Raw genomic sequence first — 55,598 nt, 5'->3', positions numbered from 1 at the left:
TCCCGTCGGCACCGGCCGAAGCAGCCGCCCGACCTTGGTGGAAAGCACGTAGGCACCGTCCGCCTGGTCACGCAGGAAATCGCCGACGCGCCGTTCTGCAAGGCCGAGGCCATACCAGGGGGCGACGTCGAAATAGCGGATGCCGCTGTCCCAGGCCGCTTGTAGCGTTTCCATCGCCTGCTCACGCGGGCAGGCGCGGTAGAGACCGCCGAGGGGCGCTGCGCCGTAGCTGATCTCGGTCACCTCAAGGCCGGTCTTGCCGATCCGTCTCGTCTTCATCATGCCCCCTCGGGAATTGCATAAAAACAAAAGCTTAGCATCGCATCTAGAGCGTTGCGCCGAGATGCCAAGGCACGAATTCGTTATCGCCGTAACCGAAGATCTCGCTCTTGGTCTTCTTGCCGGAGGCCGTATCGACGATCAGGTCGAAGATCTCGCGGCCCTTGCCGCTGATCGTCGCGTCACCGGTTGCGATGGTGCCGCAATCGATGTCCATGTCCTCTTCCATCGAAGCATAGAGGGCCGAATTGCTCGACAGCTTCAAGGACGGCGCCGGCCGACAGCCGAAGCAGCTGCCGCGGCCTGTGGTGAACGCGATCATGTTCGCCCCGCCGGCCACCTGGCCGGTTGCCGAAACCGGGTCGTAGCCGGGCGTGTCCATGAAGACGAGGCCGGGGGCTGTCACCCGCTCGGCATAACCATAGACCGCCGTCAGCGGCGAGCGGCCACCCTTGGCTACCGCACCGAGCGACTTTTCCAGGATGGTTGTGAGACCGCCGCGCTTGTTGCCGGGCGACGGGTTGTTGTCGAGCGAGGCGCCATGCAGGGCGACATAGTCTTCCCACCAGGCGATTTTCTCGTCGAGCTTTCTCGCCACCTCGTCGCTGACGGCGCGGCTGCGCAGCAGATGTTCGGCGCCGTAAATCTCCGAGGTCTCCGACAGGATCGCCGTGCCGCCGGCCGCCGCCAGCAGATCGGCGGCGACGCCGAGCGCCGGATTGGCGGTGATGCCGGAAAAGCCGTCCGAGCCGCCGCATTGCAGGCCAATGATGATCTCGCCGATCGAGATCGGAACCCGCTTCTCCTTGCCGACATCGGCGGCGATCTCGCGCAGCACGCCCATGGCGCGTTCGACCGCACGGCGAGAACCGCCGGCATCCTGAATGTTGAAATGGCGCTTGGAGGCGCCAGCGCCGCTCTGGCCGTAAAGCGTCAGCTGGTTGACCTCGCAGCCGAGGCCGATCATCAGCACGCCGCCGAAATTGACATGCCTGGTATAGCCGGCAAGCGTCCGGTGCAGCACGTTCATGCCGTCGCCGGTCGAGCTCATGCCGCAGCCCTGGTCATGCACGATCGGCACGAAACCGTCGATGCCGTCATAATGCGGCAGGATCGTCCGGTTCGCCTCGTCTGCGATCGCCCGGCAGACGGTGGTGGAACAGTTCACGCTGGCGATGATGCCGATATAATTGCGCGTCGCCGCCCGTCCATCGGCGCGGCGGTAGCCCATGAAGGTGCGCGCCTTGTCCTCGGCGGTTGCTTCTTCCGGTGCCGAATTGGCGGTGACGGCGAGCCGGTCGTTTTCGAAATGCAGATTATGGCTGTGCACATGGTCGCCGGCCTTGACCTCGGCGGTGGTGCGGCCGATCGCCTGTCCGTATTTCACCACGGCCGAACCGAGCGGAATATCGGCAATCGCCACCTTGTGGCCCGGCTCGATCTTCTGGCGGGCCTCGACGCCGGCAACCGTCGAGCCCTCAGCGATGGCGGACGTTGCGACCGCGACATTGTCGCCGGCCGACAGGATGATCCAAGGCTGTTTGTCCAATCTCTTCTCCCTGAAGGAAACGCTCGCTGCATCGGCGAATGCGATTGATTTTGTTTTTTATCTACAATAAACATTTTCAAGTCAACGGGAATATTGATCCTGTGGACGAGGGAGGCAATGCGCCGCAGACGATCGGAAATACGCTAATGGATTTTGAACAAGCTCCGGTCGGTCGCCTTTTCGCTTTTTGAAGCGGGAAGGAAATCCCGGCACGCGGGCGGAAAGCGGGGGATCTGATGGCAAGGCAGAACACGGTCTTCAAGGAAGCATACAACAGGTATGCCGCGGCCCTGCGCACGGATACGGCGCTGCCGTCGGAGCCGGAGATCGCCGCCCAGCTCGGCGTCAGCCGTTCCACCGCGCGCGCCATCCTCACCCGCCTCAGTGACGAAGGCATCATCCGCTGGAACAAGCGTCAGAAGATCGTGCTGCGCGAGCCCACCGACCGCGACCTTTTTCCCTCCGAAGAGACGGATTCGCTGCATGACATCATCGAGCGTAGTTTCATGCGGCGCATCCTTGCCGACGATGCCGCGCCCGGAATGCAGATCAACGAACTGGAGCTTGCCCGCGAGATCGGCACCGGCACGACGAGCGTGCGCGAATTCCTGATCCGCTTCTCCCGCTTCGGCCTGATCGAAAAGCGGCCGAACAGTCATTGGACACTGAAGGGCTTCACCCGCGAATTCGCGCTCGAACTTGCCGATGTCCGCGAAATGTTCGAGCTGCATTCGGCTGCCGAGTTCGGCCGGCTTCCCAAAGACAATCAAGCGTGGATCGATCTTGCCGCCATGCGCGAGGAGCATCTCGCCATGCTTGCCGACATCAACCAGCGTTTCAAGGATTTCTCCGTCCTCGACGAGCGCTTCCACTTGTTGATCCACCGCGCCTCGAAGAACCGCTTCATCGCCGATTTCTACGATGCGATTGCCATCATCTTCCACTATCACTACCAGTGGAACAAGACCGCCGCCCGCGAGCGCAACGAGCGCGCCATCCACGAACATCTGGACTATATCGCCGCATTGGAATCCGGCGACCAGGCAGCGATCGGAAAAGCCTGCCGCGTCCACCTGCGCTCCGCCCGTCAGACCCTGCTGCAATCTCTGCCGCAGACCATGAGCGACAACGCCTGAGGGGCCTCTCTCGGCAGACGTCAGCTTGATGCGAGCGCCACGTTGGCGCGGCGCCATGAAACCTTCTGATTTGTAAGCCGTTATCGTGCTTATGACCGACGTTACACTCAACCCGAAATCGGTCGACGGCACCGAGCAGGACGGTGCCGAGAAGTCGCGCCAGCAGAAGGCATCGACTGTCGAGATCGCGCCGCCGGATGTCATCGAACCTAGTCCGCAGCTCACGCCCGAGGAGGCAGAGCAGGCGCGTAAGCGATATTTGCTCAGGCGTTTCTGGATCAGCGCCCGCCGTTACTGGGGCCGCGGTGGCGACAGGCTCGCTTGGCCATGCTCGATCGGTCTGTTGACGATGATCTGCATGAATGTCGGCTTCCAATATGGGATCAACCGCTGGAACCGCGGGATCTTCGACGCGATAGAGCGGCACGACGCCGGCACCGTCTATTATCTCAGCGCCGTCTTCGTGCCGCTCGTGCTCGGAAGCGTCGCTCTCGTGACCGCACAAGTCTATGTTCGCATGATGATCCAGCGCCGCTGGCGCTCCTGGCTGACGAAGACGGTGATCACGCGCTGGCTGGCCAACGGTCGTTATTATCAGCTGAACCTCATCGGCGGCGACCACAAGAATCCTGAGGCGCGCATCTCGGAGGATTTGCGGATTGCCACCGAAGCGCCGGTCGATTTCATCGCCGGCGTCATATCAGCCTTTCTATCGGCCTCGACCTTCATCGTCGTGCTGTGGACGATCGGTGGAGCGCTCACGCTGCCGCTCGCCGGGTCGACCATCACCATCCCCGGTTTTCTCGTCGTCACTGCGGTTCTCTACGCCGTGATCACCTCAACCGTGATTGCGGTCATCGGCCGCCATTTCGTCCAGGTCTCGGAGGTCAAGAACCAGGTGGAGGCCGAGCTTCGATACACCTTGACCCGTGTGCGCGAAAACGGTGAGAGCATCGCCTTGCTCGGTGGCGAGGAAGAGGAGCGTAGCGACCTAGACAAGACATTTTCCAATGTGCTCAGGCAATGGGCGCTGCTTGCGCGCCAGCACATGCGCACGACCTTCGTCTCGCACGGGTCGATGCTGATTGCCCCGGTCGTGCCGCTCCTGCTCTGCGCGCCGAAATTTCTCGCAGGCGGCATGACGCTTGGCGAGGTCATGCAGGCTGCCTCCGCCTTCGCCATCGTTCAGACGGCCTTCGGTTGGCTGGTCGACAACTACCCGCGTCTCGCCGACTGGAACGCCTGTGCGCGACGCGTCGCCTCGCTGATGATGTCGCTCGACGGCCTTGAGCGGGCCGAACAAAGCGATGCCTTGGGACGCATCAAGCACGGCGAAACAGAGGGCAATGCAATCCTGAATTTGAACGATCTCTCGGTGACTCTCGACGACGGTACCGCGGTGGTCAAGGAAACCCAGGTGGAGATCGCACCAGGCGAGCGGGTGCTCGTAGCAGGCGAATCGGGCTCCGGCAAAAGCACGCTGGTGCGCGCCATCTCCGGTCTTTGGCCCTGGGGTCACGGCAGCGTCGATTTCCACGGCGACCGACGCTTGTTCATGTTGCCGCAGCGGCCCTATATCCCGTCCGGAACGCTTCGCCGCGCGGTGGCCTATCCCCGCGCCGCCGACAGCTGGACGCCGGAGGAAATCAAGACCGCCCTTGCCAAAGTGGGTCTGGATTATCTGAGCGAAAAGCTCGAGGAAGACGCACCATGGGATCAGACCCTGTCGGGCGGCGAAAAGCAACGGCTCGCCTTCGCGCGGCTGCTGCTGCATGCCCCCGATATCATCGTTCTCGACGAAGCGACCTCGGCACTCGACGAGAAGAGCCAGGACAGGATGATGGAGACGATAATCGACGAATTGCCGACGGCGACCATCATCAGCGTGGCGCATCGCGCCGAATTGGAAGCCTTCCATAGCCGCAAGATCACCTTGGAGCGGCGCGAGGGCGGCGCCAAGCTCGTCAGCGATATCGATCTCGCCCAGCGCAAGGGAAGACGAAACCTGATCCTGCGCGTTTTGGAGAACCGCCGATAAGGTAATTCCAGGAAAACTGCGAAGCGGTTTTCCGCACTTGCGGGGATACCCGCGACGTCATCCTCGGCCGTGTGCTGCAGAAGGCCGGGCATGACGGAGGAAACGTTGTCAGCAAATTGCCAGGCGCTCCCCGTCAGGAGCAACCGTGTCAATGCGAGGCTGCCTCACTTGCCACCGCCGGCTCTTCGCGCGTATGGCGGTGGCCGACGGGGATCCGCCAGGTGGTGAAGAAGGTCAGCACCGCGACGACGACGACGCCCCAGAAGCTCCAGTGCAGGGCTGCGTCGAAAATGCTGCGGATCGCCGGATCGGCAGCGAGCGCCGAAAGTCCGGTCGGCTGGTTCAGCGCCTTATGAAGGGCGGCCGCCGTTTCGCCGCTCGCATAATGGCTGATGCCGGCATTGAGAATGGCGCCGAGTACCGTGGCTCCGAGCGTATTACCGAGGCTGCGGGCGAAGATGATCGAAGCCGTGGCGCTGCCGCGCATCGACCATTCGACGCTGTCCTGCACCAGCACGATGCTCGTCAGGCTGATCAGGCCCATGCCGAAGCCCATGAAGAAGGAGCCGGCGCCGGCAAGAACCGGCGAGCTTTCGGGCGTCAGGAACAACAGGAAGCAGGCGCCGAACGGAAACAGCAGGCTGCCGACGCGCAGCGTGCGGCGAATGCCGAAGGCCCTGTAGAAGCGGCTGGAGAGCATTACCGCCAAGGGCCAGCCGACGATGAGCATGGTGAGCGTGAAGCCGGCGACAATGGGGGTGCGGCCGAGCACGCCCTGCACATAGATCGGCAGGATGGTGGAAAGGCCGATCAGCGCCATGCCGGCAAGCAGCGTGGCAGCATTGCTGGTCGCGATCAGCCGGCGGCTCCAGAGGGCGATCGAAATGATCGGCTCCGGCGCCCGCCTCTCCTGGGCGAGGAAGATGAGCCCCGCGACGACGAAGACGGCGAAGAGCGACAGCAGGATCCAGGCGCTCGCTTCGGTTTCCGTCAGCATGACGAGGAGGGCGACGATCGAAATCGAAAACAGCACCGATCCGAGATAATCGATCCTCGCCTGCTTGTGCGCGACGTCCTCCTTCAGGAAGATCATGAAGGCGGTGATCGAGACGATGCCGATCGGCAGGTTGATCCAGAAGATCCAGGCCCAGGAGAAGGTATCGACGATGATGCCGCCGGCAAGCGGTCCGACGACGGCCGATGTCGCCCAGACGGTCGCCATCGCGCCCTGCACGCGGCCGCGCTCCTCAAGCTTGAAGAGATCGCCGATGATGGTCATCGTCACCGGCTGGATTGCGCCGGCACCGAGCCCCTGCAGCAGCCGGAAGAGCACCAGCGACATCATCGACCAGGCAAAGCCGCAGAGCAGAGAGCCGGCGAGGAAGATCAGGATGCCGCCGATCAGCACCGGCTTGCGTCCGAAAATATCGGAAAGCTTGCCGTAGATGACCGTCGTCGTCGACTGCGCCAGCAGGAAGGCCGAAAAAACCCAGCTGTAATAGGAAAAGCCGCCGAGCTGCCCGACTATGCGCGGCATCGCCGTCGCCACGATCGTCGCCTCGATGGCAACCATGAATGTCGCCACCATGATGGTCGCGACGACAAGCACGCGGTTCGAGCGATGCGCTGCATTCGACATGACGATCCTCTTCGGGTGCTCCGCAGGGCCGGAAAAATCGGCAGGCTGGCTGGATGTGGGACGACGCGCCGTTTGCGGAGGGATGCTGTTCTTTTACGACCTCACGCGGGGCCGGTAAAGCAGTTCTCGCCGCAGCCATCGTTTTTGCGTGCCATCAGGGCGGCAGCCGAAGGCCCGGCGCCGTTCCGCACCGGGCCTTCACTCCGTCGGGAGGCGAGCGGTCGCCCGTCCTCACTGCTGGCAGGCTTCGCTGAGCGAACCGGTCCCTGCAGTGCAGCCCGGCACCTGCTGCAGATCCGGATTGACGCCGCCCGGATTGATCGTGCTGCGGCCGCTGTTGAGATCGAGGCCGCCATTGCCGGTGGTGCTGCCGGTCGTGCCGGGATCGGTGCCGACGGACCCCGTGCCCGCCGACCCGGTGCCGACGGAGCCGGTGCCGGCAGATCCCGTGCCCGAACTGCCCGATCCGCCGATGACAGGCGCCACCGAGAGCCGGCCGCTGGAATTCGCCCCACCCGCCGTCTGGGCCAGAGCCGAGCCGGCAAGACCGATCGAAAGGAGGGATATCGCAATGAGTTTGCAGGACATGGTCTTCTCCATCCTTGTTGTCTCAAGGGAGAAACCTGCTCGGGAGCGGCATGTTCCACCCGGATATTCCGCAGTCGAAGGCTGACGCCAACGGTTCTTCATCGGTGGTCAACCCGCACAAGTTGTGCCACAGCTCACAAAAATCCGTTTAACACTATCCGGTTGCCGTCGAAGATGCTAACCCTGCCCGCGGATACGAATGAACAGGAGTATCTCATGGACGCGATGAAAGGCAGACGCATTGAATGTCTGGATGGTTTGCGTGGTTTGGCGGCGCTATGGGTGCTGATCGGCCATGCGCACATCCTGACGGGCTTCAAGGTGCCGATTATCGGAGATCCCGAGCTGGGGGTCGACCTGTTCATCATGCTCTCGGGCTTCCTGATGGTGTTCCACTATCAGCGACGCAAGGCCAGAGAGCCATGGGAGAGCCCGCAAACATGGGCGGTCTTCTGGGCTCGTCGCTTCTTCCGCATCGCACCGCTCTATTACGTCATGCTGGTAATTGCTCTCATCGCCGGGTCTGAGATCTATCAGGCGAGGATGGTCATCGATGCGTTCAACGGTAATCCGCCGCAAGCCGCATCGCGCTATCTGGACGACAGCCTGACCAACTACCTGATGCATCTTTCCTTCCTGTTCGGCTTGTCGCCGGCCCATGCCTTCCGCACCGCGCTTCCCGATTGGAGCATCGGCCTGGAAATGCAGTTTTATGCGGCCTTGCCCTTCATCATGATCGTTCTCGGGCGGTTGGGCTGGCTGAAGGGCATGCTCGTCACCGTCGGCTTGGCCGTCATCGCCGCCTGGGTGGTCCATCACCTGGGCTTTCGCTTCCCAATGCCGTCATTCCTGCCGATGAAAATGCACATCTTCGCCGCCGGCATGCTGCTGGCGGGTGCACTATGGATGCCGCAGGGCAGAGCTTACCTGGCTTTCGCGATTTCGGCTTTGCTGGTCCTTATCCCTCTGGGCGGCGACGTGACCGTGCTGCACGAAACTGTGCGCGTGGGGATCGTGGTGCTGTTCTTTGTCCTGGTGCACGCCGATCGGGTTCCGGGTTCCGGCGGCAGCTATTCCCGCTCGGTCAATTCGGTTCTCGGCAACACGTTCTTTCGAAATTTCGGCGAACTTTCGTTCGGAGCCTATCTGATTCACCTGCTTGTCATGCAGCCGGTGATCGCCTGGCTGATCGGCAATACCGATCTCAGCAACCCCGCACGCTGGCTGGTGACGCTGATCGTGACCATTCCGATCGTCTATGTCTTGTCCTTTGTAGGCTACAAGTTCATCGAGTTGCCCGGTCAGACGGTCGGGAGACGCCTGACACAGCAGAGGCAGGTGGCGATCTAGAGGCGCCCGCAATCTTCGATGGATGGTGTTGCGCCTCCGGCGGAAGGGCGCGAATAGGATGGCTCGATCCGACGGGACCTCGGGACATTGTTTAGGACAGCATCGACCGTCGATTTTATCAAGCGTCGGACCGCGCGCAGAGAACTGGAAACTGCCTCCGCACGGCCCAATTGTGGGGTGGAGGGGCACTTCACGATAACCATCCCGCGATCCAATGAGCTGACCTGTTTTTAGAGCACGAAGGAAATGTTTGGTCCTGTTTGAATAGGCTGCTCGGCGATTTGCCAAACCCCCGGCAATGCGTCTCCTGTGCGCTGAGCGGCCAGCTTAATTCCACATGAATTTCCGTCCGGCCATAGTCACGGCGCAAGCATCGGTCCGGCCAGACGTTACATGATCGCGAGGCGCGGAAGCAAAAGCCGAATGGATAGTCCCCCTGGCGTCCATGATCGCTGGATATCAATTTTAAGGCTCCGTGCTATTCTTTGCTCCAGGATTCTTCCAAAGCCAGAAGGAGCTTGATTTGGCTCCGTAGTCGGCGGTCCGTTCGCTTCAACCCAAACCAATTCGATTGTGTCCGGCGAGATTGCAGTTGCGATCTCGAGGGTACCTTCGTTGACAGAGAGCGCGCCGTACTTAGCCGCATTCGTGGCGAGCTCGTGAAACAACAGCGCCAAGGTGCTGATCTTCTCTAGACCTACCTCGACGTCCTCGCCATGGAGCGCCCATTGTCGGTTGTCGTAAGGTGCAAGGATATTCGACATAAGCTGAGACAGCGTGGCTGGCCGAACCTCGACGGGCTGTTCTGTTAAACTTGGCAGCGTTATCTCGTGCGCTCGGGCCAAAGCCATTACCCTCTCGTTGGTCCTGGCGGCGAGATCGCCGGGCGTTGCTGCGGTCCGGGCACCCAGCGTGATAATGCTGCTGATGATCGCGAACAGGTTTTTTACGCGGTGATGCATTTCCCTGAGGAGCAGTTCTCGGTGCTCGGCTGCCCGTTTCCGCTCCGAGATGTCGCGGGCAATCTTCGATGCTCCGATGATTTCGCCACTGCCGTCTCTGATCGGGGAGATCGTCAAAGAAATGTCGATGAGTTTGCCGTCTTTGCGGCGTCTTACCGTTTCAAAGTGATCGACACGTTCACCGGCTTGGATTCTGCTAAGTATGGCGGGCTCTTCATCGAGGCGATTCTCCGGTATAACAAGGGTGATGGGCTTTCCTATTGCCTCGTCTGCGGCATATCCGAAAATTCTCTCGGCACCTTTGTTCCATGTCATGACAATGCCGGACAAGCTCTTGCTGACAATGGCATCGTCTGACGATTCAATAATGGCCGCGAGAAAGGCTGCGGCATCATAAGCGGGCGGTACCAGCTGGGCAGTAGCGCGTTTTTCTCGATCACCCAAACTCGTCTACGCCCCAGTCTGATGTTCAAGAGAGCCACTGACGAGAGCAGTAACGTCTCCTCCGTTCTGGCGGGAGACAGCAGCCTCTCAGGTGCCTGAGCCTAGCATTCGCGGCGTCATAACGAATATGTAGCGCGGAAGCGTACACAGGCAATGTGCGGAACCGAAGAAGCGATCGAAGCCGGAGAAGAAGCTGACAATCCTATCTCTGCCAATTTGTTTGCAAGTCGATCGTTGCGAATTCCGGGTCACACCAAACCGCTTTGCCTACCCGTCAGCATAGGTCTGGGCGTATCGCTCACCGCCGCTTGGAACTCCGCTCTCCATCCCGCGTCAAATATAACCTTCTGTCTATAAGATCAGCTAAAACACTAATAATAAGTTGTTATTGTTGGCGTGTGAATAAATTGTATAATTGTATGAATATAATATTCCGCTGGCTTAGTATGATGCGTCTACTGATACTTGGAATTCTTAGCATTTACTCGACTAGTTACACGTTTGGCTGCACGCTTGACGAATTAACCAGCTGTCAAAACCTGAACCAATCTTGCGTCAACCAATGCGTTACCCTTCAAGACGCCAAACTGCGAGACAACTGCCTCTATGGCGGCGACGGGTGCAAAGTACGGTCCGACGCCTGCTACGCTCAATGCGCCGGGTTTAGACCTCCGATCAAATCGAAATCGAAAACACGTCGGATCACTTTGACACAGACGGCCTCCCAGTAACCCTCGGAGAGACAGCGTCGTTTGGCTGCTTCGAGGAGCGGCTCATGCAAAAGTTCTACTCCATTTAAGGCGAGGGGAGGAGCTGGATCTGGATACAGAAGGCCTGGAGTTCGCCAGTGCTGCGGAAACCTACGACCAGGCAGTCGAGGCGGCTAGAGAGATGCTTGCCGAAGGCATCTTGGCAAAGCGACCAATTGACGCCGACTGCTTCGAAATTGCATTGGAAGACGGCGCGACCGTCGCGTTGGTTCCCTTCGCGTCTTTTATCCCGGACGGATGATCTTACCACGGGCTAATCGCACCAATCGTTCGATCGCTTTGGCGGCCATGTCTCGGCAAACCCTCGCGGAGCAGTTTCTTGCCGCGGCACCCTCATATAAGGGGCTGAGGGATGTTGCTGATGAGGTGGCGGTTTATGCCTTGGAATGATGCAGAACTGGAGGTTGAGTAATCGTCGATGAAGGGGGGCGTTTCCAGACCTAAGTCCGATTGTCGCCGGTAACCAGATGGCTACATGATTAACGATGACAAAAACTGAAATCCTCATTGTCGTTGCTTTGTTGCTTACCGTCTTTGCTTTATTCACCTTTGGCGAAATCTCAGAAATACTCCTGTCCCCAAAGGCGCTTGGCGCAACCCCTTTTCTCATTTTGAGTTCCCCGCCTTGGCGGCAAGATGCACCACCGTCGGTCTCACCCGTCGTCATCTTCCATGTCGGCGATGTTTTCGGCCATCGCAATGGCGTGCTCGGATAGAACGGCGGCCACATTGTCGAGAAGCAGGTTTGAACGGGCCCATCGATGGTCGACAGGTGGATTTAGTACATTAGGAATGGGAAATGAATTTCCACAATCAACATCTTAGTACAGATAAATGGTGCCGCTTACGAGCACCAGACTAGAACAGCAAGTCGCATCAGCACATATCACCGCTTCTCAAAGGCCTTTTAATTCAAGTGTTTACTTGCCTCACGGCGACTCGCACGATATCACTAGGAAACAATGAATCTCGTCGCCTAGGGTGGATTGAAGGGTGGATAGATGGGGCGTGAATTGCACAAGCTGACAGCGATGGCGGTCAAGAATCTTGGTCCTGGTAAACATGCCGATGGCGGAGGCCTTTGGTTTCATAAGCGCGAAGACGGCGGTGGCCAATGGGTACTTCGCGTGACTATCCACGGCCGGCGCCGAGAGATGGGACTCGGCTCGGCGGTAGAGGTGTCCCTCAAGGAGGCTCGTAGCGAGGCCAGCAAATGGCGAGCCATCGCTCGGAAAAATATTGATCCTATAAAGGAGCGAGAAAGGTTGAAGCGGGAGGCAGCTAGGCACCTCCATCTGCTTAAGGAGGTTGCAGAAGATGCCTTTGAAAGCCGAAAGGCTGAGCTGAAGGGAGACGGACTTGCCGGGCGCTGGTTCACCCCGTTGAAGCTTCACGTTATTCCAAAGCTGGGCACGATGCCGATCGCGGAGATTGATCAGATCGATATTCGAGACGCGTTAGCGCCTATCTGGCACGACAAGGCAGAGACAGCGAAGAAGGCTTTGAACCGACTAAACATCTGCTTTAGGCATGCCGCGGCTCTCGGCCTGGACGTTGATATTCAGGCGCCTGAGAAGGCGCGCGCCCTCTTGGGTCAACAGCGCCATAGGGCGAAGAATATCCCGGCTATGTCTTGGCGTGACGTTCCGTCCTTCTACGAAACGCTGGATGGTGGAACGGTGACGCATCTTGCCCTGCGTTTGCTGATTCTTACGGGAGTGCGATCGAGCCCGCTTCGCTTCCTTCGGCCTGCTGAGCAAATTCATGATGATGTCTGGATTATCCCCGGTGAAAAGCAAAAGGGGCGCAAGGACAAGACGCCGGATTTCCGCGTGCCGCTTGTGCCGGAAGCTCTTGAGATAATCGAGCAGGCAAAAGCATTCGCGCGGGATGGATACCTTTTCCCGAGCGTAAAGAAGGGCGTCATTAGTGATATGACTATGGGCAGATTGATGGAGCGTGCGCAGCTCGAGTCGCGTCCCCATGGCTTTCGATCCAGTCTGCGCGACTGGATCGCTGAGACTACCAATACACCGCATGACGTGGCCGAAACCGTGCTGGGTCACACGGTTGGCGGTGCCGTGGAGCGAGCCTATAGGCGCACCGATTTCCTAGAGCAGCGTCGACTGCTTTTGGCACGTTGGGCAAAACACGTCACCGGGCAAACTGGTCAGATAATGCAGCTCGTGAAGGAGCAATAGAATGTTCGCCGTTGAAGGCTACCAGTCGCTGAAGGTTTTTGCGAAAGCGGCGTATGACGCAATATATTCGCCAGTCAAGAAAGAGGATATCCGCCGTTGGTTGGAGGCAAACAAAAACGGCCAACCAAGACCGCAGCACCCATTCCAAACATACAACGCGAGTCTTGCATCTCAAGATCTGGTGTATGATCTTTTTGTGAAATCGGAATATGGTACTAAGCGCGTACAAGTGCTTCGAGCAGACGGCGTCAAACTCACGTTCCCTCTACATCTTTTGAGGCCCTACAACTCCGTCGTGAAAGACTCAGCATATTTCTCAGCCCTGAAGGCGGAGTACGAGCGTCAAGGCAAAGAACGTGTGGAATCTTGGAACACTTTCAAGCTTGAAGCTTTAAAACTTGACTACTGGGTGGTCCCCTTCCTCGAAGGACAGGCTTTTAGTGAACCTGATTTAATCAATCTGTCGCGATTGCGGCGGATTGACCGATTCTTTCCGGTAGTCAACTGGAACACCGGATGCATCGATCTCGGTCCGCATAAGGTGTATTTGGAAGCCGTAAAAGCGTTCCGAAGTGGCATCACTGCGCTGCAGCGTTTAAGGATTGACCATCCGCCTATAAAGCAACTGACATACTTTGCCTTCGAGGGAGCTGTAGAAAATGAGGACGTGCTTCGTTCGCTGCTACCATTCGATGGATGTTCGATCATAGCGCCAGAAGAATGGCTCGAAAAAATTAAAATGCCTTGCATTTCGGACGCGCCGGACAAGCAAGTGCTATTCCCTTTAAACGGGGGGCCACGAGACATGATCATCACGATCCTAGATGAGGAACCCGGATCCAACAAGGCGGACGTCAAAGCTCAGGTGATGGCGGCTTTCCCAAAGACATCTCATCGCAAATTTGATCAAGTTTGGGCATCGGTTGCTGAGGAGAAGCCGCATATTCAAATGCCTGGTCGCAAATCAAGACACCGTTTCGAAACGGTTTCTTAATCGTGTAGGCTATTTAGCGACCCTGGATTCCATCAGATTTCAGCCTGTCTCAAACGACCGAAGGCTGAGTCAAATGCAAATCACAGACCCGCTTCTGACCAAGAAAGAAGCTGCTGCCATTTTAAATATCAGCGTGCCTACGCTTTACCGCAGGGTTGCTGACGGGACCATCCCAAGGCCACTTAAGATAGGCGCGCTTTCGAAATGGGCTTTATCTGACATTCTTGGCACGATCGAAGACGCCAAAGCAGCACGGAATCTAGGCGCATGATGGCCGAGACCGAAAAACAAATTGCTGCCTGGAATAACTTCGTACAGGCAAAGACCAAAGCCGAGAGCTCCCTCGACTTCGCAGACGGAAAAGCTGCGGCATTGGCGTGGCGCGAATTTTGCCGGTTGTTTGTCGATTTACCACTTCCGGTCGTCGATCCGAAGGGGGCGGCACCTGCCAGTGATTGACGAGCTTGACGTGCAATGCCTCCCCTACATGCCGCTTCAGATCGAGCGACTGCGGAGGTCGAAGGCTTGGCTTCGTTGTAAGCGGAATCCGGAGATCGCGTTTTATCTGATGAACCTCTGGATGCGTGCCTGGCACGAGATCCCGGCCGGCAGCATCGAGGACGACGACGATGTTTTGGCCGATGCCGCCATGTGCTCGCCGGCGAAATGGGAAGAGTTGAAGGACGACATCCTCAAGGGTTGGGATCGACGCGACGGACGAGTGTGGCACAGCACTGTCATAGAGCTTGCCACGGAGGCTGTCGGCAAGCTTCGCACTAACAAGACGCGCACTGCAGCAGCCAGGGAGGCGCGAGAACGTCAACGTCAGGCTTCTTTAACAGACACTGTGACAGAGAATGTCACTGACTCTGTAACAGAGCACGAAGGGAAGGGAAGGGAAGAGAAGGGAATAGATGATAATACAACATCTGACGATGTTGTTGCCGCCGCCCCTTCGAAATCTCAGATTTTTGCCTTCGAGGCTCAGGCAATCCGCCTGACGGAGGCGAACCTGGAGCAGTGGCGGAAAGCTTTCCCGCATGTCTCGCTCGAGGCGGAGCTATGGGCCTTGGACGAGTGGGCCGGGACGAAGGGCAAGCGCTGGTTCACCGCAGTCAGCGGCGCGTTGGCGAAAAAGGAACGAGAAGCTTCCGAGCGCGTCGCCGCGGCTGCGGCAATCCGCGACCGAGGGGGAGGCCGACCACGATCGGATCCCCGAATATGAAATCCTCTACCGACATCCTCGACAAGCACGGCATTCGCCTTCGGCGGATCGTAGCCGGAAATCAAAAAACGACATGCCCGAAGTGCTCAGCGTCGAGGCGGAACAAGCGAGAGCCCTGTCTCTCGGTTCGCATCGACAGCCAAGGCGTCCAGTTCAACTGCCATCACTGCGGCTTCCAAGGAGGCGATTATTTTGACCAACAAACTAGGCCCGGTGGGCATCCAGGCTTTTCAAAACCGGCAGATCGACCCGGCGGTCGCCGAACTTTCCGGAGCATATACGGGTAGGGTGGTCACCATGGCTGACGGCAGCAATACGGTTGAGCCAGACACCGCCGGCAACATCGTCGTCTTTCCGTTCATCGACGGCGGCAGCGCGGTCGGCGAGAAGTACCGGGCACCCGGCAAAAAGTTCTGGCAGCGCAAGGGCGGCCGGAAAACGTTCTGGAATGCCGACTGCATGGACGATCCAGCGCTTGAGGAAGGCCACAAGGCTCTGATTATCACCGAAGGCGAGATCGACGGGCTGACGGCTATCGATTGCGGTTTTCACACGACGGTCAGCGTGCCTGACGGCGCTCCACCCGTGCCGCAAGGTGAAGATCCCGACCAACTCGACGACGTCGTTCCTGACGACGACAGTCACGGCAAGTTCGAGTTCGTCTTCAACAACCGTCACCGCATCAAGCGGATCAAGCGGTTCATCCTCGCCGTCGATAACGATCCGCCCGGCCGGAGGCTGGCGGCGGAACTGGTTCGCCGTCTTGGTGCCGCCCGCTGCGCGTTCGTGACCTATCCGGAAGGCTGTAAGGATCTCAACGACGTCAAAATGCGCTATGGCGCCGATGCGGTCGTCAGGGTCCTCACCGAAGCCAAGCCCTACCCCGTGAAGGGTATCTATCTGCTCTCGGACTATCCGGAGCTCGACGAGCCGAGAACCTATTCGACCGGCTGGCCGGACCTCGATCCCTACCTTCAACTCTGGCTCGGCGAGCTGCTGGTAGTCACCGGCATTCCGGGTCACGGCAAGTCGACCTGGACGATGAACCTTTGCGTCAACCTCGCCCGCTCCCACGGTTGGCGCGTAGGCGTGGCCTCTTTCGAAATCCCGACTGTGCCGGCGCTTCGCTTCAAGCTCCGCCTGGCGACCACCGGAACGGAAACGAAGCAATGGACGCGCGACCTTGTCGCTGAAGCCGACGTGTTTATCCAGAAGCATTTCGTCTTCATCGATGCCGATCCAACCGGCGAGACTGACGATGACATGACGCTGGAATGGCTGCTCGAGCGCGCCGCGGATGCGGTCACGCGGTATTCGATCAAGGTCCTGGTCATCGATCCGTGGAATGAAGTCGAGCACTACCGGCCGCGAAACGAGAGCGAGACGCAATACATCAACCGGGCGCTCCGGCAGATCAGGAAGTTCGCACTTCGCTACAGCGTGCTGGCGATCGTCGTCGCGCATCCCACCAAGGATCTCGGCAAAGGCGGCGAAGCCCGGACCCCGACCATGTACGATATCGAGGGATCGGCAGCCTGGTACAACAAGCCCGACCATGGCGTCGTGATCGACGTTCCTGATCCGGCGCTGAACGAAACCGTCGTCTGGATCAAGAAGGCCCGCTTCTCGTGGTCGGGCCGCAAAGGCGATGTGACGCTGCAGTATCTTCCCGAGATCGAAGGATATCGGTCGCTGAACGGGTTCGCTCCTCTCTGGAAGTCAGCTCGTGGCGAGGCTGACTATCAGCCACCGAAACCTAAATCCAACGCCTATCAAGGAAAGGATCGGCACTAAAAAATGACCATCAAGGAACGACAGGAGCGCGAAGCGCACGACCGGGAAAACCCCTGGCGTCCGATGCAAACGGCGCCTCGCGGAACCGGTCTGATCTGCCGACCTACTCTTTGACGAAATGGCCGGTCACTTCGCTGCAGAGGGATTGCAGTTCTTCCTCGACGCCGATGGCGACTGGTATCAGATCGACCCGCCCAGGCGCGTCTACCTCCCAAACCCGATCAACTGGCGTCCGTCTTATGTGCGGATGACGCCCGAGCGTCGTAACCTGATCAAGAAGAGGCTGGCATGAACGTGAGAGTTTCAGGACGCCCGAACGCTGAAGCGCTTTCGGAAACTGAGTTCCTTGAGGCAAGGAAAGGGGAGGCCAGGCGATTCGCGCCGGTTGAGACATGGTTTGCAGTGAAGGCCGCACCTGGCGCGCAACGTTGCCCGTCAATGCGGGAAGGGCGCGACCGAAAGGGCGAAAGCATTATCGAGCGGAACCTTCGCAACGAGGGATTCGAGGCATTCATGCCAAGCTACCGGATCGAGGTCCGCCATCATCGACAAGGCCATTGGATCGAGCGCCGCTTCCCGACCTTCGTGGGCTACGTGTTCGTCAACATCGGGCCTGATGATTTCCGGCGGGTCGAAGAGGTCAACGGCGTCAGCAAGATCCTGCGCTTCACCAAATCGTTCGAACAGCGCCCCATGCCATTCGCTTTTCCTCAGGAGACGATCGACCGACTCCGCTATATCGAGTGGGAGCAGGAGCAGAATTTCCTATTATCCCGCGCTCGCCGGCAGAGAGAAGAAGAGCTCGATCGGGAGCAGCCAGGGCGCCGCGGGAAGTCCTCCACCCGGAGAATACGAAGGGCCCAATTCACGGAACTAGGCGGAGGTCTGTCTTCCGGCCTGACCACGCCTTCCTCGCGCGCATTCATAACAGAAACGATGAAAACGCTGGGAAACCTCGGCGCTGGGCTTGATTAATCATAACCCTGAGGTTATCTTCTGCGCACTGATTTGTGGATGTTCAGTGCGCAGAGCGCCGGTCCACGCGGATAAGCAGCAATCCGCTCGATGGAAGAAATGCGCCGTAATTACAAATCTGGTCAAACCGCCCGACGAATCGGGCGGTCCTTTGCGGGCGACATCGATTAGGCCAAGATGTTGATAGAGATGCTCACCTTATCCAATGGCAACCGATACATGGCCGCCGTTTTAGCGTGGAGTGCCTTGGTGAGTTCCGCTACCTCAAATTCCATGAGTGGATCGACGTCCTGAGGCTCGAGTTGGATTGTCTCAAGGCCAAGTATCTCGGCTAAGCGCTGAGCCACCGCTGTCTGGGGAATGCTTCCCTTCTCCCAATTGCGCACTGAAGCCACATGGACTCCGACTTTCTCTGCAAGTTGCTCTTGCGTGAGCTTGTTTGCCATGCGAGCTTTCTTGATTATTGCTGCGCTACTCATTTTGCCTCCATTAATAGCGTTGACACTAGTGATATAGAGTGACAAAGCTATTACTGCAAGAGGTAAGCGAAAAGAATCGTGCTAGATATGGCAACTGGCCAACGCTCATGAGTCAGGGAAAGCCCGCTTCGTTACGACCAACATCTCAGTACCAGCCGATCAGAAGGCAGGACCATGACAGGCAGACCCACCAAGTTCACGCAGTCCCTGGCGGACATCATCTGCGAACGCATCGCTGACGGGGAAAGCCTTCGATCGATCTGCCGCGACGAGACAATGCCGGGGAAGTCTACCGTCTTCACTTGGCTCGCTGACGACGACAAAGCCGATTTCAGGACCAAGTATGCGCAGGCGCGCGAGATCCAGGCCGACGGCTTCGTCGACGAGATGGTCGAGATTGCCGACGACGGCAGCAATGACTGGATGGAAAAGCAGTTCGGCGAAGAAAAGCGCTGGGTCGAGAATGGCGAGGCACTTCGACGCTCACAGCTCCGGATCTCCACCCGTCAGTGGATCGCCGAGAAGCTGAAGCCGAAGAAGTACGGCGCGAAGGTCGAGCTCGAGCACGGCGTGACGAGTGGCGTGGCTGAGTTGCTGGAAGCGATCAATGGCAAGACCCGCGGACTTCCAAACGGCAGTTGACCAGTTCTCAGACTGGCGCTGGCGGCTGAACAACCTCTACTGGATCACGGATAAGAGCGGCAAGCGCGTCAGGTTCGAAATGAACTGGGCGCAGATGACGTTCTTCGAGCAGATGCATTACCTGAATGTGCTGCTCAAGGCGCGCCAGCTCGGTCTGACGACGTTCATCCAGATATTCATGCTGGACGCGTGCGTGTTCAACAAGGATATCAGGGCCGGTACTATCGCTCACACGCTCGGCGACGCGCAGACCATCTTTCGGGACAAGGTGAAATATCCTTACGACAACCTGCCCGAGGGCATTCGCGCCGCGGTGCCGATCATAAGGGACAACACGAGCGAACTGCTGCTGGCGAACAACTCCAGCATCCGCGTCGGCACGTCGCTTCGATCGGGAACGCTCCAGTACCTGCATATCTCCGAATACGGCAAGCTCTGCGCGAAATATCCTGAGAAGGCGAGGGAAGTCCGTACCGGTGCGCTCAACACTGTGCAGGCCGGTCAGCTGGTATTCATCGAAAGCACTGCCGAGGGGCAGGAGGGGCACTTCTTCAATCTCTGCGAAGATGCCCAGGTGAAGCATCGGCAAGCCGCGGCTTTGACTCCGCTGGATTTCAAGTTCCATTTCTTCCCCTGGTGGAAGGAGCCACAATACTCGATCGATCCGCAAGGCGTGATCATCACCGATGCTTTCGCCAAGTATTTCCGCGGACTGGCGGAGCAGGGCATCGAACTGACGGACGGACAAAAGGCCTGGTACGTCAAGAAAGCTGAAACTCAGCTGGGCGACATGAAACGGGAATACCCGTCGACACCGGCCGAAGCGTTCGAGGCCAGCGTCGAGGGCGCATACTACGCCGACCAGATGGCGATAGTGGATGCGGAGGAGCGTCTAGGCGTCTTCCCTCATGTGCCTGGCTATCCGGTGCACACCATCTCCGACATCGGAATGGACGATACAAATAGCGTATGGCTGTTTCAGGTGTTGCCGAGCCGGGTTCGAATGATCGGCTATTTCGAGCACACCGGTACCGGCATGGATGGGATGCTCGACGAGCTGGAGCGCCGCGCCGAAGAGCACGGTTACGTCTACGGCGTCCATAACATGCCGCACGATATTCGCGTGAGGGAATGGACCCGGGGCGGAATGACGCGCATCGAGATCATGCTGCAGGAGGTCAAGGCTCGGAACCTCGGCACTGTCCGGAAGGTGGAGCGCGCCTATGTGCATGACCGCATCAACGGCACCCGGCGCATTCTGGCGAAGGTCGAGTTCGACCAGGCCGGTTGCGCTCAAGGCGTGAAGTGCCTGCGGAACTACCGAAAAGAGTGGGATGAGGATCTTGGCGTCTTCCGGGATGAGCCGCTGCACAACTGGGCATCGCACGGCGCTGACGCTTTCGGCGGATTGGCTATCATCTTTACTGGTCTCGCTGCCGAACCGCTCAAACCTGAACCGAAGCCGCTGCCGACGTTCCAGACCATGACGTTCAACGACTACGTCAACTCCACACCGACTTATAGCGAGCGCGTTTGATGGATGTAGAAGCCACGACATTGCCGGACGGTGACCAGTATGACCTGGTGAAGGTCGGGGCGCATTGGCAGCAGGAGATTGAGCGGGCGCAGCGCTATTTCAAATCCTGGGCGGATCGCTGTGACAAGATTGAGAAGATCTACCTGCAGCAGGCGGACCAGCAGAGCGCAAAGCGCCGGTTCCCGATGCTTTGGGCCAATGTCTCGGTACTGCAGCCAGCCGTCTACGCCAGAGTTCCGCAGCCTGTCGTCGAGCGTCGCTTCAAGGACTCGCAGCCTGTGGCCCGTATGGGCTCGGAGTTGGTGGAGCGTAACCTTGCCTTCACCGCAGACGACGCCGATCTGGATTCGGTTATGCGGTCGGTGCGCGATGACTTCCTGCTGTGCGCCCGCGGCACGGTCTGGCTGCGCTATGAGGCGGACTTCGAACCGCTGGATATGGGCGTAGAGCCGTCCGATGCGCCTGGGATGCCGGAAGACGTCTCTCCCATGGAGCAGATCACCGATGAGCGAGTGTGCATCGACTACGTGCACTGGTCGGACTTCCTGCATTCGCCAGCTCGGCGCTGGAAGGATGTGACATGGGTGGCTCGTCGTGTCTCGATGACCGATGAGGAGTTCGACAAGCGCTTTCCCGATGGGCGGGGTTCGCTTGCGAAGGACGGTGCCGGCTCCAACCACGGCGCCAATCAGACGGAGCGGGCGCAGAACGAGGGGAAGATCTACGTTTGGGAAATCTGGTGCAAGAGCGAGAACTACACGGTATGGATTGCCGATGGTTGCCCCGCGGCGCTCGAGGTCTCTGAACCACCTCTTAATCTGAAAGGCTTCTGGCCTTGCCCCCGGCCGGCGTTCGGCACGCTCTCGACCGGATCGCTCATCCCGGTCCCGGATTACGTTTACTACCAGGGCCAGTGCGACGAAATCGACATCCTCACCAAGCGCATCAACAAGCTGACGGATCAGCTGCGCCTGAAGATTTTCTATCCCTCAGGGGATGGCTCAGTATCGCCGGCAATCGAAAAGGCGATGCGGCCGGAGAACGACACGGTCATGGTTCCGATCCCGGAATGGGCAGCATTCACGGACAAGGGCGGCTCAAATGCCATCGTGACTTTACCGATCGATGATGTACAGAAGGTCATCGTTGCCTGCATCGAGGCGCGGAAGCAGCTCATTGAGGATGTCTACCAGATCACCGGCATATCGGACATCGTGCGCGGCGATACCCAGGCATCGGAAACAGCGACGGCGCAGCGCATCAAAAGCCAATGGGGATCGATCCGCATTCGTGACCGTCAGGCAGAGCTTGCCCGCTTCGCCCGCGACATTGTGGCAATTGCCGGTGAGATCATCTGCGATCAGTTCCAACCGGAAACTCTGATGCTCGTCTCGGGTATCCAGTTGCTGACGACGGCGCAGAAGCAGCAGATCCAGATGCAGATGCAGCAGGCCCAGATGGTCGCCCAGCAGGCGGCGATGCGCGCGCAGCAGATGGGCCAGCCAGCTCCTCCGCCGCAGCAGCCGCCTATCCCGCCTGAGGTGGCGCAGATGATGCAGCAGCCGTCGATTGATGAGGTTGTTCAGCTTCTGCGCAATGACAGCGTGCGCGGCTTTCGGATCGATATCGAGACGGACTCGACAATTGAGCCCGATGAGGACGCCGAGAAGCAGCGCCGCATGGAGTTCGTGCAGATGGTGGGCGGCTTTATCCAGCAGGCTGGCGCCATCGCGCAGCAGCAGCCCATGCTTGTTCCTGTGATGGTCGAAACGCTGTTGTTCGCAGCGCGGGGCTTCCGTGCCGGCCGCCAGTTGGAAAACACGCTGGAGCAGGTGGGCGCGCAACTCTCGCAGGCAGCGACAGCACCAAAGCAGCCGCCGGAACCAACTCCGGAGCAGATGATCGATCTGAAGACGGCACAGGTGAAGGCCGGCGCCGAGGAGCGGAAGGCCCAGCTCGGGGTAGCCCAGGCCGAGATCGAACACCGCACGACCGTTGAACAGGCACGGGGCGATATGGCTATGCAGGCCATGCAGCAGTTGCAAGCGGCGCAACAGCCGCCGGTCCAGCAGCAACAGCGCCCCTATTAGTGAGCGAGGTCATCATGAGCAACGAAGCCACCACCGACCAGCTTGTCGAGAGGGCTTATGCGAAAGCCATCGGGCATCTCGGCGAAGTCGTCAACCTGGCGCGAAGCCTGACCGATGATCAATTCAGCCGGTTGGTTCAGCATGCGAAAGCGCACTTGGAAGCGTCCGAGACGATAGAGCAGTTGATGCTTCTGAGCTGGCTTCGTTGCGAATTGTCTCGCTCATCGAGGAAGGCGGCATGAGAGAACGATATTGCCGGGTCTGCGGCGGCTGGCACCAGCTCGACCAATGGCCGCACAACTGCATGCCGGTGAAGAACCTCGCACAATCGGATCTGCCGGCGCCGCATTTCGTCTCAGACAGCATCGAGATCCGCTCAATGCATGACGGTCAGCACTATACCTCGAAAGCAAAACTGCGCCGCGCCTACAGATCGGCCGGCGTCGAGGAGATCGGCAACGAAAAGCCGCGCCCGATCGAAAAGCCCAAGGCAGACAAGCAGGGAATACGAAAGGCCCTGAAGGAAGCCTACCAGCAGCATCGCGCCTGACGCGGGCATCAATCCCCGAAAAAGGAAATACACATGTCAGACCTGAATAACGAAGCCATTGATGGCCTCGAAAGCACTGTCGTGCCTGTCGAGCAGGAAATCGAACAGCCAGCCAGTATCCGCGACAGCCTGCGCGCTGCCATGAAGCCGGAAGAGCCCAAGGCAGACCGAAATCGCGATGAGGTTGGGCGCTTTGCCAAGGAGCCCGAGAAGCCGACAGCTGCGGCAAAGCCGGAAACGCCGGCAGCACCGGTCGCCGCGCCGCAAGAGGCAAAGCCGGTTGAACCTGCACCGGCACAGGCCACGACAACGCGCGTTCCCCCTGGTTGGTCGGCAGAGGCCAAGGCGAAATTCGGCGAGCTGCCGCCAGAGGTGCAGGCCGCCGTTACCAAGCGCGAAGAGGAAATCGACAACGGTTTCAGGGTTCTCCAGGACTACAAGGGCCTTGAGGAATTCACGCCGCTGGTAAGACAGGCAGGCACGACGCATGCGGATGTCATGCGCAAGGCAATTGGATGGGAGCAGGCGCTTCAGCGCGATCCCGTCAACACTGTTCTCAATGTAGCCAAGATGGCGGGCGTGAATTTGCACGCGCTTGTGAACGGCCAGCCAGATCAAATCATGGAGCGCCGCCCACAGCCGCAGCAGCAACAGCAACCCGTCGATATCGAAGCGACCATTGAGCATGCTCTTCGGAAGAGGGACACTGAAACTCAAGTTCAGGCATTCCTCGCCGATCCAGCAAATACGCATGCCGAAGCCGTCATGGATGACATGATCGCCCTCATCAGCGCGGGCCGAGCCAAAAGTCTGAAAGACGCCTACGACGCTGCGTGCTGGATGAGACCAGACATTCGCCAGCAGATGATCAGCCAGTCTGCCCCGGCGCCCCAAGACAATCCGATCGCACAGAGAGCAGCAGCGGCAGATCAGGCCCGCAAAGCTTCGCGATCCATCACAGGCTCGTCGTCTCCCGGCCCCAGCAAGGACGCCGCACCGCCGCAGCCAACTTCCATCCGTGACTCGCTCAAAAGCGCACTAGCCGCATCAGCCGGGCGCGTCTGACAAAAGGTGACACCCCATGGCAATTTCGCCAAACCTTTCTGAAATCGTGACGACCACGCTGCGCAACCGCAGCGGCGTCATCGCCGACGACGTGACGAAGAACAACGGCCTTCTGTCGCGTCTAAATTCCCGCGGTCGCAAGAAACCCGTTTCCGGCGGTCGCACCATCGTTCAGGAACTCCAGTATCAGGAAAACAGCACGTTCAAGCGCTATTCCGGCTACGACCTCCTGAATGTGCAGCCCTCCGACGTTATCACGGCGGCAGAATACGACTACAAGCAGGCAGCAGTAGCCGTCTCCATCTCCGGCCTGGAGCAGCTCCAGAACTCGGGCGAGGATGCGGTGCTCGATCTGCTCGAAGGCCGTATCGAAAACGCCGAAATTACGCTGAAGAACAACATCGCGTTGGATTGCTATTCCGACGGTACCGCTGACGGCGGCCGGCAGATCGGTGGCCTTCAGCTGCTGATCTCCACGTCTCCGACCTCCGGCACGATCGGCGGCATCAACCGTGCGACGTGGGCTTTCTGGCGCAACCAGAAATTCTCCGCCAGCTCGGACGGCGGCGCGGCGGCATCGACCACCAACATTCAGTCGTACATGAACCGGCTCTATCTGGCCTGCTCGCGCGGTCCCGACCAGCCGGATCTGATCGTGGCGGACAATAACTTTTTCCGTCTCTACTGGGAATCGCTTCAGGCGATTCAGCGCATCACCTCGGCAGACAAGGGCATGGCGGGCTTCAACACCCTCCAGTACATGGGCGCCGACGTGGTGTTCGACGGCGGCTTCGGCGGTGGTGCACCGACAAACCAGATGTACTTCCTCAACACGAAGTACCTGTTCTATCGCCCGCACCGCGACCGCGACATGGCGCCGATCGGCGACGATCGGATGAACCCGAACCAGGATGCCGTTGTGCGCCTGATGGGTTGGGCCGGCAACCTCACCATGAACAACGCCTTCCTCCAGGGCGTCCTGTTCGCCTAATCTCGAAAGGATCGACACATGACTGTCGCACGTACGCAGACCGAGCGCTTCGGTGCCAATCCATTTCTGGTGGATGGCCCGATGGTCGGTGGTTCTGGCGTTCCCGCATTCAACTTCACGCTCGGCTCGGTTTGCTGGGGCGACGCTGAAGCTGAGTGGGTCTATTGCCAGCTCACCCTTGCTTCCCAGACCACGCTTCAGCCCGGCATGTGGCTGCAGTGGGACAAGGACTACAACGCCAACCTGCTGACGACCGCTACTGGCGTCGTCGGTTATGGTTGCGGCGTCTTCTCCGGCGCCGCTCAGCCCCCGACTATCTCGGGTGGTCCGGTCGGCACCATCACACTTGCCGCGGGCACCTATGGTATCTGGGTCCAGCGCGCCGGCCAGGCTCCGGCACTGATGAACACCGTCACGGCGGCACTCGTCATTGCCGAGTCTACCACGACGGCAGGGCAGGCGAATGCCCCGGCATCCGCTACTGTCGGAACGAAGCAGATCACGCCTGTTTCGTTCCAGGCCGCGAACAAGACATTCACGGCCACGACCACGAACGGCTCACCAATCCTGACCGTTCTCGGCGGTGCTACTACAGGCTCCGGCCCGTTTATCGGCGCCTCGATCTCCGGCACCGGCATTCCCGGCTCCACGACCATAACGGGCCTGACCTACAGCCCGTCTGGTGTGCTGCAGAGCATCACCATGTCGGCCAACGCGACCGCCAACGGCTCCGGTATCACCGTCACCGCAACCGGCGTTCTCGAAGTCCGGCTTATGTGGCCGTACATCGCCAAGACCAACTAATGAGCGGGCGCTTCGGCGCCCGTTTCCCTTCCCGCCATCAACCGCGAGGCAATCATGTCAGACAATCCTGGAATTTACGCAGCATTCAGCCTTGAACCCGTCGAGCAGTCCTTCAAGTCGAAGGAAGCAGGGCGCCCCATTTTCGAAGACCGTGAATTCGTTCGCATCATCATTGCCGGGGACAAGAACACGGAAGTTTATCGTGAAGCGACCGAAGCCGACAAGGAGCGCTTTCACGAGCCTTACGCCCGCTTCAAGAGAGGCCTCGACGAGCGCGAACAGATCGTCGGCACGCCGCTTTCCCAGTGGACGCTCCTGAAGCCGAGTCAGGTCCGCGAACTCGAAGCCATCAAGATCTATTCCGTCGAACAGCTTGCCGCTCTGTCGGACACGATGAAGCAGAACCTCGGCATGGGTGCTCACGAGCTTGTGGCGGCTGCTCGGGCATTTCTGGAGAGTGCCCGCAACAACTCCGTTGCCTCTTCGCTCGCGGCTGAGAACGAACGTCTCCGCAATGATGTCGAACGCCTTCAGCAGCAGGTGCAGGCGCTTGCCGACCGTCTGGAAGACAGCGAGCGCGGCAATGAACGCCGTAGTCCGGGCCGCCCGCCGAAGGCAGCCCGCGAAACGACGCTCGAGCTCTAATCAGGATCTCCGCGCATGAGTTTGCTCTCGATTATCCAGAACGTATGCGCGGAAATCAGCATTGATCCGCCGGCCGCTGTCATGTCGTCGGCGGATCCTCAGATTGCACAGCTTCGCATCCTGTCGTTTCGCGCTGGCCGTGAGTTAATGAGGGATCATGACTGGTCGGCGCTCGTCGTCGTCAGGAACTTTACCGCTACCGGTGTCATTCCGGAGCCAGCGGAACCGCCTGCGGATTGGGATCGGTTCGGCGAAAATTCGAAGATCTGGAACACGTCGCGCCTTTGGCAGCTAAATGGCCCGGTCGAGCCGCAGACCTGGGAACGAAACACCATCATCAATTCGAACCCGGTGCCGCAGATCTGGCGCATGCTGGGCGGCAAGCTTGCGATTTATCCCAACGATGCCGGCGAAACCCTCCGGTACGAATACGTCTCCAATGCTTGGGTCGCCATCAACGGCGGCACGAGTTATTCCGACACGTGGGTCAACGACACGGACACTGCGCGGTTTCCTGAGGAACTCCTTGAGCTGTCGACCATTTGGCGGTGGAAGCGCGCCAAGGGCCTCGACTACGGGGAAGAGATGGCAAATTTCGAGCGAGCGAAGGAGTCGGCGATCGGCTCTGACCGCGCCGCTGCTCCGATGGATATCTCGCTGCCGAATAGAGGACAGGTTCCCGACAACTATTGGCCCGGCATCATCACGGTACCGAATCCATGACAAGGCAGCCCGTTCCCGCGAGCGCCGGCAAAACCCGCGTTTCTCCCAGCAAGGATTGGATTGCACCGATCGGCGGCTGGCGAACAGACGTCGAGATGGCAGATATGCCCAAGGATGCCGCGTTCCTGCTCGACAACTTCTTCCCGGAGGCCAACCGGGTCCGCGCCCGCTATGGATATCTCGCCTTCGCCACAGGCCTTGGCGCCGACGTCAAAACAGTCATTCCATATTCGGGGGTGAGCAATCGCCTCTTCGCTGCAGCGGGTGACAAAATATTCGACATCACGGCCGGCGGCGCTGTCGGCGCTGCCGTGGTGTCTGGTCAGTCAAGTGCCCATTGGTCGGCGCAGCTGTACACGAACCCGGCAGGGCAGGAGTATCTGCGACTGGTGAATGGCCTCGACACGCCGCTGCTCTTCAACGGTACTTCGTGGACGAATAATTACATCGTCGGGAGCGCTGCCCCGGTAACACAGAACGTTGCGGTCAAGAATGTGCCGTACACGCTGAGTTTCTTTGGCACCGGCTCAATCACGCTGTCCGGCGCATATGCTGGCGTCCTGAACGGGACCGGCGTCGGCAACCGTGTCACGCTCACCTTTACGCCCGCCGCCGGCACTCTGACGCTCACTGTGGCGGGCACGGTTACGAACGCACAGCTTGAGAGGGGATCGACAGCAACCGCATATGTCGCTTCGACGATGATCACCGGCATCTCGGATTCGTCGTTGCTGATCGCAGTGACGGCCTACAGATCCCGGCTGTGGTTCATCGAGAAGAACTCGACTAACGTCTGGTACCTCGCCACCGATGCCGTCAGTGGCGCCGCCACAGTGCTGCCCGTCGGCGGCAACATGAAATACGGCGGCACGCTGGTGGCGATCAACGTCTGGACCATTCCGGTTTCGACGGGCCTGCAGCAATGCCTTGTCCTGATGTCGTCTGAGGGCGAGGTGATCGTCTATCAAGGGTCTGATCCGTCCAGCACGACCAACTGGGGCCTTCTAGGTACCTTCAAACTCGGCCGGCCGCTCGGCACGGACAGGTGCATGCTGCCCGTTGGCGCCGATCTCGCGATCATGACGACGGATGGGATCGTTCCGATTACCAAGGCCGTCCAACTCGATCGCGGCGCAACGAGCCTCGGCGCCATCACCGCGAAGATCGGGCCGACATGGCGCGAGACAGTGGGAGCGATCGGCACGACGTCGGATGAATGGCAGCTATCGAGCTTCCCGAAGCGCCAGATGGCAATCGTCAACCTCCCATCATCGTTCGGGCCTTATCAGTACGTCATGAACACCGAGACCGGCGCCTGGTGCCGCTTCGTCGGCATCCCGTCATCATGTTGGGCGACATGGCAGGACCGGCTGTTCTTCGGCTCGAGCGACGGCACGGTTTACGAGGCCGAGGCCGGCGCCAGCGACAACGGAACAGCGATCGACGCTCTTATGGTCGGAGCCTGGAACCGATATGGCGATGGCCTGGCAACGAAGTTTTCCAAGTTGATCGGCGTGACGGCGCAGATCGGTGTCTCGACACTGATGTATGCCGGGATTTCGGTGGACTATCAGACAATGATCCCGACCGCGCTTCTATCCTCCGTGGAGAACAGCGCGGCGGCCAGGTGGGGAACGGCCGTCTGGGGCGTGTCGAAGTGTCCAGGAACGATCCTTTCGAGGAAATTCGCCTCCGCCGGCGCGTTTGGTGCGGCACTTGCGCCGACCGTGCGCGCTCTGATCTCCGGCTCATCGGCTTCGATCTCTGAAGCCGCGGTCGTCGGCGGGGAGGTGCTTTACGAGAAGGGTGCGCCGCTTTGATCGTCTCGGAGCCACGGGGCGATATCGCCGCCTGGGTAGGAGCCAAGATTGGGGTGTCCTTCGAGCCGCCCTATACTGCGCTGGCGCATGTCGACCGCGGCCGGATCATTGCGGGCTATGTGTTCAATGTCTGGACAGTTCACGACATTGAGGTTTCGCTCGCCGCCGATCGGCTGTCCGTCACCCTGATGAGAGCCGCTTTCCGATACGTCGTCGAGCAGCTGGGCTGCAGCCGTGCAACGTTCAAAACACGTGCCGACAACGTGCAGGCTCAGAGGGCGCTCGACAGGCTGGGCGCACGTCTGGAAGGCCGGCAGCGGTCTTACTTCGGCGACTGCGATGCGCTGCTCTATGGAATCTTGAAAGAGGACTTCCCCTATGGTCTCAACGCCTAAGGCGCCGAAAGCGCCCGATCCCACGCAGACCGCGGCGGCGCAGACCGCGACGAACGTCGACACTGCCATTGCGAACGCTGGTCTCAGCCATACCAACCAGTACACGCCCGACGGCTCGCTGGAGTACAAGGTCACCGGCCATACGACGATGACCGACCAGAACGGCAAGACGTATCAGCTGCCGACCTATTCGGCCTACCAGAGCTATTCGCCCGAGAACCAAGCAATCTATGACCAGACGCAACAGACGCAGCTCGGGCTGGCGAAACTGGCGAATTCGCAGACGGGCAAAATCTCCGGCATCCTCGACACAAACGTCGATCTCAGCTCTGGGAACGTCGACAAATACGTCAACGACCATTGGCAATCCGGCTTCAACAATCAGTGGGATCGCGATCAGGCGAGCTTGGAACAGAGCCTTGCCGACAAGGGCGTGACGATGGGCTCTGAGGCCTACAACAACGCCATGCGGGACTTTACAACGCGCAAGCAGGCGGCATTCGATCAGTATCTCGGCGACATGTACTCCAATGCTCAGAATTCCATCCTGACGGAGCGAAACCAGCCGCTGAACGAGATTTCTGCGTTGATGTCCGGCTCGCAGGTGAATCAGCCGAATTACGTGAACTCGCCAACGACGCAGCTACCGACCGTCGACCAAGCAGGCCTAATCAACGAGAACTATAACCAACAGATGGGCGCATATAACCAGCAGGTAGCCAAGTCGAATGCGGCCATGGGCGGCTTGTTCGGCCTCGGCTCGGCGCTGCTCGGCGGCTGGGCGATGTCCGATCGCCGGCTGAAGCGTGCCGTTCTCCGGATCGGCGAAACAGCGTCCGGGCTCCCGGTCTACGAATACGAATATATCTGGGGCGGCGGCCGGCAGGTGGGCTTGATGGCCGATGAGGTCGAAGCAGTCACTCCCGGCGCCGTCGCCGTTGGCCCTGGCGGTTTCAAGATGGTCAATTACGCGGGAGTTCTGTGATGGGCTTCATCTTCGGCGGTGATACAGGCCAGACGCAGGCGGACATCACAGACGCTCGCAAGCGCCTCGCTGCGGCCATGCTGCAGCAAGGCACGGACACGAGCCCGATCCAGTCCCCATGGGAGGGCGCGGCGCGCATGGCCCAGGCGCTTATGGGTGGCCTCGCCATTCGCAACCAGGCTAACCAGCAGCGCGCGGCCGATGCTCAGGTGATCGCAGCCATTACCGGTCAGCCTTATACGCCGCCTGAGCAGCCCAAGGGCTTTCTGTCGTCGCTGTTTGGTGCTGATAAGCCAACCAACTCGGGCGCTACCGGCTCGACCATGCCGAAGGTGGACGCTACGGGTAACATCCCTGCAACACCCTTCAAACCTGGCGGTAATCCTGAGGTGGCGGAATACATTCGCCAGGCATCGATCGCCAGAGGTATTGATCCAAACTATTCCCTTCGCGTTGCCGGTCATGAGGGCTTGAACGTCTTCGATCCTTCGCAGCCTGATCGGGGCGGGGACGAGGGCTCTTCATTTGGCCCCTTCCAGCTTCACTATGCCGGTATGTCGAAATCGATGCCGAACGCAGGGCTGGGCGACGAGTTCACGAAGGCAACCGGTCTCCATGCCAGGGACCCGTCGACGTGGAAGCACCAGGTGGACTTCGCGCTCGATTGGGCGCGCAAACACGGCTGGGGCCCATGGATGGGTGCGAAGGCCGAGGGCATCACCGGTATGATGGGTATCGGCGCGGTGCCGCCGCAGCAGGCCGCGAGCGCCGCACCTTCGCCGGCTGTACCTCTCAGTTCATCGATGCAGACGGCGCCGGTCAACCCGCCGCCCACGGCTGCAGGCGAAGTCGCAAGTCTGGATCCCTCAATTGGCATTCCCATGCCTGGAGCAGCCGGCCAGATGCGCGCCTCCGATCCCGCCCATGTCTTCCCGCCGCAGGCCGGTGCTCAAGCTGTGTTGCCGCCTCTGCCAAGCCGAGATGTCGGTCCAACTCCTCCCGTTGCCGGTGTCCCCGCTGGTCAGCCCCAACCGCGGCAGCCCGCACCGGTCCGCCTTGCCCAGGCACTGGACAATGCCCCGCAGCAGGCGCCGGACCCGCTGGCGAACCCACGCGCTCAGGCGCTGGTGCAGGCGATCTTGAACCCGAACGCATCGCCGCAGGTGAAGGCGCTGGCGGCGCAGTCTCTGCAAGCTCTGACAAAACCGACGGAATACGGGTTCCAGGTGTTGCCCGACGGTACGGTGCTGCGATCCGATCCTCGCAGCGGCACGCTTACGCCCGTTTATCGCTCGGAAATGTCGCAGGCCGATCAGGCGAAGCTTGATTTCGAGCGCGAGAAATTCCGCCAGGAGCAGCAAAATCGCAGCACGCTCACAGCAGCAGAACAAGCGAACATTGATCTCGAGCGGCAGAAGTCCGATTTCGAAAGGAACAAGCCTGTCGTTGTTCAGCCCGGCGAAACGCTCTTCAGCCCAGGCCAGGATCGCGTCGTCTACCAAGGCACCGGTTACAAGCCGGAAGACGTGTCGAACCTCCGCAAGGAGATCCAGAACCTCCCGACCTATAAGAGCTATCAGCAGGCGCTTCCTTCCTACTCGTCGATGATCGACACCGCTAAGACGGACTCGAAGGCATCCGACCTGAACCTGATCTACGGACTCGGCAAGATCATGGACCCGAACTCGGTCGTTCGCGAAGGCGAAATGACGATGGTGCAGAACACTTCGTCGTGGCCGGACTGGCTTAAAGGTGCATATGACAGCGTCACCGGCGGTTCCCGGCTTGAGCCCGACACAAGGAAGGCGATCCTCGGCGAAGCGCGCAGCCGCATGATTGCTTATCGTGGAGCGCTCGATAACGACATCTCGCAATATCGGGGCATCATCGGCCGGCGTGGTATGAACGAAGCGGATATTCTCCCGACTCTGGGGGATATTGCGGCGGTCCCGGACCTGGTCCAGCCCCCCGGATCCGCGCCAACGGCAGACATCGGCCCGGCCCCTGAAGGTGTTCCCGAAGATGTATGGGGCGCAATGACGCCAGCGGAGCGCAAGCTATGGCAGAAATGACACCGGAACAGCAGCGGGCACTGGCAATCGCGGCCGCGCGTCTGAGGCTTCAGAAGCAGCCGGAAGCGTCGCCCGGCGCAGATGGCGTTGCTATCACATCACAGACTTCGGCTGCTGCGCCTGCTCAGACCGGCGAAGAGCTGCCTCGCATCTATTCTGATCTCGCCGCCAAGCTTGAGGCCGAGCGGGCTCAGAAGAAGCCGGCGGTTGATCGGCATGGGCTGCCGGCAGACGATGCCCTTTCGGTCGCCAGGACAGGCGTAGGCGGACTTATCGAGGGTATTCCGATCGTGGGGCCGCTCATTCGAGGCGGGACCGAGCGGGCCGCAGCGGCAACACTCGCCGCATTTTCGGACGAGACCTATGATCAGGTCATGGACCGCGTCCGTGAAGCCAACAGAGCTGAAAAAGAAGCGAACCCGTATGTAGATAAGGGGGCTCAGATAACCGGGGCAGTTGCCGGGACCATCCCGGCAATCATGGCTGCCCCGGCTGCATTCGGAGCGGGCGGCGGGAGTTTGGTCCTGCGTTCGGGTATCTCTGGGTTAACCGGTGCCGGAATTGGTGGCGCAGACGCGGCTGTTCGACATGATGGAGATCCAACAGCGATCAGAGACGGCGCGTATTGGGGTGGCCTGTTTGGACTAGGTGGCCCCATTGCCGGCAAAGCCATCGGCGCTGGCGCCAGGTCGCTAGTCGATGCACTTCGCGCACGCACGGCTGCCAAAGTCGCCGGAATGGACCCGCAGGCCTTCGCCTACTTCAGGCGCGCGGTCACCGATGACGGTCTTGACGCATCTACGCTTCCGCGCAGGCTGAAGGAAATGGGTCCCGAGGCTATTCCGGCGGATCTGGGCCCGAACCTTCAGAAGCAGGCCGGCGCGCTCGCGGCAACCCCAGGAGAGGCACAGGCGACGATTCGGAACGCGCTCACCGATCGCCAGGCCGGCGCAAACGCTCGCATTGGTCAAACCATCGATGAGACTATGGGACCGAATGTTGTTCCCTCGGAAGTCAGGGCCGGAATTGAAGCCAATCAGGATTCGTTCAGCCCTCTCTATCGCGAGGTCTTCAGGGGAGCCCGCCCTTACGACATGGCGCCGATAGCCGAAGCAATGGAAGCTGATATCAGCCGTCTTCGCGGCCCAGCTCAGGCCCGGTTACGGCAGGTTCGCGACATGCTGAACGTTGCGAATTCGAACGTCCTTTCCACAGATCCGGGCGTCATGTTTCAGACGCGCCAGGCGATCGATGGCCTGCTGAAGACCGAAATTGACCCGAAGGCCATTGCCACCCTGATGGAAGCCCGCCAGATGCTCGATGACGGCCTTACCCGTGCCGTTCCTCGCATCAAGGAGCTCGACGCAGGCTTTTCGGAACTCGCCCGCCAGGACGAAGCTCTGACACGCGGTCAGCAGGTTCTCGACAGTGGACGCACAGCGCCGCGCCCCTCCGAATTGGCCGCAGAGGTCGAGCAGGGCGTTCAGCCGCAGGGGATGCAGATTGGACCGTCTGCGGCCCCGCTGCGTCTATCACAGGGTGCCCGCGCCGAGATCGACCGCATAGTCGGCACCAATTCGAACGACATCGCTGCCATGAACAAGCTGATCAAAGGGGAGGGCGATTGGAACCGCGCGCGTCTCTCCACCCTCTTCGGGCCGGAGAAGGCCGACCAGTTGTTCAAGGTACTCGAAAACGAGCGCATTTATGCCGACACGGTTAACACTGTGACCCGCAACAGCGAAACCGCGGCGCGAATTGCAGCCCAGAACGAGCTGGGAGGCGGCGCTGGTAGTTTTGGTGTGAAGGAGGCTTTCAAGGCCGGCGGATTCCTCGGTGCAGCTCGATCGGCCGCGATCGATAAGGCTGACGACATCGTGAAGGCGTTGATATCGAGCAATACCGGAAACGTCACCCGCCAGAGCCTGGCGCAGGCTCTTATCGGCGAACAACGGGAAAAGCTGGTCGAGGGGTTGGTAAAAGCGCAGGGGATGGGAACGACACCCGCGTTAGTGGATCCGGTCGTCAAAGCCCTGCTTCTGAACGCCGGAACCGCGAGGACGCGATGAGGGGTCGATCCAGCAAATGACCAAATAGAGGGCGATAACGAACAGGACTCCGACGATAACGCCGCCTCTGAAGTCGTCACCAACGACATATCTAAGCGCGTCGACGCCCGACGCGACCGCGTAAAGCAACGCAGTCGTCGCGATGATACAGCCGATTTGCAGAACTCGGATCATGTCACAACCAATACTACAGCCTCTTCGGCCTCGCAATTCGCGGGGCTGTTTCTTTTGGAGATGGTGAATGCCCAGAAATCCATCCACCGGCATTTATTCAAAGCCCGCCGGCACGACGCCATCTGTCGGTCAGATCATCGACCCGGCGCCGTGGAACCAGTTGACTTCCGACCTCGGCAACGAGATCACCAACTCTCTGCCTCGTGACGGCTCGGCGCCGATGGTCGCGCCACTCAAAGCTGCAAGCGGCACGGCTTCGGCGCCAGGCTTCGGCTTCGCTTCGAATCCTCAGACCGGCGTCTATCTCAAGGGCAGCGGTCTGCTTGGCTTCACGCAGAACGGCGTTGATGTCACCTTTGAGAAAGGCATGGTCTACGCGGCTAAAGCAGGCGATTACACTGCGCTTGCGTCAGATGACAATGCCGTTCATCGCTTTACGGCCAGCGCCACGCTCACACTGACCGCAGCGGCAACACTTGGCGCCAACTGGCACTATGTCGTCCTGGCGGATGGCGGCGACGTGACGATTGATCCGAGCGGTTCAGAAACAATCGACGGCGCATCAACACTGATCGTGAGGAATGGCTATTCAGCTACGATCTATTGCACCGGTTCGGCGTTCTTTACCGATAAGCTGATCGCGAGGCTCGATGCAAAGGCCGATGCCTCGGCTGTGGGGAGCTTCGTGATCGGCGGCATTCTGTCAAACAACGCGGGGACCCCGAATACACATATAGACATAGCAGCCGGCTCCTTTCGGTCTGGCTCGGCTTTTGTCTCAAGCGGTTCGACGCTCACGAAGAGACTCGATGCTTCATGGGCTGCTGGCTCGGGGAATGGGGGGCTTGATACAGGCACAAAGGCCGCAAACACGACCTACCGCATTTGGCCCTTGCGCAAGACCGCGGATGGTACGGCCGATTTCGTCTTTTCCATTTCCACCAGCTCCGGCGGCGTCACGGTCCCAGCGGGCTACACGGTTGTAGCTCCCAATGGCCTGGACATCGGAATGATCCTCACCGACAGCGCCGGCAACATCATTCGCTTCGTGCAAGACGGCAACTATTTCCGATGGAATGTCAGCTCATTCCCAAATGACCTGTCCACAACCGCCAACCGGACCACATCTTTATTGACGTGTACGCTGCCGACAGGTCGGCGAGTGCTGGGGCTATTCCAGACGTTCATAAGCACCAACGCAACTGGCACAGATGTCATCATGGAAATCGCTGATGGCCTCAATGCAAATGTCACCCAATTCATCGAGAACTACGGATCGAATGGTAGCTCGCGCCTTCGAGCTGTTGTTGAGCAATTCACCAATACCTCAGCGCAGGTGAATGTTGGACTGATCCTGTCTCCCGCGCCGGCAGCAAATGCCAACACGTTCCAAACGGTTGGCTGGCGTGACTACCAGATCCCTCGCATCGGAGCATAAAGCCATGTTTATCCGAAGAGAAAACGGTCATATCGTCGCCGCGTCAGACAACCGGCAGGCAGATATTTCTGAAGAAATTGCCGATGATGATGGCGAGCTCCTCGCCTTCCTCAGTCCGTTGGCCGTCATCACGTCAGTGTCGTCGCGCCAGTTCAAGCTGCAGCTCCTGTCGGCGGGCTTGCTCGATGCCGTCGACGACTGGGTGGCGCAACAGTCTCGAGAGGTGCGGATTGCGTACGAGTTTTCCGGAACGTTCGTCAAAGACAGCCCGATGATGACCGCCGGGTTTGTCGCAATGGGATTCACGGCGCCGCAAATCGACGAGTTCTTCGCAGCGGCTGCGCAACTGTGACAGCGTCGATCCTCCGCTATCTCGCCTACTTGCCGGCGAACCTCGCGTTCGTGCTGCTGTCCTATCTGCTGGCGCCTGGACTCGCGGCGCTGTCACTTTTAACGGGTCCGCGGCTCCCCGGCGTTCTGCAATGGTTCTCTACGCTGGACGCTGATCTTGACGGTGGTGTGGCGCAACGGGTGAGGGGTTACGAAGATGCCCTCACAGGCGCGCGTCTCTGGTGGCAGCGGACGTGCTGGATCTGTCGCAATCCCGCCCATGGCTGGCAATCGCGGCTCCTCGGCGTGCCAGCGGCCGGGACGGTCATCATTAAACAGCAGATCACCGTATCTCCTAAAAATCAGTGGTACGTCATGGAGACGGCCAAGGGCGTCCGGTTCTTCTGCTTCAAGCGTGATCAGCCGCTCATCGGCGGCTTCTACCTCAAGCTCTGGTTCGGCTGGGTGAACAAGGCCTACGACGGCCGCAACCACCATTACGCTTTCCAGATCGGCCCGAAGCGCCGGTCGTAACGATCACCCTCACAATTTGGAGCATGCCCAATGGCGCGACAAGTCAACGCCACGACCGAAACTGCGCTCAAGCAGTGGGAGTTCTTCATTCCTTTCGTATATGACGATGCTGATCCCAAGCCTGGCCTGAAGAAGACGCGGCTGCGGCCGGGGATGAAGATCCGCGGCACGGCGACGCAAGGCTACGGCCATACCGGGCCGGCCGTTTATCCGGGTGCCCCCGACATCTCCGAAGACCAGGCGCTCGTCTGGCTCCGCAGTGACCTCGATCCCTGCGAGCGCGCCGTTGCAACATCGGTGAAGGTCGATCTGACCGATAACCAGTTCGGCGCCCTCGTCATGTTCGCCTTCAATGCCGGTATCGGAGCCTTCAAGTCGTCGACGCTGCTGAAGAAACTGAACGCCGGCAACTACGCCGCCGTGCCTGGCGAGTTGGCAAAGTGGAACAAGACGACGATCGACGGCAAGAAGGTCGTCAGCAACGGCCTGGTGAACCGTAGGGCGGCAGAGGCCGGTTTGTGGGCCAAGGGCGGCTATATTCAATCCAGCGGCACGCCAGCGCTGCCGCAGCGCGCCCCTCTTATCAACGGCAAGGTCGTCAGCACGATCACCGCTGTCTCGTCTACGGGAGCGCTCCAGTTCGTCCCCCATGATGGACCGCTCGCCTATGCGCTTGCCGGTGTGCTCGTCCTCGCCTGCATCGCTGGTATCGGCCTGTATGTCTGGGATCGGGTGAAAAACTGATGGAAGTCATCAGCAGGTTCATCCCCGACAGTCTCAAACTCCCGGCCGTCCTGGCGCTCGGGCTCGTCCTCGGCGCCGCCGCAGCTTTCTACCCGGTCAAATGGATCGGTGCTCGCGACGAGCGTCAGGCTCAGCAGATCAAGGCGGCCAAGGAAGCGCTCGATCGCATCAACACCCTGGAGAAGAACAATGCGAATTTCAGGAATCTTCCTGCTTTCGAGCGTTGCCGCGTGTTCATGCGCGATAGCGGGCTGCCAGCAGACCAATGCGATCAACGGTAGCGGCTACCAGTTTACCCGCTTCTCCGATCCCAAGACGGCTTTCCTGGCTTCGCAAGATCCGACCGCCGGGCCAGCCATCGCTTCCAACAATCAGCAATGCCGTCAGGATACGGCCTGCCGCAAGTAGCAACAAATGCGAGGCAAGACACGATGACGAGCGCACAGGGCGACCGGCAGGCTGCAGTTCGCAGTTTCACCGGCACATCACTTAGCTACGAAGGCGACTGGTCGGCGCTCTTTGATATGGTGGGAATCCCGAATGTTGGCGGCTTCAATGGGCGTCTTCTGGCATGGATCAACTATGCGCTGGGGACAAGCTACACCGAACTGAACGGCGCTATGGCCGCATATGCCGCATCAGCTGGTGTTGCCAACTGGTCGAGCATGAACACGCTTCCAAGTGGAGCCGGACATCCGACATGGGTTCCTGATCCCAATCGGTACATGCCGGCGGCGACCGGCACACGCTGGCCCACAGGCAGCACAACGACGCCTTGGACCTATCAGACGGGGCTAAACTACCAGTGCTCCAAGCTGTTCTTTGGTTCACCGGACTATCCGACGAATGATTTTCTTATCCCATTTGTCGGCTTTGCGCTGACCGAAGGTGGGAACGCGCCGCAAGAAACGCAGTCGCCCAACGCCGATATGCTGATTGATGAAGTGTTCTTCATCCATCCAGATGGCACGGAATACCCGATCTTGTTCAGCGGTGTTGCTGCCGCGACGGTCACCGCGGCGACCGGCATTGTTTACGGTCAAGTCACGCTGCCCTCGGCTCTGCCGGCCTGGTCTATCTTCGGCGTTCGCACCGTCTATCACGGCACGGTCGGGAATACCTTTGCCGCCGCCTATCGCTGCCAGCGCCACCGGGGAGAGAAATATTGGGGCGCGGCCGACCTGACGTCTATTCGCGCCCTGGCGGCGGCCAATGGGCCTTCTACGGCGGCGCTCGACAGTGATACGCTTTACAACACGGTCGGTAACGCCACCAACTCTCAGCAGATGGCCTACGGCCCTTGCATGGTCCTTGCAAAGGGATGGGACGGCCGGCCGGTTCCTCTGGTCCTGGCCGACAGCTTGCTTGAACGGCAGGAGATTGCCGCTTCTGCGGACGAGCGGCGCAATTTGGGTGTCGGCCGGCGCTGGCTCGACCAACGCGATTCTGCGCAGGGTAGCATTATCCCGCTGGTAATGGGTGTGCCAGGCTCAAAGTCGGCGCAAGAGCTGGCAACCAATGCACTCAAGCGTTGGGACATGATCGACGCTATCGCCACGACGTTCAACGGTGGCAAACCGATATGGACATTTGTCCTTGACTGGTCAGGTCGAAACGACACTAACGCCACCGTAGCGTCGACCTGGGCGGCCGCCAAGACAGCTCTTCCCGGAACGCGCGTGCGCGGACGTTACGGCGCTGGAACGCATATCGTCGGCGTGACCATGTGGCCTACCGTTGGCTCGGGTGACTCCGGGAGAACCGTGGCGGCGTATACCGTGACAGCACAATGGAGCACGGTGTTGGCAGCGGCAAATGCGCTTGTGCTGGCGAGCGCGGCTTACAACAAGACCATAGACGTGTTCCCGGCGTTTATGTCGGACGTTGATCCGACTAAACCGCCCGCCGCTGAGACCTTCCCTTTGGGTAATATAACAGGGCATCCAGGCAACCAAGACGGCGTAACGACCTGGGACACCATGCGGGTTCCCTCAAGCATACCGCAGGGCGCGCGCGTCATGTTTGAATACCAGCCCGGATTATTTACAAGCCGGACGCTGGTCGAGAAAAAGACCGACTATGGCGACGGCACGGCTGATTTCAGGGTCGCCGAAGTCCTTGCTACCAACGTGCAGGATAATGCGTTGCTGATGGGGCATGCCTACACGGCGGCGGACTTCATTCACCCCGCGCTCTATCATGTCCTCAGAACCGTGAGCCGGATCCCGCAATCCGAGAAGCTGAAATTCTACCCCTAAACCAGAGGCATAAGCATGAACCCATCCGACTTCGACCCGCGCCTGCACCAGCAGATGGGAGAACTCCTCGCAGAGGTCCGCAATCTCCGGGATGCTTTCCGGCAATCGGAAATCAAATCCGACACGAGCCGGTCGCAGATGCACGGAAGGCTTGATCAGCTTGTCGACAGGGTCGGGAAGGTGGAAGGCAATGTCGCTGCGGTTCAGGAGGATATTTCAGAAATGCGGCCGGTGACCGATGACGTGCGCAGATGGAAGCTGATGGGTCTCGGCGCTCTCGGGATTGTCGGGGTGGGCGGCACTGCACTTGGTGTCAGCCTTGCCGGCGTATTTGATCAGGTGATGAAATATTTGCACCGGTAGGGCAGGGATCAAAACAGCCGCGATTCTGAGAGAGGTAGGTCGCAGCAGTAAGTATCCCACGATTCATTCCGAAAGCCGTTGAAGTCGGGCTGATGGTGGACAATATATGCGTTAATTGAGCGCATGCCACGCGCAAGACACGGGTATTACCCAGATGTGTAGCTTGACAACAAGCCGTCTACTTGCGACACGAAGTTGTGGGAGGAGCAACATTATCGTTCAACGAACGTTAAGATCCTATGGCGATAATGTGCCCGTGAACGGGGTTTAGATCCTATGGATGTTTTGGCAAAATTTGTGAACCTTGCTTTCTTGGCATGGGTAAGCATTTCGGTTGCACTCGTCGGGTTGAACGCGGCGCTGATCATTCTTCGCCGTCGTCACGAAAGCGAACGAGCGACGCGGCTTGCGCGGTCTCTCAACCCCTACATCTCCTATCTGCGTATGGGCGGCAAGTCTGCGCGCGATATGCGGGATTCGAGACACGCATAGGGTGACAAGCATATCTCTTCCTTTGATTGGCGAGTTGTCTACCTTTAGTATGGGGTTTCTTGGCAGCATTTTCGTCGAAATCGGCGCCGCCTGGAAGTCCACTCAGGATCTGGATGGCCGATGCCCAGAGCGCTACAAGCAGCCTTTTTATTTGTGTATCCGGCTGCTGATGGCGCTAGCCGCGGGCGCCATCCCGACGTTCCTAGAGGCTGCAAATCCCACGACTGCTCTTTATATGGGCGCGAGCGCTCCATTGTTCCTCGATCGCCTCGGACGTGGTGTTGACCCCACCAACGCGATAACCAAGGGCGCTGGAGCAGTTGCGGAAAAGTCAGACGGAGAAGTGGAAGATATTGAAGCCTGAAGCAGGGCCCTGAGCCGTTGGCTTAATCGCACCAGTCGTTGCGCTGCTTCGAACTCCAGCTTCGAGCGAATCCTTCCGTAAGCAGCTTCTTCCCGATCTCTTCCCCGTTCATTCGATAGATGTTTACCAGCGGCCGGTGCGATGGCGTCTTGTCGACTGCGCCGCTGAACATCACCCGCAAACCTTTTTCAGCCAGCATCTCTTTCAGCCTGCCCTTGGCGATCAGCGCCAGCTTCCGTTCCTTCATGCACTTCGCGTGCGATCCTACCTCCGGCGTGTCGATGCCGGAGACGAAAGGAACACCTTCCCCCAGCAGTCGCAAGTTCTGCCCGTCGCACTTGACCGTGTCGCCGTCGACGGCCGTCAGCGAGGCGCATAGTATCAATCCAGCAATCATTGAACGGTCGTTCCACCCTCCGCAGCCTCGAGCTTTCGTCTCAGCGCCTGCTCCTGTTCGAAAGATCTATGCGGGAAATGCTCAAAGCACCACCATCGTGTCGCCACGGCGGCCGATGGGCTATTTCCCCAGCTTCCCCAATTATCGCAGTCTTGGTGCTCGCAATAATGGACGTAGAGGTCTGGGGCCCTCGGACACCTGTCGATGTCGCTCATTTGACCTCCTGGAGTTGCCAGCCCGCTTTCGGCTTCGGCCATCCGTTCTTAGCCGCGCGAAAATCAGCTTCAGTTTCGGCTTTTCTCTTGGCTTCCATGGCGCCGGTCGCCCAGACCGTAATCTGCATGCGGCCAGCTCTGAAGACGAAACGGCGCTCGGAGGCGTGCTTGCCGGCGGTATATCCTGCGCGAAAGCAGGCGCGCGCAGTCGACGGGCTCACGCTGTCTCGGAAAGAGCCCGGCTGCGACCGCCACCAGTCGTTAAATGCCACATCGAAGGTAACTTTTGGTTGGGGACGGTCAAGCATATCAGTCTCGCTCGTAGCTCGGGCGCCACCCGCGCGTGATGCCTCGGCCCATAGCGCCTTCGGTCAGCACCAACTGCCAGCGAAGGTGACGTATGTCCGCCAGAAGAGTTTCTATCGCCGCGTGCGCGTCACCTCGGTGATAGGCAAGCACCTCCGCAATCTCATCATCAATCATGGCTTCGCCGATCGGCTGCTCGCGCATATCCGTGCTCCATACTCAGTTTTCAGATTGGCGGCCGCATCGCCGATGTTCTTATTATGTTCTCGCGCGCGGCCGAGTCAATAGCCACCTTACTCAGAGGGCATTAGTGGCGGTGGTCTGTGGAGTAAACAGACGGGCCGTTCGCGAAGCTCTTCGACAAGGCTCTTCAATCAGCCTGTATGTGACGGCGCTTACAGCAACGACCATCAGCAGCAAAAGGGCCAAGCCGGTGTAATTTTCTTCGCGTAGGAATATGTAATCGCGCAGAACCTGAGACATCGTTTGGTAAAAATCAGCGCCTCCGAGCTTGTGCGCCACACCTCGGAAGAAGGACAGCCACCACATCAGCACTAACATGTGAACCATATAGACCGAATACGAAATGCTACCTAGGAAAACGAAGGGTTTCAGTCGGAGAGCTTTGCTGATTAGGCCGCCTTCGGCCGCGAATACGAATATCGAGATAGCAAAGACTAGAGGCGCCGCGAGTGACAGAACGTTGGACCCGGCCGCGCAAAGGAAAATCGCTGACAATCCGACGACTACTATCTCCAGCGTTGTAGCTGTCCAGATATTGCTGGCGATGGCTTCCTGCACTCTGTGTGTGCGGCGATACAAAGCTTGAAGAATGCAGCCGATCGCGAAACCATAGACGCATCGAACGATGCCATTGGTAGAGGTCGCGTCGAGATACTTTCCATTGTTCAGCAGCAAGAGAAAAAGCGGAGCAACTATCGCCGCCACGCAACAAAGGGGGACGAATAGCCGACCGGAAAAGACCACGGCCAGCGCGAAGATGAGGTATGTGTAAAATTCGACGCTGATACTCCAGCTTGGCAAATTCCAAGTCAGTGAATCGATGACATTCAGGCTGTGTATCAATAGGAGGTTGGCTCCAATCGTATCCCAGCTCTGATAGGGTGCCGGGAACCAATCGCCTGTATTCGGGTACACAACCGTGACCTGCAGAAGGATAAACGCAATCAGGACGGCGAGATGGAGTGGGTAGACGCGCCCGAAGCGAAGCCACATGAAACGGCTGACACTATATCCCTCTGAGAGCTTCTTCGAATATGCCGCGCAGATAACGAACCCGCTGAGGACGAAGAAGAAATCAACGAACATATACATCCCGTTGAACAAAGCTATTCCGCTAAGACCTGCAGTCTTCCGGAAATGAAAACAAACAACTGCCAGTGCGGCTATGCCCCTCCAACTGTCCAGCACCACCAGTCGGTCGCTTTCCATCATCCCACGGCTATCCTCTAGTTTGATTCTGGCCGCATATCATGAACGGTCACTAAGAGCCATCCAGCTTCGCCGTATTCCGCAATCCACGTGTGAGCGCCCGTCGGCCCCGCACGTAGGGATTTCAAGTCGTTAATCATTCTTGGTAAATTGCTTTTTAAGTCCTTGCTGCTGAAGTAACGGCATGACAAAGCCGCCTCGCAAGCCTTCAAAGCCGCTGCTCGGTGACGCCGAAGCGCCGATCCGCAGCCGCCCGCGTAAGAAGCGTGACCCAGCTCAGCATCAGCTCACCCTCGACCCGATGCCGGCGCGCATCGATCCGTGCCTTGCGCTGCTGAAGCCGCGGCCGCCGAAGGGTCGGCAATGGGAGTTCGAGGTCAAATGGGATGGCTACCGATTGGCCGTTCACATCGAGCCGAAGGGTGTGAGAATTCTGACGAGTGGCGGTCATGACTGGACAGACCGTTTTCCTGCCATTGCCGCCGCGGCAAAACGCCTTCCCGTCTCAACAGCAATATTGGATGGCGAGGCCGTCGTGTTTGACGAGCTGGGCCGATCGGATTTCGGCAAGCTTCAGCAGTCGCTTGGCGGCAAGGGTGGCAAGCGGACATCGTGGGAATCGGTCCTGATGGCCTTCGATTTGCTCTACCTCGACGGCCACGACCTCACCGGGACAGAGCTCACCGCCCGGCGCCATCTCCTCGAGGGGATAGTGCCGCCCGGCGGGGAGGAGGCCATTCGTCTCTCCGAGGAGATCGAAGCTGATGGAGACACACTCTTCCGGATCGCCTGCGAGCATGGGCTTGAAGGCATTATAGCGAAAGACCGGAACAGCACATATCACGGCGGGCGCGGTGGCGAATGGCAGAAGATCAAATGCATCCAGAGCGGCGGCTTCGCCATCGTCGGCTACCAGAGGTCCAGCTCGGCATTTGGGAATATCCGCGCGCTGCTGCTTGCGGCTCGGAAAGCCGGCCAGTTTGTCTATGTCGGATCGGTCGGAACCGGCTTCAAGGCCAACCAGGCAATGGAGCTTCGCGCTGCGATGGACAAGATCAAGGTGGCAGCGCCAGCGGTGAGATATACCGGCCGGCGCAAGGACCTGATCTGGATCAAACCGAAACTCGTCGCTGAGATCGAATACAGAGCTTGGACACATGACGGGAAGCTGCGCCATCCCTCATATAAGGGACTGAGGGAGGAGCAGGACAATGCCGAAATCTTTCAACTGGAGCCGTAGGCGAGGGTAGGTAGAAGAGCCTCTTTCGCTACCCTTACGCCACCTAAGAAACGCGAATTACCTCGTTGGATAAAAGGAGCAGGAAACTGCCATCTTCAAGGCGCTCCGCGATTTCCCCGTCGTCAGTGACGTAGTCGATCCTTGGGCTTACGGACTGCTGAGACGTCCGTATTTGTTCAATGACAGTGTAATTTCGACCTTCAGCGTTTGAACAGTGGAAACGCTTTGTTTCTACATAGTTCGTCATGTTCATTAGCCTCGGAATTGCGCCTCATAATATTTGGCGACCAGGGCGCAGAGTTCAAGAACATCGATCACCGCCTTCTGCCGGTTATTATTTCCGAGCAGCTGAGGGTGGCCTTTCAAGTATCGTCGTCTTCCATGTCGGCGATGTCTTCGGCCAACGCCACTGCGTGCTCGGACAGAATGGCGGACACATTATCGAGAAGCATCGCCAGGTCAGGGTCACTTTCGAAAAGCTGCTCCTGCTTAGCTTTCAACTTTCCGATATAGAAATTGTGGATGTGCAGTGATCCGGTCATCTGCGCGAGGGTTGGCATGCTAATGCTCCGTTCCAGGTTCGCACTTGGGCGCATCAAGAGTAACGCGGCTCAGGCATTCCCATCAACATCGCCATCTTCGTCCAGCTCGTGCACCGGCAGATAGGTGTTCTTCTCCATCCACTCCCGGACGATGAACCGGACGGTATCGTTGCGCGTCTTGCCGAACTCGCCCGATAAATCCCGAAGCGCTTCTTCAACGTCGTCGTCGAAGGCGATCGATCCGGAGTTGCGCAACAGCAGCGCGGCGCGGCGGAGCATGATCTGAAGATCCGCTCGGGAGATATCGGCGATCCGATCGGCGGCGTCTTCGAGGAGGGTGGCGGCGTCGGGCTTGGTCATAACACGCCAGAACTCCTATAAAATGTCACTGCTCGTATCGTTTTCAGCTTTGAAAAGTCCGCTCTTCGATGGAGGCGCCTGGTATTCATTCATCGCGTGCTCAAGGCAGGACTGAGCTGCGAGGAACGTCGTGTATGGACGTGTTGTTCTAAAGCCCTCGATTTCGCCAGAAAAGAAACCGGCTTTCATCACCGTCTTCTGATCACTTGCCGAATCTGTCATCACGAAATCGAGATACTCGTTCCAGGCGAAGTGTCCGTGGCTGGCCGGGAACTTGAATTTATACATCTCCGCTTTGTAGAAGCGGGTCATCCTTGTTTTCCAGAACAGCCAGTACGCCATCCAGAATTTCAGGAGCCCCAGGATGCCTATCGCTAGTGGCAGGATCCATAAAACCGCAAGTGTAAATAGGAATGGTAGGAACGGCTGCTGATCGTTCGACAATGTGGCTATTGAAGCAATCGCCAAGTCGACGCAGATATAAAACAGCCAAACAACAAAAGTGCGCAAATCCCCCTCCGACCCGCTATCCTGCGCAGGTGTTTATACCGTCACGAACGATAAGCTCCCATTTCGGCCCTAACGTTTCGCGTGCCGAGAGCGCATTGTGGCTCCCCGGCTCACCTTCCTTGAACATGCGGACAGCGAGATCCTGATTGTGCCCGCCTGTCACGAATGTCGGGCCTGGGTTGTAGACGGTATTGCCGCTGTAATACCCGGTATTTCCGTACATCGTTGCTGTGCCAGTCGTCGTATAGGAACCGGGCATCTGAACAACGCGAGTTGTATCAGCGCCTGCCTGTCCGACGATGATGTAGCGGTCATAGCCGGCCTTGATTGTCTCGATCGCAGCTTGCTTTGCTGCCACCTTCATCGCGCCCGTGTCGCCGCAGATTGGCGCCGCGCGTGTTTTGATGATGACTTCGTTCTGAGCTGTGCGCATCGAGCTTGACGCCGCACACGATGACAGAGCGCCGGCAGCCAGCGCGAGCAATACAGGTAGTTTCATGGATCCGCCCCAACCTCTTTCGCGAGTCCACTGCTTCGGTGCGCCGAGCGATCGAACTCCAGATCGGGCAACCCCTCAGTCGCCCGGTGCAACAATCGCAGAATTCGGTTCCACGTCAAATTGCATCATAATGTATCGTTAACGCACCTCTGGGATGCATGAGGCTCGCGGCCGAGAAGTTTTTCGCCGGGAGACGTCGGCAATACGATCGGCGGCGTCCTCGAGGAGGGTGGCGGCGTCGGGCATCGTTAAGGCATCACTCCCATGCGGGCATCACGGAAAGACGTGCCGCTGAATTCCGTCACCGTTACCCTTCGGCACATATCCGATTGGCGTCCACTGCTCCCCTGGTTCTAGATCGGGCTCCTCAATTTCGACGCCGCTACTTTCGATCAATTGGAAGCAGAATTTCGCGGCACCCTCCTTTGTCCACCATCTGCGAGAAATCTGCACATTATCAGTAGTGATGTCGTATTGTTGGACTTGGTAGACCATGATCTTTGCCATCTAACCCTCGTCGATGCTTGCCTATTCCTGCAGTTTGTCGCCTTCCGTGACACGGTATCACCACTCGCATGGCTTGCAAGATCAGTGCCCATAGAGCCTCATCAGCTGTGGAAATGGTGGAAAACCCTCTTTGTGATTAGCCTTTCCTGTCGTGTGCTTTGAAGGTCGAGCACTAGGAGGTGGGCCATGTCGCTTTCTCATTTTGCGCGAAACGCAGCTTCCGCCGCTCGCGTCAGAAATCGGATCAAGAAGGAGGGATACACCATGAACGGTGATAAGCTCTGGACCGAGGACGAACGAAAGATCATCGAAGATAAATGGCCGAATTTCGATGCCATCAGAAAGGCAATACCTGGCCGATCGAGGATTGCTATCCGCGCGCAGTGCAGAAATATGGGTCTAAGGGAAAAACCGCAGCATATCTGGTCAGCTTCCGAGATTTCAAAGCTTCGCAAGCTTTATCCTGCAGCGACTATTGCGGAAATTTGCGCGACGTTCCCCCATTCGAAATGGGTGAATATTCAGCAAGTTGCTCGGTACCATGGATTTCGCCGGAAAAGGAAGCCATTCAAGCCGACAGGCAATCCGCCGATCGACGGGGTGCTTGCGAAGCTGTTCGAGGCTAATTATTCGCTTTCTGACCTCGATCAGGAGTTCAGAACAAAGGACTATTTTGCGCATCAAAACTGGCGCTACAGGACGCCGGACTACAATCGTTTTGTGAAAGCTATTGAGCTCCTGGAAGGCAAGCTTGTGGTAGAGTGGCCGGGCGATGCAACATGACCTTTGCCGTATGCTGCGGGGATTCCACCTGACCTTCAGTTCGATCTGCCACGTTCCTTGGCTGATCTCATGCGGTCAATTTCTCTTAAGCTTTGCGGGGGCAGCGGATCTAAGTATACGCTTGGCGTTCCTGCGATTTGGGTCGGCTCTATCCAGGGCGCCGCGGTAATCTGCTACAACTGCGCCCTCTGAGAGATTTCTGCGGCAGTGCGCGGCTGCATTATCCAGATTTTCAAATGAATTAAACTTCAGGACAAATTCCAAGATCGAGGTTTCCTTCTCGACAGCGTTCCAAATTTTGCCGTCTGGGAACTTACCGTCGAATTTCATGGAGACCAGATACATGAAGGAAATGTCTTCGAGAGATCTGTCATCTGCAGGCGTTATATCGAACGTCAACGTCAGCTCGCTAACTTGTCTGGTAAATTCAATCATCGTTGCTCCAACAATTAATCCTTGCCAATCATACGGACCCCCGGGCGACCGTGGTTTAGAAATTCAATACCCTCTTCCTCAAGGACGCGTTGAACGACCTGAACGTTTGCTGCACGGCCGGCGATCGGTCGGTTTCCCACACTCTCCATGTTCCGAATCGTGTTGACGTTCAAGCCGGCTTTTTCGGCGAGTTCCTTCTGCTCTATTTCCGCCAGAATCCGTGCGGCTTTTAACTGATTACCGGTCGTAAGCATCAAACCTATCCTTCAAAACGATAAAGCTAGTTATAGCACCTAATTTCTGTTTGACAAAACTAGTTTTGATAACTAGGTTAATAGCGATAGTTAATATCTGAGCTACTGGAGATCGAAGATGCCGAACCCCCCAATTCCGGCAGCCGCCGAAGGCTTGCCTTGCGCTATCCGCCGTACCCTTCTTTTCGGTATCGCCGCCGCGTCGACTGCCGCCGCAATCACTGTTGCGCCTAACGCGCAAGGCGCCGATGTTGTCCAGACCCAATCGCGTGCCGATCGGGCTGAGAACCCGGAACTGGTGACAGCGTACCAAAAATTTGACGCTGCCTGTATGGAACTGAAGAGGGCTCATGATGAGCTGGAGTGGTTGGCGGACGAGTGGCGGCATCAGTGGCCGTTGGCACCGGAGGAGTTACTGCTTGGGGCGAACGCGCAGGACGGTCGGTACCCCGGGCCAGCTGAGCGCGACATCATCGGCCGCTATCTCGTCCGAGATACAAGTGCGTTGACGAAGAGGCTGGCGCCGAAATTCCGCCGGGGAAACCCGAACACGTGCTTCGCCCTTCGCACAGCCGATGAAGAGAGAGAACTCCTGAAAAGGTGGAGCCGATCTACTCCAAAGGGGCGAACCGAAAAGGCTCTGGCGCGCAATCGAGCGTACAGAATCCAGGCCATCAAGGAGTGCGAACTGCGCATCCAACTTGCCGAACGGTACGAGGCGGAGACCTCGCGTCTTCGGAAGGTTTCAGGCGCTGATGCTGCAACGCTGCGTGTGGCCAAAGCTGATACTCGCCTCTTGGCGGCAGCCAATGACGTCTCGCAATGCCAGGCTCGCACTCTGGCCGGCTTAGGGATGAAAGCTGACGCCCTCGCCGTCACTGCAGCCGCGCTCATCAAGGCAACGGAATTTGACCCCGGCCCTCTTGGTCAACTCGCTCGGTTCGTCGACTCAGTGGCTGACGTCGCTGGGAGGGCTGCCGTATGAGCCCGCGGGTTCAGGAGCTGCAGCGTGAAATCGTTGAGGCTTGCATAGAGCAATTGATCGGGCTCCTGGATCTCCTCGACGGGGATCCAGATCTCGAAGACAACGGCGACCTGGAACCCTCCATCGGAAGCGCGCCGCTGTATGTCGGCAATCATTGCCTCTATGACCTTGAGTCTGATGATGCTGACGATGAGGACGGAGGCGACGCCGAGGAAACGCTTGGCTGGTCCAATCCTTCGGGCTCATGCGCCCCCATCCGGGACGCAGCCGAACAATTGATGGCGCCCATCGATAACGAAGAAGGACCGCTTGGCTTCGACGGGACCGGCACCTTGATAGCCAGAACGATGCTGTCTGAGCTAAATCACTCAAGACAACAGCAAGAAACCAAAGGTGGATACCGGTGGGGATTCAAAATTGGAAATCCGCGTTAGCCACATGGAAAATAACGCTTTTTTAGAATGGAATGGTGCCGCTTACGTGACTCGAACACGTGACCCCATCATTACGAATGATGTGCTCTACCGACTGAGCTAAAGCGGCATTTGGCGGCCGAAGCGTGCGGCCCGCGATTTGCATGGCGCTGATACAGGCATTGTCTGAAGATTTCAAGCACCCTGTCATGCCTTTGGCAAAAAAGAGGGGACGGGGTGGAAGACCCTCAGAGCGAGAGGCGGGCGCGGGCGGCCTTGTATTCGGCCTCCAGCCGGTCCACGAGCTTGGCCACCGGCTCCACGGCCTTGACGGCGCCGATGCCCTGGCCGCTGCCCCATATGTCCTTCCAGGCCTTGGCGCCGCCGGTGGCCTGCTCGAAATCCATCTTCGAGGGGTCGGCGACGGGCAGGTTGTCCGGGTCCATGCCGGCGGCGATGATCGAGGGTTTGAGATAGTTGCCGTGCACGCCGGTGAAATAGTTGGAGTACACGATGTCGTTGGCTGCCCCGTCGACGATCGCCTGCTTGTAGGCGGGCGCGGCACGCGCCTCTTGCGTTGCGATGAAGGGCGAGCCGATATAGGCCATGTCGGCCCCCATCGCTTCTGCGGCCAGAATGGCGCCGCCGGTCGCGATTGCGCCGGCAAGCAGCAGTGGCCCGTCGAACCATTCGCGGATTTCCTGGACGAGCGCGAAGGGCGACAGCGTGCCGGCATGGCCGCCGGCGCCTGAAGCCACCGCGATCAGCCCGTCCGCGCCCTTGCGGATCGCCGAATGGGCGTGGCGGTTGTTGATAATGTCGTGCAGCACGATGCCGCCATAGGAATGCACGGCGGCGTTGACCTCGGGCACGGCGCCGAGCGAGGAGATGACGATCGGCACCTTGTATTTGACGCAGAGCGAGAGGTCGTGCTCCAGCCGCTTGTTAGACATGTGGACGATCTGGTTGACGGCAAAGGGTGCGGCCGGCCGTTGCGGATGGGCTGCATCGTGGCGGGCGAGCTCCTCGGTGATCTCGGCCAGCCATTCGTCGAGCTGGCTTTCCGGCCGGGCGTTCAGCGCCGGAAAGGCACCAACGACGCCCGCCTTGCATTGCGCCAGGGTCAGTGCCGGATGCGAGATGATGAAGAGCGGCGAGCCGATCACCGGCAATCTGAGTTTATCCTTGAGGATCGGGGGCAGGGCCATGGTTTACCGCTCGCAATGACGTTTACGAAAACGTCAAATCTCATAACAGAGAAGAAAAGCCGATAAAAGAGCGGCCGCCACGCCTTCGTCGATTTCGCGCCGATATATCAGGCAGAGATGGCGGGCAAGGTAAGCCCCGGGAGCCGCGAAAGCTGGCGATTATCGCCGCCGATCAGCGGCGGGCGGGGCTGCAAGGCTTGCGGTTTGCCGCGCTTGCCGCTACCGAATTTTGATGGAGAACGGCGGGGACGGCAGTCCGATGCCGGGTTCGAAGTGAAGGACTTGACGTGAGCGGATTAGAAACGGCCATCAGAACAGCGCTCGAAAATGCCGATCGCGACAATCCGGAGGTTCGAGCGAGGATCTACCAATCGGCCCGCCAGGCGCTGGAAGCCGGCCTGCGCAAGCAGGATATCACCGATGCCGATGCCGTCGCCCATCACCGCCATCGCCTGGAAACCACCATCCACGCCATCGAAAGCGAGGAGCGCGACCGGCTTCACCCGCGCCAGAGACCGCCTGAAGTGCCTGTGCCGCCCGTCGTCGAAATGCCGCCGGCTCGCCGTGGCGATGTGGCCGATATCGACAGCCTGATCGACAGCCCGGTGGCGGCAGGCGAGACCCGCGCGCCCGAAGTGATCATGCACCGCAGCGACGAGTCGAGGCTCGACGATGTGCATGCGAGCAATGCCGATCACCTCTCCGCCGCCCCGGTCGGCGACGAGCGGCTCGCGCGCGGCCAGCGCGCCGCCAACATGGATTTCCGTCCGGAGCGGGCGGCCGGCCGCCGCAAGCCTCGCAAGTTCTTCTCGAGGCTTCTCGTCTGGTGTGTGCTGCTCGCCTTCATCGGCATCGGCGCCTGGTGGGCCTATACGTCGGGCCTGCTCCTGACGGCGGCCGAGCGCGACACCAGCGTCGCCAATCCGCCGGCCAGCACCCAGCCGGAGGATTTCACCGGCAATGACGACAGCGCCGATAATGCGGCCGCCCACACCGATCAGCCGGTGACCATCGATCCGCAGAATAGTTTTTCGGCCGATTGGATCCCGGTGTTCAAGCCGGACGAGGTCGACAAGATCAAAAGCGGCCCGCGGGCGCGCACCGAAAAGATCACTGAGAATGACGGGCCGGCCGTGCGCCTGATTTCCGAAAGCGGTGCGGCTGACGGCAATATTTCGGTCAGTGTTCCCGCCTCTGTACTGCAGCAGCTCGCCGGCAAATCCTCAACCATCGCGCTGACGCTGCAATCGACCACCGATGAGCCGACCCAGGTGACGGTCGAATGCAATTTCCAGTCGCTCGGCAATTGCGCCCGCCATCGCTTCAGCGTCACCCGCGAAAAGTCGGATGCGCTGCTGCAGGTGAGCTTCGACCGCTCGCTGGCGCCGAATTCGCCCGGTACGCTTGTCATCAACAGCGATCTCGACGGCAAGGCGCGCGGCATCAACTTGTTCGCGATCCGCATCCTGCCGGGGCAGTGACGTCTCTTTCCAGCGGCCTGCGGCCTATTTCAGGAATCCGGGACCGGAGCCGATGATCTCCTCGTCGATCTCGCCGAGTGCCGCTTTGTCCTTGCCGTCATAGTCCATCCTGTCGAGCATGTGACGAATGAGCTGCAGACGCGCACGCCGCTTGTCATTGGCGCGGATGACGGTCCATGGCGCGAAATCAGTATGGGTTTCCTTGAGCATGCGGTCGCGCTTTTCGCTGTAATCGCCCCATTTCGTCAGCGCCGCGACATCCATCGATGACAGCTTCCAGACTTTCAGCGGATCGTGCCTGCGATCATGGAAACGCTTGAGCTGCATCTCCCGGCCGATATCGAGATAAAACTTGAAGAAGAAGATACCCTCATGGGCAATGATCTTTTCGAGCTGCGGCGCCTGCTTGAGGAAACCTTCATATTGCTGCGGCGTGCAGAAGCCCATGACCGGTTCGACGCCGGCGCGGTTGTACCAGGAGCGGTCGAACAGCACGAATTCGCCTGCGGTCGGGAATTGCGCGACATAACGCTGGAAATACCATTGCCCCTGCTCGCGCTCGGTCGGCTTGGCGAGCGCGACGACGCGCGCAAGGCGCGGGTTCATATGCGCCGACGAGGCCGAAATGGCGCCGCCCTTGCCGGCCGCGTCGCGCCCCTCGAACAGCGCCATCACCCGCTTGCCGGTCGCCTGAAGCCAGAACTGCACCTTGACGAGTTCCACCTGCAGTTTTTCCAGCTGCTCCAGATAGTCCTCCTCGTTGAGTTTCTTCTTGTAGGGAAACCCGCCGGACTCGAGGGCGTTTTCCTCCACCCAGTCCGGCAGGACCGGATCATCGACGTCGAAGATGCGTTTCTTGCCGCGGATATCGAGCTCCACCGCCCTGCTTTCGACAGTCTCGCCCATATGCTCCTCCTGCGCTGGTGGTCCTCTTGCCGTAGGCGAACATATTTGCCGTTGAAAATCAAATCTTTCGCTTTTGGCCGGTGATTTTTCCCGAGCCTGCGCTGAAGTCTTTCGCTTGACCGGCGCCAGCCGAAAACTTCTGTCATGAATTGCCGCTATCAGGCAGAGTTCAATATAGAGAAAACGAATCGACGCCTCGAGGCCCACTTGCAAGACGAAACCCCCTGGAGAAAAAGCCTGCTGGCGCGCATCCGGCGCGAACGTCCGGTGCTGCTTGCGGCCATCCTCAGCGCGCTTGCCGCCCTTGCCGCCGGGATGAACAAGTGGGTGGTGCTCGCTCTCCTGCTCGTCATGATCTTGACCGCGCTGTTCAAGGAGGCGCCTGTCGTCAAGGCGGAACCCGTCGAGCCGGCGGCAGCGGAGCCGCAAGTACCGCCAAGCCGCCTGCCTGACGTTTCCGCCACACTTGCCGGGCTCGATATTCCCGCCATGGTGCTGTCGGACGACGCCTCGGTGCTGTTCCAGAACCCTGCCGCCGAAAAGGCCTTCGGTGAGGTGGCGCTCGGCGCGCATATATCGGCCCGGCTGCGCTCGCCCGGCGTGCTCGACATGGTGCGCGAGACTATCGCCACCAACGCGCCGAACCAGATCGAGCATGCCGAGCGGCTGCCGTCCGAGCGCGTCTATATCGTCCGCAGCGCGCCTGTCGAATTCCAGGCCGAGGGCCAGCGGGAGCGGTTTTTCATCCTGTCCTTCCGCGATATATCTGAGGTCCGCCGCATCGACCGCATGCGGTCGGATTTCGTCGCCAATGCCAGCCATGAGCTGCGCACGCCGCTTGCTTCATTGCGCGGCTTCATCGAAACCATTCAGGGGCCGGCGAAGAACGATCAGAAGGCGCAGGCGCAGTTTCTGGGCATCATGCTCGATCAAGCGACGCGCATGAGCAGGCTGGTCGATGATCTGTTGTCGCTCTCCCGCCTGGAGTTGAAATCGCACATCGCGCCGGACGAGAAGGTTGACCTTGTGCCGCTGCTCGGCCATGTCCGCGACTCGCTGGTGCCGCTCGCCAGGGATGTCGGCGTCGACATCAACCTGCATCTGCCCGACGGCCAGGTGGAGGTGCTGGGGGATCGCGACGAGCTTGTCCAGGTCTTCGAGAACCTGATCGAGAATGCCTGCAAATATGGTCAGGAAGGCAAGATCGTCGACGTCTGGCTGAAGAACGGCGCCGGCGCCCCGGTGGAGGTCAGCATCATCGACAAGGGTCCGGGCATCCCGGCCGAGCACGTGCCGCGTCTGACGGAGCGCTTCTACCGCGTCAGCATCGAGGACAGCCGCTCGAAGAAAGGCACCGGCCTCGGCCTTGCCATCGTCAAACATATCCTCACCCGCCACCGCGCCCGGCTGATCGTCAAGTCCGAGGTAGGCAAGGGCACCGATTTTACGGTGCGGTTCTAGCGTGGTACGCGACGCGAGCGATAAGCGATGCGTACCGCGGATGAACGACCGGGTTGATGATCGACATTTTGGACCGGGATGATACCTGACAGTTTTCATTCTGTCGTGTGTGCTGCTTTAGGCCTCATCGGCCCGG

Annotated in this window: 61 protein-coding genes and 1 tRNA gene (1 of these 62 running past the window's edge); 41 read left to right on the top strand and 21 right to left on the bottom strand. The window is 59.2% G+C overall.

Annotated elements, in window-relative coordinates; all coding sequences use genetic code 11:
• Together FHT70_RS25745 and FHT70_RS25740 are read right to left on the bottom strand one after the other, a co-directional pair.
• Nucleotides 1–279 carry the 5' end (the start) of an aldo/keto reductase gene (locus FHT70_RS25745; RefSeq protein ID WP_183705742.1) on the bottom strand. The gene continues 741 nt to the left of window position 1, outside the view, so the window shows 279 of its 1,020 coding nt (coding positions 1–279); it begins with the start codon at nt 277–279; its stop codon lies off the left edge, out of view.
• Nucleotides 280–325: 46 nt separating this feature from the next.
• Nucleotides 326–1,828: an altronate dehydratase family protein gene (locus FHT70_RS25740; protein ID WP_085776814.1), complete on the bottom strand. Its 1,503-nt coding sequence runs from the start codon at nt 1,826–1,828 to the stop codon at nt 326–328.
• A gap of 236 nt (nt 1,829–2,064) precedes the next feature.
• Here FHT70_RS25740 and FHT70_RS25735 point away from each other — a divergent pair, with 236 nt between their 5' ends.
• Together FHT70_RS25735 and FHT70_RS25730 are read left to right on the top strand one after the other, a co-directional pair.
• Nucleotides 2,065–2,964 carry a GntR family transcriptional regulator gene (locus FHT70_RS25735; protein WP_085776815.1) on the top strand — a complete coding sequence of 300 codons (900 nt, stop codon included), beginning with the start codon at nt 2,065–2,067 and terminating at the stop codon, nt 2,962–2,964.
• 91 nt (nt 2,965–3,055) lie between these two features.
• Nucleotides 3,056–5,002 (top strand): ABC transporter ATP-binding protein/permease, encoded by a 1,947-nt coding sequence (locus FHT70_RS25730; protein ID WP_183705741.1) that lies wholly within the window; start codon nt 3,056–3,058, stop codon nt 5,000–5,002.
• A gap of 148 nt (nt 5,003–5,150) precedes the next feature.
• Here the strand turns inward: FHT70_RS25730 and FHT70_RS25725 are convergent, their stop codons facing one another.
• Nucleotides 5,151–6,641 (bottom strand): MDR family MFS transporter, encoded by a 1,491-nt coding sequence (locus tag FHT70_RS25725; RefSeq protein ID WP_183705740.1) that lies wholly within the window; start codon nt 6,639–6,641, stop codon nt 5,151–5,153.
• A gap of 231 nt (nt 6,642–6,872) precedes the next feature.
• The gene (locus FHT70_RS25720) at nt 6,873–7,229 is read right to left on the bottom strand and encodes a hypothetical protein (protein WP_246721979.1); all 357 of its coding nucleotides are present in this window, start codon (nt 7,227–7,229) and stop codon (nt 6,873–6,875) included.
• A 216-nt stretch (nt 7,230–7,445) separates the two neighbouring features.
• Between FHT70_RS25720 and FHT70_RS25715 the strand changes: the two genes are divergently transcribed.
• Nucleotides 7,446–8,579 (top strand): acyltransferase, encoded by a 1,134-nt coding sequence (locus tag FHT70_RS25715; protein WP_183705783.1) that lies wholly within the window; start codon nt 7,446–7,448, stop codon nt 8,577–8,579.
• 389 nt (nt 8,580–8,968) lie between these two features.
• Here the strand turns inward: FHT70_RS25715 and FHT70_RS25710 are convergent, their stop codons facing one another.
• On the bottom strand, nt 8,969–9,985 hold the full coding sequence (locus tag FHT70_RS25710) for a PAS domain S-box protein (RefSeq protein WP_183705738.1): 1,017 nt from the start codon (nt 9,983–9,985) through the stop codon (nt 8,969–8,971).
• Nucleotides 9,986–11,240: 1,255 nt separating this feature from the next.
• Between FHT70_RS25710 and FHT70_RS25705 the strand changes: the two genes are divergently transcribed.
• The 9 genes from FHT70_RS25705 to FHT70_RS25665 all read left to right on the top strand — a co-directional run bounded on the left by FHT70_RS25705 (nt 11,241) and on the right by FHT70_RS25665 (nt 17,944).
• The gene (locus tag FHT70_RS25705) at nt 11,241–11,471 is read left to right on the top strand and encodes a hypothetical protein (protein ID WP_183705737.1); all 231 of its coding nucleotides are present in this window, start codon (nt 11,241–11,243) and stop codon (nt 11,469–11,471) included.
• Nucleotides 11,472–11,756: 285 nt separating this feature from the next.
• A complete protein-coding gene (locus tag FHT70_RS25700; protein ID WP_183705736.1) occupies nt 11,757–12,956 on the top strand; it encodes a site-specific integrase in 1,200 nt (399 codons plus the stop codon).
• Between the two features lies 1 nt (nt 12,957).
• Nucleotides 12,958–13,950, top strand: coding sequence for a hypothetical protein (locus FHT70_RS25695; RefSeq protein ID WP_183705735.1), 993 nt, complete (start codon nt 12,958–12,960; stop codon nt 13,948–13,950).
• A 73-nt stretch (nt 13,951–14,023) separates the two neighbouring features.
• The gene (locus FHT70_RS25690; protein WP_183705734.1) at nt 14,024–14,221 is read left to right on the top strand and encodes a helix-turn-helix domain-containing protein; all 198 of its coding nucleotides are present in this window, start codon (nt 14,024–14,026) and stop codon (nt 14,219–14,221) included.
• The gene (locus FHT70_RS25685) at nt 14,218–14,409 is read left to right on the top strand and encodes a hypothetical protein (protein WP_183705732.1); all 192 of its coding nucleotides are present in this window, start codon (nt 14,218–14,220) and stop codon (nt 14,407–14,409) included. Before FHT70_RS25690 ends, FHT70_RS25685 begins: the two co-directional genes overlap by 4 nt.
• Nucleotides 14,402–15,175 (top strand): DUF1376 domain-containing protein, encoded by a 774-nt coding sequence (locus FHT70_RS25680; RefSeq protein ID WP_183705730.1) that lies wholly within the window; start codon nt 14,402–14,404, stop codon nt 15,173–15,175. Before FHT70_RS25685 ends, FHT70_RS25680 begins: the two co-directional genes overlap by 8 nt.
• Nucleotides 15,176–15,367: 192 nt before the next feature.
• Nucleotides 15,368–16,969 carry a bifunctional DNA primase/helicase gene (locus FHT70_RS25675; RefSeq protein WP_210282945.1) on the top strand — a complete coding sequence of 534 codons (1,602 nt, stop codon included), beginning with the start codon at nt 15,368–15,370 and terminating at the stop codon, nt 16,967–16,969.
• A gap of 118 nt (nt 16,970–17,087) precedes the next feature.
• Nucleotides 17,088–17,261 (top strand): hypothetical protein, encoded by a 174-nt coding sequence (locus tag FHT70_RS30505; protein ID WP_246721977.1) that lies wholly within the window; start codon nt 17,088–17,090, stop codon nt 17,259–17,261.
• Nucleotides 17,258–17,944, top strand: a complete 687-nt coding sequence (locus tag FHT70_RS25665; protein WP_183705728.1) for a transcription termination/antitermination NusG family protein — start codon at nt 17,258–17,260, stop codon at nt 17,942–17,944. Before FHT70_RS30505 ends, FHT70_RS25665 begins: the two co-directional genes overlap by 4 nt.
• 167 nt (nt 17,945–18,111) lie before the next feature.
• On the opposite strand, the gene FHT70_RS25660 is transcribed toward FHT70_RS25665, so the two are convergent.
• A complete protein-coding gene (locus tag FHT70_RS25660; protein WP_281411810.1) occupies nt 18,112–18,423 on the bottom strand; it encodes a helix-turn-helix transcriptional regulator in 312 nt (103 codons plus the stop codon).
• A gap of 174 nt (nt 18,424–18,597) precedes the next feature.
• Between FHT70_RS25660 and FHT70_RS25655 the strand changes: the two genes are divergently transcribed.
• The 23 genes from FHT70_RS25655 (at nt 18,598) to FHT70_RS25540 (ending at nt 41,508) form a co-directional block, all read left to right on the top strand.
• Nucleotides 18,598–19,065: a terminase small subunit protein gene (locus tag FHT70_RS25655; RefSeq protein ID WP_183705726.1), complete on the top strand. Its 468-nt coding sequence runs from the start codon at nt 18,598–18,600 to the stop codon at nt 19,063–19,065.
• Nucleotides 19,031–20,602, top strand: a complete 1,572-nt coding sequence (locus tag FHT70_RS25650) for a terminase (protein ID WP_183705724.1) — start codon at nt 19,031–19,033, stop codon at nt 20,600–20,602. Before FHT70_RS25655 ends, FHT70_RS25650 begins: the two co-directional genes overlap by 35 nt.
• The gene (locus FHT70_RS25645; protein WP_183705723.1) at nt 20,602–22,692 is read left to right on the top strand and encodes a hypothetical protein; all 2,091 of its coding nucleotides are present in this window, start codon (nt 20,602–20,604) and stop codon (nt 22,690–22,692) included. Before FHT70_RS25650 ends, FHT70_RS25645 begins: the two co-directional genes overlap by 1 nt.
• Nucleotides 22,693–22,706: 14 nt before the next feature.
• Nucleotides 22,707–22,934, top strand: a complete 228-nt coding sequence (locus tag FHT70_RS25640) for a hypothetical protein (protein WP_183705721.1) — start codon at nt 22,707–22,709, stop codon at nt 22,932–22,934.
• Nucleotides 22,931–23,242, top strand: coding sequence for a hypothetical protein (locus tag FHT70_RS25635; protein ID WP_183705720.1), 312 nt, complete (start codon nt 22,931–22,933; stop codon nt 23,240–23,242). Before FHT70_RS25640 ends, FHT70_RS25635 begins: the two co-directional genes overlap by 4 nt.
• Before the next feature lie 33 nt (nt 23,243–23,275).
• On the top strand, nt 23,276–24,307 hold the full coding sequence (locus FHT70_RS25630; protein WP_183705718.1) for a hypothetical protein: 1,032 nt from the start codon (nt 23,276–23,278) through the stop codon (nt 24,305–24,307).
• Between the two features lie 16 nt (nt 24,308–24,323).
• Nucleotides 24,324–25,298, top strand: coding sequence for a phage major capsid protein (locus tag FHT70_RS25625; RefSeq protein WP_183705716.1), 975 nt, complete (start codon nt 24,324–24,326; stop codon nt 25,296–25,298).
• 18 nt (nt 25,299–25,316) lie between these two features.
• Nucleotides 25,317–26,102 carry a hypothetical protein gene (locus tag FHT70_RS25620; protein ID WP_183705708.1) on the top strand — a complete coding sequence of 262 codons (786 nt, stop codon included), beginning with the start codon at nt 25,317–25,319 and terminating at the stop codon, nt 26,100–26,102.
• A gap of 54 nt (nt 26,103–26,156) precedes the next feature.
• Nucleotides 26,157–26,747 carry a hypothetical protein gene (locus FHT70_RS25615; protein WP_183705706.1) on the top strand — a complete coding sequence of 197 codons (591 nt, stop codon included), beginning with the start codon at nt 26,157–26,159 and terminating at the stop codon, nt 26,745–26,747.
• Nucleotides 26,748–26,762: 15 nt separating this feature from the next.
• Nucleotides 26,763–27,470 (top strand): hypothetical protein, encoded by a 708-nt coding sequence (locus FHT70_RS25610; RefSeq protein ID WP_183705704.1) that lies wholly within the window; start codon nt 26,763–26,765, stop codon nt 27,468–27,470.
• Nucleotides 27,467–29,290 (top strand): hypothetical protein, encoded by a 1,824-nt coding sequence (locus FHT70_RS25605; RefSeq protein ID WP_183705702.1) that lies wholly within the window; start codon nt 27,467–27,469, stop codon nt 29,288–29,290. Before FHT70_RS25610 ends, FHT70_RS25605 begins: the two co-directional genes overlap by 4 nt.
• Nucleotides 29,287–29,685: a GNAT family protein gene (locus FHT70_RS25600; RefSeq protein ID WP_183705700.1), complete on the top strand. Its 399-nt coding sequence runs from the start codon at nt 29,287–29,289 to the stop codon at nt 29,683–29,685. The genes FHT70_RS25605 and FHT70_RS25600 overlap by 4 nt, the downstream gene beginning before the upstream one ends.
• Nucleotides 29,669–30,670: a tail fiber domain-containing protein gene (locus FHT70_RS25595; protein ID WP_183705698.1), complete on the top strand. Its 1,002-nt coding sequence runs from the start codon at nt 29,669–29,671 to the stop codon at nt 30,668–30,670. The genes FHT70_RS25600 and FHT70_RS25595 overlap by 17 nt, the downstream gene beginning before the upstream one ends.
• Nucleotides 30,670–32,742: a hypothetical protein gene (locus FHT70_RS30500; RefSeq protein ID WP_246721975.1), complete on the top strand. Its 2,073-nt coding sequence runs from the start codon at nt 30,670–30,672 to the stop codon at nt 32,740–32,742. Before FHT70_RS25595 ends, FHT70_RS30500 begins: the two co-directional genes overlap by 1 nt.
• 290 nt (nt 32,743–33,032) lie before the next feature.
• Nucleotides 33,033–34,811, top strand: a complete 1,779-nt coding sequence (locus FHT70_RS25580; RefSeq protein WP_183705696.1) for a DUF1269 domain-containing protein — start codon at nt 33,033–33,035, stop codon at nt 34,809–34,811.
• A gap of 241 nt (nt 34,812–35,052) precedes the next feature.
• Nucleotides 35,053–36,423 carry a hypothetical protein gene (locus FHT70_RS25575; RefSeq protein WP_183705694.1) on the top strand — a complete coding sequence of 457 codons (1,371 nt, stop codon included), beginning with the start codon at nt 35,053–35,055 and terminating at the stop codon, nt 36,421–36,423.
• A 4-nt stretch (nt 36,424–36,427) separates the two neighbouring features.
• Entirely contained in the window at nt 36,428–36,775 is a 348-nt protein-coding gene (locus FHT70_RS25570; RefSeq protein WP_246721974.1) for a hypothetical protein, read from the top strand.
• A complete protein-coding gene (locus tag FHT70_RS25565; RefSeq protein ID WP_348649566.1) occupies nt 36,772–37,287 on the top strand; it encodes a hypothetical protein in 516 nt (171 codons plus the stop codon). The genes FHT70_RS25570 and FHT70_RS25565 overlap by 4 nt, the downstream gene beginning before the upstream one ends.
• Before the next feature lie 30 nt (nt 37,288–37,317).
• A complete protein-coding gene (locus tag FHT70_RS25560; RefSeq protein WP_183705692.1) occupies nt 37,318–38,031 on the top strand; it encodes a lysozyme in 714 nt (237 codons plus the stop codon).
• Complete coding sequence (locus FHT70_RS25555; protein WP_183705690.1) at nt 38,031–38,312, top strand: hypothetical protein; 282 nt, start codon at nt 38,031–38,033, stop codon at nt 38,310–38,312. Before FHT70_RS25560 ends, FHT70_RS25555 begins: the two co-directional genes overlap by 1 nt.
• Before the next feature lie 384 nt (nt 38,313–38,696).
• The gene (locus FHT70_RS25550; RefSeq protein WP_183705775.1) at nt 38,697–40,289 is read left to right on the top strand and encodes a hypothetical protein; all 1,593 of its coding nucleotides are present in this window, start codon (nt 38,697–38,699) and stop codon (nt 40,287–40,289) included.
• Between the two features lie 15 nt (nt 40,290–40,304).
• The gene (locus FHT70_RS25545; RefSeq protein ID WP_183705688.1) at nt 40,305–40,652 is read left to right on the top strand and encodes a DUF1515 family protein; all 348 of its coding nucleotides are present in this window, start codon (nt 40,305–40,307) and stop codon (nt 40,650–40,652) included.
• A 493-nt stretch (nt 40,653–41,145) separates the two neighbouring features.
• Nucleotides 41,146–41,508, top strand: a complete 363-nt coding sequence (locus FHT70_RS25540; RefSeq protein ID WP_183705686.1) for a hypothetical protein — start codon at nt 41,146–41,148, stop codon at nt 41,506–41,508.
• Nucleotides 41,509–41,530: 22 nt separating this feature from the next.
• Here FHT70_RS25540 and FHT70_RS25535 read toward each other — a convergent pair whose 3' ends face one another.
• The 5 genes from FHT70_RS25535 to FHT70_RS25520 all read right to left on the bottom strand — a co-directional run bounded on the left by FHT70_RS25535 (nt 41,531) and on the right by FHT70_RS25520 (nt 43,881).
• Nucleotides 41,531–41,905: a thermonuclease family protein gene (locus tag FHT70_RS25535; protein WP_183705684.1), complete on the bottom strand. Its 375-nt coding sequence runs from the start codon at nt 41,903–41,905 to the stop codon at nt 41,531–41,533.
• On the bottom strand, nt 41,902–42,120 hold the full coding sequence (locus FHT70_RS30495; RefSeq protein ID WP_246721970.1) for a hypothetical protein: 219 nt from the start codon (nt 42,118–42,120) through the stop codon (nt 41,902–41,904). The genes FHT70_RS25535 and FHT70_RS30495 overlap by 4 nt, the downstream gene beginning before the upstream one ends.
• Nucleotides 42,117–42,428 (bottom strand): hypothetical protein, encoded by a 312-nt coding sequence (locus FHT70_RS25530; RefSeq protein WP_183705677.1) that lies wholly within the window; start codon nt 42,426–42,428, stop codon nt 42,117–42,119. The genes FHT70_RS30495 and FHT70_RS25530 overlap by 4 nt, the downstream gene beginning before the upstream one ends.
• Before the next feature lies 1 nt (nt 42,429).
• Nucleotides 42,430–42,630 carry a hypothetical protein gene (locus tag FHT70_RS25525; RefSeq protein WP_183705675.1) on the bottom strand — a complete coding sequence of 67 codons (201 nt, stop codon included), beginning with the start codon at nt 42,628–42,630 and terminating at the stop codon, nt 42,430–42,432.
• A gap of 93 nt (nt 42,631–42,723) precedes the next feature.
• Complete coding sequence (locus FHT70_RS25520) at nt 42,724–43,881, bottom strand: acyltransferase (RefSeq protein WP_183705673.1); 1,158 nt, start codon at nt 43,879–43,881, stop codon at nt 42,724–42,726.
• 181 nt (nt 43,882–44,062) lie between these two features.
• Between FHT70_RS25520 and ligD the strand changes: the two genes are divergently transcribed.
• The gene (gene ligD / locus FHT70_RS25515; RefSeq protein WP_183705666.1) at nt 44,063–45,118 is read left to right on the top strand and encodes a non-homologous end-joining DNA ligase; all 1,056 of its coding nucleotides are present in this window, start codon (nt 44,063–44,065) and stop codon (nt 45,116–45,118) included.
• A 362-nt stretch (nt 45,119–45,480) separates the two neighbouring features.
• Here the strand turns inward: ligD and FHT70_RS25510 are convergent, their stop codons facing one another.
• From FHT70_RS25510 to FHT70_RS25490, 5 genes are all read right to left on the bottom strand, one after another.
• Nucleotides 45,481–45,678 carry a hypothetical protein gene (locus FHT70_RS25510; protein ID WP_183705664.1) on the bottom strand — a complete coding sequence of 66 codons (198 nt, stop codon included), beginning with the start codon at nt 45,676–45,678 and terminating at the stop codon, nt 45,481–45,483.
• A 51-nt stretch (nt 45,679–45,729) separates the two neighbouring features.
• The gene (locus FHT70_RS25505) at nt 45,730–46,020 is read right to left on the bottom strand and encodes a CopG family transcriptional regulator (protein WP_183705662.1); all 291 of its coding nucleotides are present in this window, start codon (nt 46,018–46,020) and stop codon (nt 45,730–45,732) included.
• A 15-nt stretch (nt 46,021–46,035) separates the two neighbouring features.
• Entirely contained in the window at nt 46,036–46,530 is a 495-nt protein-coding gene (locus tag FHT70_RS25500; protein ID WP_183705660.1) for a hypothetical protein, read from the bottom strand.
• A 16-nt stretch (nt 46,531–46,546) separates the two neighbouring features.
• Entirely contained in the window at nt 46,547–47,029 is a 483-nt protein-coding gene (locus FHT70_RS25495) for a hypothetical protein (protein ID WP_183705658.1), read from the bottom strand.
• Between the two features lie 273 nt (nt 47,030–47,302).
• Nucleotides 47,303–47,536, bottom strand: a complete 234-nt coding sequence (locus FHT70_RS25490) for a hypothetical protein (protein ID WP_183705655.1) — start codon at nt 47,534–47,536, stop codon at nt 47,303–47,305.
• Nucleotides 47,537–47,722: 186 nt separating this feature from the next.
• Here FHT70_RS25490 and FHT70_RS25485 point away from each other — a divergent pair, with 186 nt between their 5' ends.
• Nucleotides 47,723–48,319, top strand: coding sequence for a hypothetical protein (locus tag FHT70_RS25485; protein ID WP_183705653.1), 597 nt, complete (start codon nt 47,723–47,725; stop codon nt 48,317–48,319).
• A 75-nt stretch (nt 48,320–48,394) separates the two neighbouring features.
• On the opposite strand, the gene FHT70_RS25480 is transcribed toward FHT70_RS25485, so the two are convergent.
• Entirely contained in the window at nt 48,395–48,754 is a 360-nt protein-coding gene (locus tag FHT70_RS25480; RefSeq protein WP_183705651.1) for a hypothetical protein, read from the bottom strand.
• Between the two features lie 14 nt (nt 48,755–48,768).
• The gene (locus FHT70_RS25475) at nt 48,769–49,008 is read right to left on the bottom strand and encodes a helix-turn-helix transcriptional regulator (protein WP_183705649.1); all 240 of its coding nucleotides are present in this window, start codon (nt 49,006–49,008) and stop codon (nt 48,769–48,771) included.
• Nucleotides 49,009–49,126: 118 nt separating this feature from the next.
• Between FHT70_RS25475 and FHT70_RS25470 the strand changes: the two genes are divergently transcribed.
• Both FHT70_RS25470 and FHT70_RS25465 read left to right on the top strand, forming a co-directional pair.
• Nucleotides 49,127–49,993, top strand: a complete 867-nt coding sequence (locus FHT70_RS25470; RefSeq protein WP_183705647.1) for a hypothetical protein — start codon at nt 49,127–49,129, stop codon at nt 49,991–49,993.
• Nucleotides 49,990–50,427 (top strand): hypothetical protein, encoded by a 438-nt coding sequence (locus tag FHT70_RS25465; protein ID WP_183705645.1) that lies wholly within the window; start codon nt 49,990–49,992, stop codon nt 50,425–50,427. The genes FHT70_RS25470 and FHT70_RS25465 overlap by 4 nt, the downstream gene beginning before the upstream one ends.
• A gap of 33 nt (nt 50,428–50,460) precedes the next feature.
• Here the strand turns inward: FHT70_RS25465 and FHT70_RS25460 are convergent.
• Together FHT70_RS25460 and FHT70_RS25455 are read right to left on the bottom strand one after the other, a co-directional pair.
• Nucleotides 50,461–50,536: transfer RNA gene (locus FHT70_RS25460), tRNA-Thr, on the bottom strand.
• A 118-nt stretch (nt 50,537–50,654) separates the two neighbouring features.
• Nucleotides 50,655–51,614 carry a nitronate monooxygenase family protein gene (locus FHT70_RS25455; RefSeq protein ID WP_183705643.1) on the bottom strand — a complete coding sequence of 320 codons (960 nt, stop codon included), beginning with the start codon at nt 51,612–51,614 and terminating at the stop codon, nt 50,655–50,657.
• Nucleotides 51,615–51,901: 287 nt separating this feature from the next.
• Here FHT70_RS25455 and FHT70_RS25450 point away from each other — a divergent pair, with 287 nt between their 5' ends.
• Entirely contained in the window at nt 51,902–53,095 is a 1,194-nt protein-coding gene (locus FHT70_RS25450) for a regulator (protein WP_183705641.1), read from the top strand.
• Between the two features lie 24 nt (nt 53,096–53,119).
• Here the strand turns inward: FHT70_RS25450 and ppk2 are convergent, their stop codons facing one another.
• Entirely contained in the window at nt 53,120–54,001 is an 882-nt protein-coding gene (ppk2, locus tag FHT70_RS25445; protein ID WP_183705639.1) for a polyphosphate kinase 2, read from the bottom strand.
• A 240-nt stretch (nt 54,002–54,241) separates the two neighbouring features.
• Here ppk2 and phoR point away from each other — a divergent pair, with 240 nt between their 5' ends.
• Complete coding sequence (gene phoR, locus FHT70_RS25440; RefSeq protein ID WP_097601847.1) at nt 54,242–55,462, top strand: phosphate regulon sensor histidine kinase PhoR; 1,221 nt, start codon at nt 54,242–54,244, stop codon at nt 55,460–55,462.
• Nucleotides 55,463–55,598: the final 136 nt, after the last annotated feature.

Source organism: Rhizobium sp. BK049 (assembly GCF_014193135.1).
In the GTDB taxonomy this organism is placed as follows: Bacteria; Pseudomonadota; Alphaproteobacteria; order Rhizobiales; family Rhizobiaceae; genus Rhizobium.
Note: the sequence above shows the minus strand (reverse complement) of the source record. Positions and strands in the feature narration are given on the sequence as shown.

Bases quoted from the DNA above. Each gene is read 5' to 3' on its own strand.
- FHT70_RS25490 (WP_183705655.1), bottom strand. From the start codon at position 47,536: ATGGCAAAGATCATGGTCTACCAAGTCCAACAATACGACATCACTACT.
- FHT70_RS25645 (WP_183705723.1), top strand. From the start codon at position 20,602: ATGGATGTAGAAGCCACGACATTGCCGGACGGTGACCAGTATGACCTG.
- FHT70_RS25505 (WP_183705662.1), bottom strand. From the start codon at position 46,020: ATGACCAAGCCCGACGCCGCCACCCTCCTCGAAGACGCCGCCGATCGG.
- FHT70_RS25485 (WP_183705653.1), top strand. From the start codon at position 47,723: ATGTCGCTTTCTCATTTTGCGCGAAACGCAGCTTCCGCCGCTCGCGTC.
- FHT70_RS25640 (WP_183705721.1), top strand. From the start codon at position 22,707: ATGAGCAACGAAGCCACCACCGACCAGCTTGTCGAGAGGGCTTATGCG.
- FHT70_RS25455 (WP_183705643.1), bottom strand. From the start codon at position 51,614: ATGGCCCTGCCCCCGATCCTCAAGGATAAACTCAGATTGCCGGTGATC.
- FHT70_RS25685 (WP_183705732.1), top strand. From the start codon at position 14,218: ATGATGGCCGAGACCGAAAAACAAATTGCTGCCTGGAATAACTTCGTA.
- FHT70_RS25730 (WP_183705741.1), top strand. From the start codon at position 3,056: ATGACCGACGTTACACTCAACCCGAAATCGGTCGACGGCACCGAGCAG.
- FHT70_RS25520 (WP_183705673.1), bottom strand. From the start codon at position 43,881: ATGATGGAAAGCGACCGACTGGTGGTGCTGGACAGTTGGAGGGGCATA.
- FHT70_RS25495 (WP_183705658.1), bottom strand. From the start codon at position 47,029: ATGAAACTACCTGTATTGCTCGCGCTGGCTGCCGGCGCTCTGTCATCG.
- FHT70_RS25660 (WP_281411810.1), bottom strand. From the start codon at position 18,423: ATGAGTAGCGCAGCAATAATCAAGAAAGCTCGCATGGCAAACAAGCTC.
- FHT70_RS25525 (WP_183705675.1), bottom strand. From the start codon at position 42,630: ATGCGCGAGCAGCCGATCGGCGAAGCCATGATTGATGATGAGATTGCG.
- FHT70_RS25705 (WP_183705737.1), top strand. From the start codon at position 11,241: ATGACAAAAACTGAAATCCTCATTGTCGTTGCTTTGTTGCTTACCGTC.
- FHT70_RS25695 (WP_183705735.1), top strand. From the start codon at position 12,958: ATGTTCGCCGTTGAAGGCTACCAGTCGCTGAAGGTTTTTGCGAAAGCG.
- FHT70_RS25690 (WP_183705734.1), top strand. From the start codon at position 14,024: ATGCAAATCACAGACCCGCTTCTGACCAAGAAAGAAGCTGCTGCCATT.
- FHT70_RS25630 (WP_183705718.1), top strand. From the start codon at position 23,276: ATGTCAGACCTGAATAACGAAGCCATTGATGGCCTCGAAAGCACTGTC.
- FHT70_RS25535 (WP_183705684.1), bottom strand. From the start codon at position 41,905: ATGATTGCTGGATTGATACTATGCGCCTCGCTGACGGCCGTCGACGGC.
- FHT70_RS25575 (WP_183705694.1), top strand. From the start codon at position 35,053: ATGCCCAGAAATCCATCCACCGGCATTTATTCAAAGCCCGCCGGCACG.
- FHT70_RS25615 (WP_183705706.1), top strand. From the start codon at position 26,157: ATGTCAGACAATCCTGGAATTTACGCAGCATTCAGCCTTGAACCCGTC.
- FHT70_RS25635 (WP_183705720.1), top strand. From the start codon at position 22,931: ATGAGAGAACGATATTGCCGGGTCTGCGGCGGCTGGCACCAGCTCGAC.
- FHT70_RS25720 (WP_246721979.1), bottom strand. From the start codon at position 7,229: ATGTCCTGCAAACTCATTGCGATATCCCTCCTTTCGATCGGTCTTGCC.
- FHT70_RS25470 (WP_183705647.1), top strand. From the start codon at position 49,127: ATGCCGAACCCCCCAATTCCGGCAGCCGCCGAAGGCTTGCCTTGCGCT.
- FHT70_RS25620 (WP_183705708.1), top strand. From the start codon at position 25,317: ATGACTGTCGCACGTACGCAGACCGAGCGCTTCGGTGCCAATCCATTT.
- FHT70_RS25665 (WP_183705728.1), top strand. From the start codon at position 17,258: ATGAACGTGAGAGTTTCAGGACGCCCGAACGCTGAAGCGCTTTCGGAA.
- FHT70_RS25545 (WP_183705688.1), top strand. From the start codon at position 40,305: ATGAACCCATCCGACTTCGACCCGCGCCTGCACCAGCAGATGGGAGAA.
- FHT70_RS25560 (WP_183705692.1), top strand. From the start codon at position 37,318: ATGGCGCGACAAGTCAACGCCACGACCGAAACTGCGCTCAAGCAGTGG.
- FHT70_RS25715 (WP_183705783.1), top strand. From the start codon at position 7,446: ATGGACGCGATGAAAGGCAGACGCATTGAATGTCTGGATGGTTTGCGT.
- FHT70_RS25475 (WP_183705649.1), bottom strand. From the start codon at position 49,008: ATGCTTACGACCGGTAATCAGTTAAAAGCCGCACGGATTCTGGCGGAA.
- FHT70_RS30505 (WP_246721977.1), top strand. From the start codon at position 17,088: ATGGCCGGTCACTTCGCTGCAGAGGGATTGCAGTTCTTCCTCGACGCC.
- FHT70_RS25570 (WP_246721974.1), top strand. From the start codon at position 36,428: ATGTTTATCCGAAGAGAAAACGGTCATATCGTCGCCGCGTCAGACAAC.
- FHT70_RS25530 (WP_183705677.1), bottom strand. From the start codon at position 42,428: ATGCTTGACCGTCCCCAACCAAAAGTTACCTTCGATGTGGCATTTAAC.
- FHT70_RS25725 (WP_183705740.1), bottom strand. From the start codon at position 6,641: ATGTCGAATGCAGCGCATCGCTCGAACCGCGTGCTTGTCGTCGCGACC.
- FHT70_RS30495 (WP_246721970.1), bottom strand. From the start codon at position 42,120: ATGAGCGACATCGACAGGTGTCCGAGGGCCCCAGACCTCTACGTCCAT.
- FHT70_RS25510 (WP_183705664.1), bottom strand. From the start codon at position 45,678: ATGCCAACCCTCGCGCAGATGACCGGATCACTGCACATCCACAATTTC.
- FHT70_RS25605 (WP_183705702.1), top strand. From the start codon at position 27,467: ATGACAAGGCAGCCCGTTCCCGCGAGCGCCGGCAAAACCCGCGTTTCT.
- FHT70_RS25700 (WP_183705736.1), top strand. From the start codon at position 11,757: ATGGGGCGTGAATTGCACAAGCTGACAGCGATGGCGGTCAAGAATCTT.
- FHT70_RS25465 (WP_183705645.1), top strand. From the start codon at position 49,990: ATGAGCCCGCGGGTTCAGGAGCTGCAGCGTGAAATCGTTGAGGCTTGC.
- FHT70_RS25735 (WP_085776815.1), top strand. From the start codon at position 2,065: ATGGCAAGGCAGAACACGGTCTTCAAGGAAGCATACAACAGGTATGCC.
- FHT70_RS25655 (WP_183705726.1), top strand. From the start codon at position 18,598: ATGACAGGCAGACCCACCAAGTTCACGCAGTCCCTGGCGGACATCATC.
- FHT70_RS25625 (WP_183705716.1), top strand. From the start codon at position 24,324: ATGGCAATTTCGCCAAACCTTTCTGAAATCGTGACGACCACGCTGCGC.
- FHT70_RS25480 (WP_183705651.1), bottom strand. From the start codon at position 48,754: ATGATTGAATTTACCAGACAAGTTAGCGAGCTGACGTTGACGTTCGAT.
- FHT70_RS25610 (WP_183705704.1), top strand. From the start codon at position 26,763: ATGAGTTTGCTCTCGATTATCCAGAACGTATGCGCGGAAATCAGCATT.
- ligD (WP_183705666.1), top strand. From the start codon at position 44,063: ATGACAAAGCCGCCTCGCAAGCCTTCAAAGCCGCTGCTCGGTGACGCC.
- FHT70_RS30500 (WP_246721975.1), top strand. From the start codon at position 30,670: ATGGGCTTCATCTTCGGCGGTGATACAGGCCAGACGCAGGCGGACATC.
- FHT70_RS25595 (WP_183705698.1), top strand. From the start codon at position 29,669: ATGGTCTCAACGCCTAAGGCGCCGAAAGCGCCCGATCCCACGCAGACC.
- FHT70_RS25650 (WP_183705724.1), top strand. From the start codon at position 19,031: ATGGCAAGACCCGCGGACTTCCAAACGGCAGTTGACCAGTTCTCAGAC.
- ppk2 (WP_183705639.1), bottom strand. From the start codon at position 54,001: ATGGGCGAGACTGTCGAAAGCAGGGCGGTGGAGCTCGATATCCGCGGC.
- FHT70_RS25555 (WP_183705690.1), top strand. From the start codon at position 38,031: ATGGAAGTCATCAGCAGGTTCATCCCCGACAGTCTCAAACTCCCGGCC.
- FHT70_RS25550 (WP_183705775.1), top strand. From the start codon at position 38,697: ATGAACACGCTTCCAAGTGGAGCCGGACATCCGACATGGGTTCCTGAT.